Source organism: Qipengyuania algicida, from assembly GCF_009828025.1.
GTDB classification, from domain to species: domain Bacteria; phylum Pseudomonadota; class Alphaproteobacteria; order Sphingomonadales; family Sphingomonadaceae; genus Qipengyuania; species Qipengyuania algicida.
Genome location: NZ_WTYA01000014.1, coordinates 1 through 54,985, shown reverse-complemented (window position 1 = coordinate 54,985; position 54,985 = coordinate 1). Strand labels below are relative to the sequence as shown.

The 54,985-nt window shown below is 59.9% G+C and carries 65 protein-coding genes and 1 tRNA gene (1 of these 66 cut by a window edge); 36 read left to right on the top strand and 30 right to left on the bottom strand.

Annotated features, from left to right (window positions below; genetic code table 11):
* Both GRI58_RS14545 and GRI58_RS14540 read left to right on the top strand, forming a co-directional pair.
* Window positions 1-756: the final stretch of a TonB-dependent receptor gene (locus tag GRI58_RS14545; protein WP_160754326.1), read on the top strand. 1,392 nt of this gene lie to the left of the window's left edge; only the last 756 of its 2,148 coding nucleotides appear in the window; the start codon falls outside the window, past its left edge; it ends in the stop codon at window positions 754-756.
* 388 nt (window positions 757-1,144) lie between these two features.
* Window positions 1,145-1,471 carry an energy transducer TonB family protein gene (locus GRI58_RS14540; protein ID WP_160754325.1) on the top strand — a complete coding sequence of 109 codons (327 nt, stop codon included), beginning with the start codon at window positions 1,145-1,147 and terminating at the stop codon, window positions 1,469-1,471.
* A 67-nt stretch (window positions 1,472-1,538) separates the two neighbouring features.
* On the opposite strand, the gene GRI58_RS14535 is transcribed toward GRI58_RS14540, so the two are convergent.
* The 8 genes from GRI58_RS14535 to GRI58_RS14500 all read right to left on the bottom strand — a co-directional run bounded on the left by GRI58_RS14535 (window position 1,539) and on the right by GRI58_RS14500 (window position 10,958).
* Window positions 1,539-4,586 (bottom strand): efflux RND transporter permease subunit, encoded by a 3,048-nt coding sequence (locus GRI58_RS14535; RefSeq protein WP_337190995.1) that lies wholly within the window; start codon window positions 4,584-4,586, stop codon window positions 1,539-1,541.
* Window positions 4,583-5,605: an efflux RND transporter periplasmic adaptor subunit gene (locus tag GRI58_RS14530; RefSeq protein ID WP_202387005.1), complete on the bottom strand. Its 1,023-nt coding sequence runs from the start codon at window positions 5,603-5,605 to the stop codon at window positions 4,583-4,585. The genes GRI58_RS14535 and GRI58_RS14530 overlap by 4 nt, the downstream gene beginning before the upstream one ends.
* A complete protein-coding gene (locus tag GRI58_RS14525) occupies window positions 5,602-6,939 on the bottom strand; it encodes a TolC family protein (RefSeq protein ID WP_160754324.1) in 1,338 nt (445 codons plus the stop codon). Before GRI58_RS14525 ends, GRI58_RS14530 begins: the two co-directional genes overlap by 4 nt.
* Complete coding sequence (locus GRI58_RS14520) at window positions 6,936-8,279, bottom strand: sensor histidine kinase (RefSeq protein WP_160754323.1); 1,344 nt, start codon at window positions 8,277-8,279, stop codon at window positions 6,936-6,938. Before GRI58_RS14520 ends, GRI58_RS14525 begins: the two co-directional genes overlap by 4 nt.
* A complete protein-coding gene (locus tag GRI58_RS14515) occupies window positions 8,276-8,950 on the bottom strand; it encodes a response regulator transcription factor (protein WP_160754322.1) in 675 nt (224 codons plus the stop codon). The genes GRI58_RS14520 and GRI58_RS14515 overlap by 4 nt, the downstream gene beginning before the upstream one ends.
* Window positions 8,951-8,967: 17 nt before the next feature.
* Entirely contained in the window at window positions 8,968-9,279 is a 312-nt protein-coding gene (locus GRI58_RS14510) for a PepSY domain-containing protein (protein ID WP_160754321.1), read from the bottom strand.
* 135 nt (window positions 9,280-9,414) lie between these two features.
* Window positions 9,415-10,194, bottom strand: a complete 780-nt coding sequence (locus tag GRI58_RS14505; protein WP_160754320.1) for a COG4705 family protein — start codon at window positions 10,192-10,194, stop codon at window positions 9,415-9,417.
* A gap of 35 nt (window positions 10,195-10,229) precedes the next feature.
* Complete coding sequence (locus GRI58_RS14500; protein WP_160754319.1) at window positions 10,230-10,958, bottom strand: hypothetical protein; 729 nt, start codon at window positions 10,956-10,958, stop codon at window positions 10,230-10,232.
* Between the two features lie 329 nt (window positions 10,959-11,287).
* On the opposite strand from GRI58_RS14500, the gene GRI58_RS14495 reads away from it, so the two are divergent.
* From GRI58_RS14495 to GRI58_RS14470, 6 genes are all read left to right on the top strand, one after another.
* Window positions 11,288-13,903: a TonB-dependent receptor gene (locus GRI58_RS14495; RefSeq protein ID WP_160754318.1), complete on the top strand. Its 2,616-nt coding sequence runs from the start codon at window positions 11,288-11,290 to the stop codon at window positions 13,901-13,903.
* Between the two features lie 128 nt (window positions 13,904-14,031).
* The gene (locus GRI58_RS14490) at window positions 14,032-15,078 is read left to right on the top strand and encodes an alkaline phosphatase family protein (RefSeq protein WP_160754317.1); all 1,047 of its coding nucleotides are present in this window, start codon (window positions 14,032-14,034) and stop codon (window positions 15,076-15,078) included.
* Window positions 15,079-15,121: 43 nt separating this feature from the next.
* Window positions 15,122-16,132 carry a YncE family protein gene (locus tag GRI58_RS14485; RefSeq protein WP_202387004.1) on the top strand — a complete coding sequence of 337 codons (1,011 nt, stop codon included), beginning with the start codon at window positions 15,122-15,124 and terminating at the stop codon, window positions 16,130-16,132.
* A gap of 549 nt (window positions 16,133-16,681) precedes the next feature.
* A complete protein-coding gene (locus tag GRI58_RS14480) occupies window positions 16,682-17,299 on the top strand; it encodes an RNA polymerase sigma factor (protein WP_337190994.1) in 618 nt (205 codons plus the stop codon).
* Window positions 17,296-18,228 (top strand): FecR family protein, encoded by a 933-nt coding sequence (locus tag GRI58_RS14475; RefSeq protein ID WP_160754316.1) that lies wholly within the window; start codon window positions 17,296-17,298, stop codon window positions 18,226-18,228. Before GRI58_RS14480 ends, GRI58_RS14475 begins: the two co-directional genes overlap by 4 nt.
* Before the next feature lie 151 nt (window positions 18,229-18,379).
* Window positions 18,380-20,497, top strand: a complete 2,118-nt coding sequence (locus tag GRI58_RS14470) for a TonB-dependent receptor (RefSeq protein ID WP_160754315.1) — start codon at window positions 18,380-18,382, stop codon at window positions 20,495-20,497.
* A gap of 14 nt (window positions 20,498-20,511) precedes the next feature.
* Here the strand turns inward: GRI58_RS14470 and GRI58_RS14465 are convergent, their stop codons facing one another.
* Window positions 20,512-21,489, bottom strand: a complete 978-nt coding sequence (locus GRI58_RS14465; protein WP_160754314.1) for an MlaA family lipoprotein — start codon at window positions 21,487-21,489, stop codon at window positions 20,512-20,514.
* A gap of 590 nt (window positions 21,490-22,079) precedes the next feature.
* Window positions 22,080-22,169, bottom strand: a tRNA-Ser gene (locus tag GRI58_RS14460).
* Window positions 22,170-22,341: 172 nt separating this feature from the next.
* Between GRI58_RS14460 and hspQ the strand changes: the two genes are divergently transcribed.
* Window positions 22,342-22,722 carry a heat shock protein HspQ gene (hspQ, locus tag GRI58_RS14455; RefSeq protein ID WP_160754342.1) on the top strand — a complete coding sequence of 127 codons (381 nt, stop codon included), beginning with the start codon at window positions 22,342-22,344 and terminating at the stop codon, window positions 22,720-22,722.
* Between the two features lie 12 nt (window positions 22,723-22,734).
* On the opposite strand, the gene GRI58_RS14450 is transcribed toward hspQ, so the two are convergent.
* Entirely contained in the window at window positions 22,735-23,622 is an 888-nt protein-coding gene (locus tag GRI58_RS14450) for an ABC transporter permease (RefSeq protein WP_160754313.1), read from the bottom strand.
* A gap of 82 nt (window positions 23,623-23,704) precedes the next feature.
* Here GRI58_RS14450 and GRI58_RS14445 point away from each other — a divergent pair, with 82 nt between their 5' ends.
* From GRI58_RS14445 to GRI58_RS14435, 3 genes are all read left to right on the top strand, one after another.
* Window positions 23,705-24,397, top strand: coding sequence for a GcrA family cell cycle regulator (locus GRI58_RS14445; RefSeq protein WP_160754312.1), 693 nt, complete (start codon window positions 23,705-23,707; stop codon window positions 24,395-24,397).
* A gap of 208 nt (window positions 24,398-24,605) precedes the next feature.
* On the top strand, window positions 24,606-25,700 hold the full coding sequence (locus GRI58_RS14440) for a GGDEF domain-containing protein (protein WP_160754311.1): 1,095 nt from the start codon (window positions 24,606-24,608) through the stop codon (window positions 25,698-25,700).
* A gap of 87 nt (window positions 25,701-25,787) precedes the next feature.
* The gene (locus tag GRI58_RS14435) at window positions 25,788-26,312 is read left to right on the top strand and encodes a DUF1993 domain-containing protein (protein WP_160754341.1); all 525 of its coding nucleotides are present in this window, start codon (window positions 25,788-25,790) and stop codon (window positions 26,310-26,312) included.
* A gap of 98 nt (window positions 26,313-26,410) precedes the next feature.
* On the opposite strand, the gene pnp is transcribed toward GRI58_RS14435, so the two are convergent.
* The 14 genes from pnp to pspF form a co-directional block, all read right to left on the bottom strand.
* A complete protein-coding gene (pnp, locus tag GRI58_RS14430) occupies window positions 26,411-28,702 on the bottom strand; it encodes a polyribonucleotide nucleotidyltransferase (RefSeq protein WP_160754310.1) in 2,292 nt (763 codons plus the stop codon).
* 174 nt (window positions 28,703-28,876) lie between these two features.
* Window positions 28,877-29,146, bottom strand: coding sequence for a 30S ribosomal protein S15 (gene rpsO / locus GRI58_RS14425; RefSeq protein WP_160754309.1), 270 nt, complete (start codon window positions 29,144-29,146; stop codon window positions 28,877-28,879).
* Window positions 29,147-29,151: 5 nt separating this feature from the next.
* The gene (gene truB, locus GRI58_RS14420; RefSeq protein ID WP_160754308.1) at window positions 29,152-30,147 is read right to left on the bottom strand and encodes a tRNA pseudouridine(55) synthase TruB; all 996 of its coding nucleotides are present in this window, start codon (window positions 30,145-30,147) and stop codon (window positions 29,152-29,154) included.
* A gap of 32 nt (window positions 30,148-30,179) precedes the next feature.
* Window positions 30,180-30,563, bottom strand: a complete 384-nt coding sequence (locus tag GRI58_RS14415; RefSeq protein WP_160754307.1) for a DUF6491 family protein — start codon at window positions 30,561-30,563, stop codon at window positions 30,180-30,182.
* 128 nt (window positions 30,564-30,691) lie between these two features.
* A complete protein-coding gene (locus GRI58_RS14410) occupies window positions 30,692-31,393 on the bottom strand; it encodes a site-2 protease family protein (protein WP_160754306.1) in 702 nt (233 codons plus the stop codon).
* Between the two features lie 6 nt (window positions 31,394-31,399).
* A complete protein-coding gene (locus tag GRI58_RS14405) occupies window positions 31,400-31,984 on the bottom strand; it encodes a thymidine kinase (protein WP_160754305.1) in 585 nt (194 codons plus the stop codon).
* A gap of 94 nt (window positions 31,985-32,078) precedes the next feature.
* Window positions 32,079-32,477: a 30S ribosome-binding factor RbfA gene (rbfA, locus tag GRI58_RS14400; RefSeq protein ID WP_160754304.1), complete on the bottom strand. Its 399-nt coding sequence runs from the start codon at window positions 32,475-32,477 to the stop codon at window positions 32,079-32,081.
* Between the two features lie 4 nt (window positions 32,478-32,481).
* Complete coding sequence (locus GRI58_RS14395; RefSeq protein ID WP_337190993.1) at window positions 32,482-32,889, bottom strand: PaaI family thioesterase; 408 nt, start codon at window positions 32,887-32,889, stop codon at window positions 32,482-32,484.
* The gene (gene infB, locus GRI58_RS14390) at window positions 32,886-35,408 is read right to left on the bottom strand and encodes a translation initiation factor IF-2 (RefSeq protein WP_160754303.1); all 2,523 of its coding nucleotides are present in this window, start codon (window positions 35,406-35,408) and stop codon (window positions 32,886-32,888) included. Before infB ends, GRI58_RS14395 begins: the two co-directional genes overlap by 4 nt.
* A gap of 16 nt (window positions 35,409-35,424) precedes the next feature.
* Window positions 35,425-36,162, bottom strand: coding sequence for a DUF448 domain-containing protein (locus GRI58_RS14385; protein ID WP_160754302.1), 738 nt, complete (start codon window positions 36,160-36,162; stop codon window positions 35,425-35,427).
* Window positions 36,143-37,816 carry a transcription termination factor NusA gene (gene nusA / locus GRI58_RS14380; RefSeq protein ID WP_160754301.1) on the bottom strand — a complete coding sequence of 558 codons (1,674 nt, stop codon included), beginning with the start codon at window positions 37,814-37,816 and terminating at the stop codon, window positions 36,143-36,145. The genes GRI58_RS14385 and nusA overlap by 20 nt, the downstream gene beginning before the upstream one ends.
* Window positions 37,816-38,382 (bottom strand): ribosome maturation protein RimP, encoded by a 567-nt coding sequence (rimP, locus tag GRI58_RS14375; RefSeq protein WP_160754300.1) that lies wholly within the window; start codon window positions 38,380-38,382, stop codon window positions 37,816-37,818. The genes nusA and rimP overlap by 1 nt, the downstream gene beginning before the upstream one ends.
* A gap of 151 nt (window positions 38,383-38,533) precedes the next feature.
* Complete coding sequence (locus GRI58_RS14370) at window positions 38,534-38,917, bottom strand: PilZ domain-containing protein (protein ID WP_160754299.1); 384 nt, start codon at window positions 38,915-38,917, stop codon at window positions 38,534-38,536.
* 89 nt (window positions 38,918-39,006) lie between these two features.
* Window positions 39,007-40,029 carry a phage shock protein operon transcriptional activator gene (gene pspF / locus GRI58_RS14365; protein WP_160754298.1) on the bottom strand — a complete coding sequence of 341 codons (1,023 nt, stop codon included), beginning with the start codon at window positions 40,027-40,029 and terminating at the stop codon, window positions 39,007-39,009.
* Between the two features lie 147 nt (window positions 40,030-40,176).
* On the opposite strand from pspF, the gene GRI58_RS15485 reads away from it, so the two are divergent.
* The 13 genes from GRI58_RS15485 to GRI58_RS14310 all read left to right on the top strand — a co-directional run bounded on the left by GRI58_RS15485 (window position 40,177) and on the right by GRI58_RS14310 (window position 44,771).
* Window positions 40,177-40,332: a hypothetical protein gene (locus GRI58_RS15485; protein WP_202387003.1), complete on the top strand. Its 156-nt coding sequence runs from the start codon at window positions 40,177-40,179 to the stop codon at window positions 40,330-40,332.
* Between the two features lie 176 nt (window positions 40,333-40,508).
* Complete coding sequence (gene pspA / locus GRI58_RS14360) at window positions 40,509-41,261, top strand: phage shock protein PspA (RefSeq protein WP_419957054.1); 753 nt, start codon at window positions 40,509-40,511, stop codon at window positions 41,259-41,261.
* A gap of 4 nt (window positions 41,262-41,265) precedes the next feature.
* Window positions 41,266-41,562, top strand: a complete 297-nt coding sequence (gene pspB, locus GRI58_RS14355; RefSeq protein ID WP_160754297.1) for an envelope stress response membrane protein PspB — start codon at window positions 41,266-41,268, stop codon at window positions 41,560-41,562.
* Window positions 41,559-41,933: an envelope stress response membrane protein PspC gene (gene pspC, locus GRI58_RS14350; protein WP_160754296.1), complete on the top strand. Its 375-nt coding sequence runs from the start codon at window positions 41,559-41,561 to the stop codon at window positions 41,931-41,933. Before pspB ends, pspC begins: the two co-directional genes overlap by 4 nt.
* Before the next feature lie 35 nt (window positions 41,934-41,968).
* Window positions 41,969-42,262, top strand: coding sequence for a hypothetical protein (locus GRI58_RS14345; RefSeq protein ID WP_237452336.1), 294 nt, complete (start codon window positions 41,969-41,971; stop codon window positions 42,260-42,262).
* 30 nt (window positions 42,263-42,292) lie between these two features.
* Complete coding sequence (locus GRI58_RS14340; protein ID WP_160754295.1) at window positions 42,293-42,601, top strand: hypothetical protein; 309 nt, start codon at window positions 42,293-42,295, stop codon at window positions 42,599-42,601.
* A complete protein-coding gene (locus GRI58_RS14335) occupies window positions 42,601-42,942 on the top strand; it encodes a hypothetical protein (RefSeq protein ID WP_160754294.1) in 342 nt (113 codons plus the stop codon). Before GRI58_RS14340 ends, GRI58_RS14335 begins: the two co-directional genes overlap by 1 nt.
* Window positions 42,942-43,235, top strand: coding sequence for a fructose-1,6-bisphosphatase (locus GRI58_RS14330; protein ID WP_160754293.1), 294 nt, complete (start codon window positions 42,942-42,944; stop codon window positions 43,233-43,235). The genes GRI58_RS14335 and GRI58_RS14330 overlap by 1 nt, the downstream gene beginning before the upstream one ends.
* The gene (locus tag GRI58_RS15480) at window positions 43,232-43,519 is read left to right on the top strand and encodes a hypothetical protein (RefSeq protein ID WP_202387011.1); all 288 of its coding nucleotides are present in this window, start codon (window positions 43,232-43,234) and stop codon (window positions 43,517-43,519) included. Before GRI58_RS14330 ends, GRI58_RS15480 begins: the two co-directional genes overlap by 4 nt.
* Before the next feature lie 33 nt (window positions 43,520-43,552).
* A complete protein-coding gene (locus GRI58_RS14325) occupies window positions 43,553-43,786 on the top strand; it encodes a hypothetical protein (RefSeq protein WP_160754292.1) in 234 nt (77 codons plus the stop codon).
* A complete protein-coding gene (locus GRI58_RS14320; RefSeq protein ID WP_160754291.1) occupies window positions 43,783-43,962 on the top strand; it encodes a hypothetical protein in 180 nt (59 codons plus the stop codon). Before GRI58_RS14325 ends, GRI58_RS14320 begins: the two co-directional genes overlap by 4 nt.
* Window positions 43,963-44,009: 47 nt before the next feature.
* Window positions 44,010-44,417 carry a SufE family protein gene (locus GRI58_RS14315; protein ID WP_160754290.1) on the top strand — a complete coding sequence of 136 codons (408 nt, stop codon included), beginning with the start codon at window positions 44,010-44,012 and terminating at the stop codon, window positions 44,415-44,417.
* Window positions 44,418-44,423: 6 nt separating this feature from the next.
* Window positions 44,424-44,771: a YbaN family protein gene (locus GRI58_RS14310; RefSeq protein ID WP_160754289.1), complete on the top strand. Its 348-nt coding sequence runs from the start codon at window positions 44,424-44,426 to the stop codon at window positions 44,769-44,771.
* 205 nt (window positions 44,772-44,976) lie between these two features.
* Here GRI58_RS14310 and GRI58_RS14305 read toward each other — a convergent pair whose 3' ends face one another.
* Together GRI58_RS14305 and GRI58_RS14300 are read right to left on the bottom strand one after the other, a co-directional pair.
* A complete protein-coding gene (locus GRI58_RS14305; RefSeq protein WP_160754288.1) occupies window positions 44,977-45,495 on the bottom strand; it encodes a sterol desaturase family protein in 519 nt (172 codons plus the stop codon).
* Window positions 45,496-45,513: 18 nt separating this feature from the next.
* Window positions 45,514-45,915: an acyl-CoA thioesterase gene (locus GRI58_RS14300; protein WP_160754287.1), complete on the bottom strand. Its 402-nt coding sequence runs from the start codon at window positions 45,913-45,915 to the stop codon at window positions 45,514-45,516.
* Between the two features lie 206 nt (window positions 45,916-46,121).
* On the opposite strand from GRI58_RS14300, the gene GRI58_RS14295 reads away from it, so the two are divergent.
* From GRI58_RS14295 to GRI58_RS14250, 10 genes are all read left to right on the top strand, one after another.
* Entirely contained in the window at window positions 46,122-46,484 is a 363-nt protein-coding gene (locus GRI58_RS14295) for a lipopolysaccharide assembly protein LapA domain-containing protein (protein ID WP_160754286.1), read from the top strand.
* A 63-nt stretch (window positions 46,485-46,547) separates the two neighbouring features.
* Entirely contained in the window at window positions 46,548-47,981 is a 1,434-nt protein-coding gene (gene leuC / locus GRI58_RS14290) for a 3-isopropylmalate dehydratase large subunit (RefSeq protein ID WP_160754285.1), read from the top strand.
* Between the two features lie 55 nt (window positions 47,982-48,036).
* The gene (locus tag GRI58_RS14285; protein ID WP_160754284.1) at window positions 48,037-48,195 is read left to right on the top strand and encodes an isopropylmalate isomerase; all 159 of its coding nucleotides are present in this window, start codon (window positions 48,037-48,039) and stop codon (window positions 48,193-48,195) included.
* A complete protein-coding gene (gene leuD, locus GRI58_RS14280) occupies window positions 48,195-48,797 on the top strand; it encodes a 3-isopropylmalate dehydratase small subunit (protein WP_160754283.1) in 603 nt (200 codons plus the stop codon). Before GRI58_RS14285 ends, leuD begins: the two co-directional genes overlap by 1 nt.
* Window positions 48,794-49,792, top strand: a complete 999-nt coding sequence (locus GRI58_RS14275; RefSeq protein WP_160754282.1) for an NADPH:quinone oxidoreductase family protein — start codon at window positions 48,794-48,796, stop codon at window positions 49,790-49,792. The genes leuD and GRI58_RS14275 overlap by 4 nt, the downstream gene beginning before the upstream one ends.
* Before the next feature lie 96 nt (window positions 49,793-49,888).
* Complete coding sequence (locus GRI58_RS14270) at window positions 49,889-50,215, top strand: DUF1476 domain-containing protein (RefSeq protein WP_160754281.1); 327 nt, start codon at window positions 49,889-49,891, stop codon at window positions 50,213-50,215.
* Window positions 50,216-50,219: 4 nt separating this feature from the next.
* Window positions 50,220-50,453, top strand: coding sequence for a BolA/IbaG family iron-sulfur metabolism protein (locus GRI58_RS14265; protein ID WP_160754280.1), 234 nt, complete (start codon window positions 50,220-50,222; stop codon window positions 50,451-50,453).
* Window positions 50,454-50,492: 39 nt separating this feature from the next.
* Entirely contained in the window at window positions 50,493-50,825 is a 333-nt protein-coding gene (grxD, locus tag GRI58_RS14260) for a Grx4 family monothiol glutaredoxin (protein ID WP_160754279.1), read from the top strand.
* Window positions 50,826-51,150: 325 nt separating this feature from the next.
* Window positions 51,151-51,924 (top strand): NUDIX hydrolase, encoded by a 774-nt coding sequence (locus GRI58_RS14255; protein WP_202387002.1) that lies wholly within the window; start codon window positions 51,151-51,153, stop codon window positions 51,922-51,924.
* A 254-nt stretch (window positions 51,925-52,178) separates the two neighbouring features.
* Window positions 52,179-52,721, top strand: coding sequence for a pseudouridine synthase (locus GRI58_RS14250; RefSeq protein WP_160754278.1), 543 nt, complete (start codon window positions 52,179-52,181; stop codon window positions 52,719-52,721).
* Between the two features lie 10 nt (window positions 52,722-52,731).
* Here the strand turns inward: GRI58_RS14250 and GRI58_RS14245 are convergent, their stop codons facing one another.
* Together GRI58_RS14245 and GRI58_RS15475 are read right to left on the bottom strand one after the other, a co-directional pair.
* Window positions 52,732-53,877, bottom strand: a complete 1,146-nt coding sequence (locus GRI58_RS14245) for a cupin domain-containing protein (protein ID WP_160754277.1) — start codon at window positions 53,875-53,877, stop codon at window positions 52,732-52,734.
* Between the two features lie 92 nt (window positions 53,878-53,969).
* Window positions 53,970-54,398 (bottom strand): hypothetical protein, encoded by a 429-nt coding sequence (locus GRI58_RS15475; protein WP_202387001.1) that lies wholly within the window; start codon window positions 54,396-54,398, stop codon window positions 53,970-53,972.
* Between GRI58_RS15475 and GRI58_RS14240 the strand changes: the two genes are divergently transcribed.
* A complete protein-coding gene (locus GRI58_RS14240; RefSeq protein ID WP_202387000.1) occupies window positions 54,383-54,763 on the top strand; it encodes an antitoxin Xre/MbcA/ParS toxin-binding domain-containing protein in 381 nt (126 codons plus the stop codon). The genes GRI58_RS15475 and GRI58_RS14240 overlap by 16 nt on opposite strands.
* Here GRI58_RS14240 and GRI58_RS15725 read toward each other — a convergent pair.
* Window positions 54,758-54,985 (bottom strand): hypothetical protein (locus GRI58_RS15725; RefSeq protein WP_237452335.1); only part of this gene is annotated, 228 nt, incomplete at its 5' end. The genes GRI58_RS14240 and GRI58_RS15725 overlap by 6 nt on opposite strands.

The window sequence follows — 54,985 nt, the reverse complement described above, 5'->3', positions numbered from 1 at the left end:
TCGCCCAATATCTACGAGCGATATAGCTGGGGCCGCGGTGGCATGGCGAGCCGGATGATCGGCTGGTTCGGCGATGGCAACGGCTATGTCGGCAATCTCGACCTCAAGCCGGAGCGTGCCGATACTGTAAGCGCGGCGCTCGATCTGGGAGGCAGCGCGCAAGGCTACACACTGCGTATTTCGCCCTACTACACCCGCGTGCACGACTATATCGATGCGCGCTTCATCCAGATCCTGCCCGATATGATGGGCATGCCATCGCCTTTCGTGCAGTTGCGATTCGCCAATCAGGAAGCGGAATTCTACGGTCTGGACGTCTCCGGCTCGCTGCGTCTGGCGAAGGGTAAGGACGGCGACGGAACCGATCTCACCGGATCGCTGGCATGGCAACGCGGGAACAATCTGACAGATGGCGGGCCAGTCTATCACCAGATGCCGTTCAACGCGCGGCTCGGCCTGTCGCATCACGCCGGACCACTGGAACTGCACACGGATGCGCAATTCGTGGCCGACAAGACCCGCGTCGATGCCACTCGCAACGAACCGACCACGGCTGGCTACACGTTGGTCGATCTTGGCGCGTCCTACAAGATCGGCCCTGCGCGGCTGAGCCTCGACGTGACCAATCTGTTCGACGAGGCTTACTCTCTGCCGCTGGGGGGGCTATCGCTGGGCGATTACAAGGCGACCGACGTGCTGCGCCCGGTGCCGGGGCGTGGCCGATCCTTCAACATCGGACTGGGATTTGAGTTCTAAAGATGGGCCAACAGCGCGCAGCGTGGGGTGCGACCGATCGATGAGTTACATCGATCGACCTTCCCGCCTGCGCGCACCGGCGCTGTCGGCTGCAGCCCTCATCAATGCGGGTCTGTTCGTCCTAGCAGCGCAGTTTGCGGGTACCGGTTGTCTGCCATCGAGGCCAGCACAGCAGGCATTAGTGACCATCACAACGACGCATTCGACGCCGACAACACAACCGGGAGACGAGCAGCGCGAAAAGCCGAAGCCCGCGTCCAAGCTCAATTCCCCAAGCACGCGATCTGCTTATCGTCATCGGCACTCCGCAGCTGATCGGATCGTGACACAAATCGACCCGGTGCGTGGCCCTATCGAAATGCCCCAATTCGCGCTTCACCATCCACCAATGTCGAGCGTGTCTCTGCATTCGCCTGCGCCGGTATCACAAACCTCCTCCCCGCCGGATTTGCTCGCAGCCTATTCGGCGAGGCTGCGTGCGCTGATCCTTGCGCGACAGCCCACGACATCGGCCAGCTCGGGGCAGGTAACCATCGGCTTCGAAGTCACGCTAACGGGCGATTTGGTCAACAGTGCGGTGACTGCTTCAAGCGGCAATGTCCGGCTCGACCGGGCTGCCTTAAATATGGTGCGCAGGGCCGCTCCGTTTCCTCGCCCGGATCAGGCAATTCCGTCCGACAAGCTGCATTTCCGGATCGACGTTCGGTTTCATTAACGAACAGCGACAGCTATCATAACAAAGCAGCCGCCCAGACTGGCGGGTGACGGCCTTATGCTCGACGTCATTGTCGTTTCGCCTCACGCTTGTGGGTGATTGCGTGGACCATCGCGGGAAGGAACAGCAGAACTAAGGGGACTGCCGCAGTCAGACCGAATATGATGGCGGTGGCGAGCGGTCGCTGCAGACCCGATCCGCGACTGAAGCTAAGAGCAAGCGGCGACAGGGTAAGGATGGCAATCAGCGCGCTCATGACAATCGGACGCAGACGTTTGGCGCCGGCCTGACGCAGCACAGCGAGCGTTACCGGCTTGCCCCGGTCAATTTCGGCGAAGAAGAACACGATGAGTTCGGTTGCCATACCGACGACCATAGTGAGTCCCATAAGCGCCGAGATATCAAGTTCGATGCCTGTAACCCACAAACCGATCAGAACGGATGCCGCGCATAGAAGAACTGTTGCGACCGCCGACACGGTCCAGGCCATATTCTCATATAGCAATGTCAGAAGCAGTGCCGCTAGCAGTAGTGCGGCAGCAAATACCATGGCGAGATCCCGGAAGCTCTTCTGCTGCTCGGCGTAAAGGCCGCCGTATTCAACCCGAATTGAGGGCGGCAGTTTGAGCTGGGCGACAGTCTTTTTGACCTGCTTCATGGCAGTGCCGAGACTGGTCCCGCTAAGGCGAGCCGTGACATCGATGAAGGGGGCCAGGTTTTCGCGCGTGAGCTGCTTTTGACCCGCCTCGATCGAGACTTTGGCAATCTGGCTGACGCGAACGGTATGGCCATCGGGAGCGACTAGCGGCAGTGAACCAATCTGTGCGGCACGTTGGCGCACATCTGACGGGCTCGATACCCTGATATCGATCATCTGTTCACCGACCCGCACTTGCGTCGCCGGAGTGCCGTTGACCAATGCTTCGAGCTGGTTGGAAACCGATTGTGGGTCGAGCCCCTGCTGTGCAGCCGCACCGGGATCGACCTGAATCTGGATGGCGTCACCCGCAACACGCAAGCCGTCAACCACGTCCACCACGCCGTTGATCTTGCCAAGTGCGTTGCCGACCGCCTTGGCAGTCTTCGCCAAGGCCTGCGGGTCGTTGCCGAACAATTTGACCTCGATTGGTTGCGGTACGGCAGTCAGATCGCCGATGAGGTCTTCCATCAGCTGGGCGACGTCAATCTGAAGGCCCGGAACCTGACTTTCAATTTGACCGCGGATTTCGTCCATGACGGTCCAGATTGGCTTGCGAGAACCGCTCTTCAGACGGATGAAGTAATCGCCTTCGTCTGGTTCTGTCAGCCCTCCGCCGAGCTGTAGCCCTGTGCGCCTGGAATAGCTCTCGACTGCGGGGTTAGCGATGATGATCTTCTCGACCTGCTTGAGAAGCCGGTTGGTATCGGCGAGCGCAGCGCCGGGCTTGGCGCGATAGTCAAGGACAAAGCCCCCTTCATCCATCTTGGGCATGAACCCCGACGGTACCTTGCTGTAGGCGTGATAGCCGCCGAAGGCGAGCACAGCGGCAAGCACGATTACGAACAGGCCCGGCCGCACAAATGCTCGTTTGCCAGCTCGGTCATATGTCGAGTCGAGATGCTTCATCAGCCAGCCGGCTTTTTCGGCCGCCTCTGCATCTTTATCGCGCAGCCAGTGGGCTGAAATGAGCGGGATCACGAACCTTGCGTAGAGCAGCGAAATAACAAGCGCTGACACCATGGTGATCGCGAGCGCCTTGAAGAATCCGCCCGTTACCCCGCTGATAAAGGCGAGAGGGATAAATACGACAATCGTCGCCCCGGTAGACCCGAAAAGTGGTTTGCCCATTTCGGCAGCTGCCGCGAGCAAAGACGGCGCATCGCTGCTCTTTCCCTCCTGCATCCGCCGCATGATGTGTTCGAGCATCACCACCGCATCATCGACGATTAGTCCGACTGCCGCGGCCATGCCCCCCAGCGTCATCATGTCGAAATGCATGCCAAGCGCGTAAAGAATTAGACAGGTTGCAGCGAGTACACCCGGCAACATGAACGCCGTGATCGCCATCAACCGTGCAGAGCGAAGGAACAGGAACAGCACTAGGCCGGCCAGGACAGCACCGATCAGAATTGCGTCACGGACTGCTGAAGCCGCTCCCTTGACGAGCTGAGACTGATCGTAATAGGCGGATACCTTGACGCTGGCAGGTAGGGCAATCGACTTGATCTGCTTCTGCACATCGTTGACTACCTGTACGGTATTACCATTGAGAGATTGGCGGACGTTGACCAGTACCGCCTGCTTTCCGTTGGCATCGACAAGCGTGTAATTTGGGGCGGCAGAGGGCTTGACCATCGCAATGCTTCCAAGTGTCACAACACTACCGCCACCGCTGGCATTTACGGTTTTTACTGCGATCGCAGAAATGTCCTGCGGATTTGCCATGCTGCTCTGAACCAGAACGAGGTAGAGGCGATGACGGTCGGAGACCTTCCCAGCACCGATTACGACGTTGGCATTGGCAAGAGCTGTTGCGACATCGGTGGGTGATACGCCCAGCGCCGACATGCGCGATAGATCGAGTTGAACCTCGAATTCGCGTGGCGATCCGCCTTGCACGTCGACAGCTGCCACTCCCTTGACGGAAGTTAACGCCGGCCGGATCTGCAATTCAGCGATCTGCCGCAAGTCCTCCTGACTAAGTGTCGGTGAGGTGAGAGACAGCGCGTAAACGGGGAAGATTGTTGGATCCATGCGTCGGACGTCGAATTTGACCCCCGGTGGCAAGCTGCTCTGTAGGGATGCGAGTGCCCCTTGAGTAGCCAGCTGAGCGGCGACCATATCGTGCCCCCAGTTGAAATCGAGCGACAACTCGGCCGATCCGCGGCTCGTGGTCGAGCGAATGCGCGTAACCCCCTCGATCGAGCGCAATGCCAACTCAGTGGGGCGCGTGATTTGCGCCACCATCCGCGCAGGATCGCGTTCACCCGCGTCGACCGATATTTTTACTCTCGGGTAGTTGATGTGGGGGAACAGACTAACCGGCAATTGCGTGGCAGAAACGACTCCGCCGATGGTCAAAAGAAGGATGGCGAGCCAAATAGTTCTTGCGTGACTGGACAGGGTCGATTTCACTTGGTGCGCACCTTCATCCCGTCCTCAAGCGCAGTACCGCCCTGGGTTACGACCTGATCTCCAGGGCTTACGCCCTGGCTGATCGCCGCGACGGTGCCGTTGGACGCACCGACGGTCACATCATGGCGATGGGCGACCCCGTTCTTGACGACGAAAACGTATGGTTGGCCGCCATCGTTGAGCAGGGCGTCATACGGCACAGTTACCGCATTGCCTGCCTGCTGAAGCGTAATCGCCCCCTGTAGGGGTTGACCCGCTCCGGTGCCGAATTTCTCAGGTACGCGAACATAGATTGAGGCAAGCCGCGTATTGGGGTCAGCCGATGGATCGACCGCAACTATGGGAATGGTGATGGAAGAGCCGCCACCGGGTTGTTGAAGCTTAAGGCCCGCCTCACGCGAAAGGCGAGAAATCAAGGTTGGATCGATCCCAAAGCGAGCACGCAACGCGCCCGCCCGGTTGATCGTGGCGATGGTTGTTCCCGCGCTTACAAGTTGGCCAGGCACGACAGAAATCGACTGGATATAGCCAGGCCCGGGAGCTCGCAGTGAGAGTTCTCGCGATTGTGTCGTGGCCGCATTGAGGCTGGCTTGGGCAGTTTTTTGCGATGCTCGGGCAGACTGTACATCTGCATCGCTGGCGAGGCCGTCGGCGCGCAGACGTTGCGCGCGCGCATAAGCTTGCTGCGCGGTCTGCAATTGGGCATCAAGCGTTGCTATATTTGCGCGGGTATTGGCGCTGGGGGCCAGAGCGACGACGAGCTGCCCGCTTGACACAGCGCTCCCCAACGAGGCCACAACGCGGTTCACAATGGCCTCGACCGGTGCCGACAGGGTAAATTGAGTGTCAGCATTCTGGAGAACAGCGCCATAGATCGTCTGCGTCGAAGCAACGGCACCGCTTTCGGCGGTTGCCAGGCTCACGAGCGCTGTAGGGGTGGGGCTTGAGCTTGAGCTGGAAGAGCCCGATGAACAGGCGACGAGTGTCGCGCAGGCAGCAAGGGCAAAAAGTCGCTTCATTGGGGCCAGGCCTCCCTTGGCGTGCCGGTCAAGAGTTCGAGTGCGATTGATTGCTCGGCGATGGTTTGATCGGCCTGCGCAAGAACCAACTCGCGATCGCGCAGGGCTTGCTCCGCGTTTTGAGCAGCTTCGAGTGACAGATCGCCGCGCTTGGCCGCTTTACGCGTCGCCTCCGCATAGCGTTGCAGGCGCGGCAATTGCTTGATCGTATCGTTTCGTCGCCGATAGGCGACTTGCAGACCCGCCTCTGCAGCATCGATATCTGCGCGTGTCTGGAACAGGCGCGCATTATACTCGGCCTTCAGGGCGGTTCGGGTTGCCCGCTCGATGGCGATGTTGCCGCGATTGCGGTTCCAGAGCGGCAACGTGAAGTCGACCGAGGGACCGAGTAGAAAATTTCCTGCGCTGTCGCGCGCCGCATTCAGATTCAGATTGAGCGTCGGGAATTGCTCGATGATCGCCTTGCGCACGGTCGCCTCTTGTGAAGTGTAGCCTGCACGCAGGGCGGCGAGATCGGTTCGGTTCGTTTCTGCAAGTTTGAAGAGTTTCTCGGTCGAAGGTGGCGGGGGCGGCAGGGCTGGCTGCGCGAGGTCGAGCTTGTAGCCCGGCGGTAAGCCTAATTGCCTGCGCAGCTCGGTCTTAGCGGTAGCGAGACTGCTTTCTGAAGTCCGTAGCTGTTCGCTCGCGGTCAAAAGAGCGATCCGTGCCGCTTGCAGCCTGACGCCCGAAATATCACCCCGACCGACAGCTCGATTGATCCGATCGAGCAGGGATCGGGTGATATTCTCCGAGGCTTTGGCGAGACCGACAATTTGGGTAAGCGAAAGAACCTTTGCCGCCTGCAATCGAGCTTGACCAGCGGTTTGCCATTCCGACCAGGCCAGATCGAGCCGGACCTTTTCGGCATTCGCCACCGCGACCCGGCGAGACACCGCACGCGTCCGCAGCGCATTGAGATCCAGACCCAGCGTGCTTGACAGGTCAAGAAACGGGTCGGGGCCGGTGAGGACTTTATTGGCGCCAAACGAGAAGGTAGGGTCGGGCAACAGCCCCGCTGCAAATACCTGCGCATTGCTGACGCCTTCGCGGGCGCGTTGCGCTACCAAATCAGGGTTGTTGATGACCGCAATCGCCGCCAAGCCGTCCTGCGTCAAAGGCTGCGAAAGATCGACCTTCACCGGTGCCAGCCAAGGTCGACGGATTGTACTTGCCGCCTCAGCCAAAACCGCCGGTGAGGGAGTCGCGAGTGCCGCTGGCGCTTCGCTCAGGGGCACAGCATGATATGTGGCGCAGCCGGAAAGGCTGAGCATTATCAGCGGCATTAGTCGCCTCATGCGGCGATCCCCGGCAGTATCAGCGTCGCAGCGAGCCCCGGCTCGTGATCGTTAAGCTCTAGCCGCCCCCCGTGTGCTTCCGCCACAGACTTGACTAGGCTGAGGCCTAATCCGTTCCCCGGGCTGGTTCGAGCTGCATCAAGCCGTACAAAGCGCTGGGTTACGCGGCCAAGATCATCTGTGGCGATTCCGGGTCCATCATCAGCGACGAAGGCGCAGCAGCTGTCTCCGTCCTTGCGGGCGCCGACCGATATCCTCGTGCCTGCGGGTGTATGCCGCACAGCATTTTCGATGAGATTGATCAATGCCTGCGCGAGTAACTCGCGGTCGCCGATCACGCGGCACTCGTCGCACGCTGCTTCCTCAATAATATGGCCACTGTCCTCTGCGAGCGGAATATGGGTTTCGACTAGATCGGTGACCAGAGTGTCGAGCTCGATCGGAACGAAGCGCTTGTGCAGTTCGCCCTCGTCGAGTTCGGCAATCCGCAGGATTGCGCTGAAAAGCGATAAGATGTCGTCGATCCGCTCCAAGGCCTCCTGAATCAAGATATCACGTTCCGGACCATGGGCACGGTGGAGAACCTCAAGCTGTCCGCGAAGGCGTGAAAGGGGTGTGCGCATATCATGCGCAAGATCGCTGGTGACTTGTTTCAGATTGTTGACCAGCGCGGCAATTCTGTCGAGCATTGCGTTGAGAGCTGCGGCAAGGCGATCGAATTCGTCGCCTCTCCGCCCAACTTCCGCACGAGCTAGTCGGTCGCCTCTGGCAAAGGCATTTGCAACCCGTTCGACCTGCGTCAGACGGCGCCGTAAATAGCCCCCAAGCGCTAACGCAATTCCCGTTCCGATCGCGAGGGCTGCTAAAAATCCGAACGCGAAGACCTCGTAAAGCTGGTCATCAATTCTTTCCAACGGTTCCAAATCTGCAGCGACCGTCAGTCGATAGCCCTTAGGCAACATCGTTGTTTTTGCGCGAGCTGGGTCCGGGCCTTCGCCTGGGTCTGTGAAGATAATCCGCGCCCAACCTTCACTCGGCATAGGGGTGTTGAGTGCGCCTGCCACTCTGTTGCCGGCAGGATCGAAAACGGCAAAGCCAAGCGAATTTCCTGCCATTCGCTCTCGCTGGGTAACCGCTTCACCCAGTCCAGACAATCCTTCGTCCTTAAGCTCGGACAACAGCGCGTTGCTTCCTTCCTCTATTGTTTGATCTATCTGGAGAGCGAATGCCTTCTGCACTGCTAAATAGGATTCAGCGCCGATCCCAAGCACGGCCAGCGCGAAGGCTAAGGATGAAGCAAATGCGATACGGTATGCAGCGCTGCCGAACAGACCTCTCATCCGGCGCGCATCCGATATCCGACACCACGCGCCGTTTCGATCCAGTCCACACGACCGCCTTCATTCAGCTTGGCACGCAACCGGCTGACATGGGTCTCGACGATTTTCGTCTGGGGATCGAAGTGAAAGTCCCAGACCCTCTCGAGCAGCATCGTTCGAGTAACGAATTCGCCTGCATTCTTCATCAGTTCCTCGAACAACCGAAATTCCTTGGGCTGCAGGATCACTGGCTCTCCATCACGCCGGACCTCGCGGGCAAGCAAATCGATTTCAAATGGTCCATTTGAAATCTTTGTCACAGCGTGTTGCGGGGCGCTGCGTCGAGAGATAGCGTTTACACGCGCAATCAACTCACTGAATGCGAATGGCTTTAGCAGATAGTCATCCGCCCCGGCATCGAGGCCTTCGACCCGATCTTCTATACGACCGAGTGCGGTCAGCATGATCGCAGGCGCACCAATTCCGCCAGCGCGAGCACGCCGGAGAACCTCGATCCCGTCGATCCCTGGCATCATGCGATCAAGAATCATGAGATCGAAGTCCTCGGTAAGGGCCAGATGAAGCGCATCCCTGCCGTCAGAGGCGACGACCGGGCTATGCCCCGCCTCGCTAAGACCGCGAGAGACGTAGCCAGCGGTCTCGCTGTCATCTTCGGCTATCAAAATGCGCAAGATGCCCCCTTTACGCTCTAGTCCGGCTCATTCGCTTCTGCGGCCGGGTTCTCCCAGCTGTTCTCGACGATCCGACCAGTCTTGCCGTCGACGCCAATCTCGTGGATCTTGCCGTTTTGACGGATGTCGAACGACCAGCGCCAACCGCCGTCTTCCTTTTCATACTCGCTATCGACGATCTTGCCTCCTGGGGCCCTCGCCATCGCGATCTGCTCGGCGCGTGCCTTGCTGACCAGCGGCTTGGGGCCATGCATCTGGGTTCCGGCATAAGCCGCCAGAGGCATGCCCAAGATGGCTGCGCCAAGCGCGATTTTTGAAAACAGTTTCATTTGCGACTCCTTAATCGTGCGAAGATGCACAAGAGTTCGATTAGCAGCGCCTACATCACGACACGGTCGCGCATGAGATACAATTTTGCAAACTTATGCCCTGAGCCACAGAAACATTGCGCCGCAGCCAACAGTTCAAGCTTTGCTGGTGTGATTCATCGGACTGTCGATCCGCGACACGGAAAGATAGGCCACGAGCGACACGATGACGACGAGAAATACGCTACTAACCGGCATCGTGCCCATTCCCATACCGCCGTTAGAATGTGGCTGGGTGATCAGATCGCCAAGCGACGCACCAAGCGGCCGTGTAAGGATATAGGCCAGCCAGAACGCCAATACTGGACCAAGTGCTTTCGCATAATAGCCGATCGTAATCAGCGCGATAAGACCACCGAAAATCAGCCCTGCTGTCAGATAGCCCAGATTTGCCTTTTCCGAGACGAGATCTCCACCAGCGGTGCCCAACGCGAATGTGAACAAGATCGCGAGCCAATAAAACGTTTCGCGGCGCGGCGTATCAATGTCATGGATCGAAAGTGTCCCCTCGCTTCGATACCAGAATATAAACGTCGCGATGAGGGCCAGGGTGAACCCCGTCGTTGAGATATAAAGGCTGATCCCTAGTTCGTCGGTCATGGTATCGGTGATGAGGGTCCCGACAATACTCAGAAAAACGACAACCAGCCAGTACTGCCAGGGCACATAGCGGCGGCTGCCCATCTGGATGAACAACGCAATGGCCAACGCGAGGGTCATGACGACCGACGTCAGATTCAATCCAAGACCCAATTTGATGTTGAGGAAATCGGCACCCGTCTCGCCAACTGTGGTGGCGAGGATCTTTATGACCCAGAAGTAGAGAGTGACGTACGGGACTTTATTCAGCATCGAACGCTGTTGATGGGCCGTCATGGGAAGCCTCCGGAGAAATGCCTGGATCGGCGAAGCTATTGTTTGGAGAAGAAGCTCTCGAGCTTGTCGACGAGGTCGAGCTCTTTGGTCGAAGCTGCCTTGGCGGCCTTCACGTCGCTGGCCTTCTGAGCGCTCTTCATGTCTTCCAGAGATTTTGAGAATTCGGACTTGAGAGTAGTGTCGGTCACGCGATCCGAAATGCTGGCCCACTTCTGCTCGGCAAACATAACAGCGTTCCCGGAATCCGACCAGCGAACCGGCCTGGCCGACAGATCTGCCTGATAACGGAAGCCTGAATAATCAAGCAGGCTGACAGCTTGCGGAATCTTTCCGGCATCGCCTGCACTTTCGACAAGCGTCCTGTAAGCTTCCACCGAAGCCAGCGCTATCTCAGTCCTGTTGTTTGTCGTCTGAGCGCCGGAGATCGCCTTCAGGTGATTTGTCATGTCGGCCTGATGCTGGGGATCAAGTGAAGGTGAAACCGTCTGCGCTGCCTGATTTGCTTTGGCAATCAAGTTGAGCAATTCTGTCTTGGAAGCAGTAGGGGCTTGCTCGGTTAATGTTTCGAAAGGCTCGGCAGCCGCAAGAATGGATGACCGATTGGTTGCGCTTGGCTGGAGGCTCGATGTCATCGCAGAGTTTGGAGCGGCGGTTGATTGCGAGGTAGATGCATTTGCGTTGTTTGAAGATTGCTTGGTCGAACAGGCGGTAAGTGAAGCAGCAGTCGCGATGATTGCGACGCTCGCCTTCAAAAGAAAATTCATCGATTATTCTCCTGTTTATTTGTCATTTTCGACCTGACAGTTAAACAAATCGATGTTATATTTGCTCGTTCCTAAAAAGCTGAAAATTTGGCAAATGGTATATTTCACTTTTTGCCGGAGTTTTGGGTCTATCATTCTCATGAGCCAAGATATTTTGGAGAAAATCCAAAAATTTGCCGGAGTTCGGGATTCATTTTCGCTCAAACTAAATAGAGAAAATCGAAAATTGAGATCCATCAAAGTATACATTTTGGACACCTTAGGCATTTGAAACAGATCCGTCACAGACCAAGCCCAGCCATTCCTTCGACTCAGTCTAGGAGGAAACAATGTTCAGGACCGGCTTGCTGCTCTCAACGGCAGTGTTCGCAATCGCATGCCCCCAGCTCGCATTAGCCAAGGATACGGGAGCAGCTCCAACGCCGACAGTTGGCGATCCGGCTGCATCCGCACCAGCATTACCCACGACCGGACCGGCCGGGCAGATCATCGTCACCGGCAAGCGCGAGCAGGCCGCCCAGATCAAGAAGTCAGCGTCGATCGTCATGGATGTTCGCACGCCCAGCGAGATTACCGCACTCCCTGACGTAAATGCTGCCGAAGCACTGCAACGCATTCCCGGTATCCAGATGGAATCGGATAGCGGTGAGGGGCGCTTCATCAATATTCGCGGCCTTGATGCTGACCTTAATGCGACCACCTATGACGGCGTGCAGCTGACCCCCTCGAACCCTGCTTCTCCGCAGGGTGGCAGCCGCGCAGTGGCCTTCGACGCCTTTCCAGCGGGTATTCTCGGTGGCCTTGAAGTGATCAAGTCAGTGACCCCAGCAATGGATGCGGAGGGGTTAGGCGGTACGGTGAACATTCTCCCGCGCGAAATCGACCCGCAGAAGAGCCTGATGGTGTCGGGCGGGGGCGCACTCGGCGTCGAGACGCTACGCAATTCGCGCCGCTATCAGGGCAACATCACCGTCGGCGCCGGCTTTGGGGGCACTACCGCCTCGGGCGCACACCACTTCAGCTTGACGCTCTCCTATGCCTACGATCAAGACCAGCGCGGGATCAACGACGTAGAGGCGGATTATATCAATAATCCGTCGGCTGCTCCGGCTGGCACCGATCCCTACGTAGCCAGCAAGCTTTATGACGATCTCCAGCCGCGTCTGTATGATTATCACCGTACCCGGCAGGGCTTGTCCGGCAGTCTCGTGTTCCGGCCGAATGATTCGACCAAATTTTATGTGCGTGGGCTTTATTCGGGCTATGTCGAGAACGCCTACAAACACGAATATCAGCTCAATGGTCTTGCCGACAGTATCAACTCGATCAGCAGTCTTGGTGACATTACCGGCAATGGCGTGACCGCCAAGGAAGTGGTCATTTCGACCCGTGAGGTGCTAGGCAACGATCTGATCGAAGCGGGCGGCAGCACGACGTTCGACAACGGCGTCACCATCAATGCGAAACTCGCCTACACCAATGGTCACGATGAATTTCCCTATTCGATGTACGGCGGTTGGAGCACGCCGAACACGTTCAGCGCTACCTACAATAACGTCATCAATCCTGCAGTTCCGACGTATGACGCCAATGGCGGAGTCAATCTCACCGATCCGTCGATCTACACCTCATTTGGCGGCAACAATCGCGTTTCGCATGTCGGCGATGATGAATGGTCGGGCGTTTTCAATGTCGGTGTCCCGGTCGGGTTCGGCGAAGATGCCAAAATCCAGTTGGGCGCCAGCGCGCGGCTACGCAAGCGAGTGAACCACCAATACCAAGCCGACTTCATCGACCCTAGCGCCAGCTACGCCGATTTCAGTCAAGGCGGCGATCAGGTCTATTATGGGGGTGCATATAATATCGGCCCGACGCCGATCTACTCGAAGTTCGAGCAGATTCCGCAAGGTCCGTTGATCGAGAGCCTCGACGCCTACTATAACGACAAGGAAGACGTTTACGGCGGCTATCTGCAGTACAGCGGCAATTTCGGGCAATTGTCGGTTGTCGGCGGCGTTCGGTTCGAAGCGACCAAGGCCACCTATCGGGTCGATCCGTCACAGGTCTCCGGGGGAGTTTCGCCGGTTGCGACACATAATTATTCGGACTTCTTTCCGGATCTAAGCCTGAAGTACAAGATGTCGCCGAATTTCCTGCTTCGCGGAGCCTATTCGACCACTATCGCTCGCCCAGGCTTCAACCAGATTACCGCAGCTCGGTCATTTTCGAATAGCGGCACGCCTACCATCATCGGGGGTAACCCAAATCTCAAACCTACGATTGGCCATAACTTTGATCTGGCGGCCGAATATTACACGCCCACCGGAGGGCTTATCTCAATCACTGGATTTTATGATCAGCTCAGCAATTATATCGTGCAAACGCAGATAAACAATGTTTCCGATCCAGCTTTCGGTGGCTCGTCAGGTACGATTATCGGCTACAACGACATCGGATCGGCGCATGTTTACGGCGTGGAGCTGGAAATGCGTCAGCAGTTCCTGTTCCTGCCAGGCTGGTGGAGCGGCTTCGGATTCGACGGCAATGTGACCGCACTCCATTCGCGCGGCGGGATTCATCAGGATCCAGCCACACTGGCCATCTCTTACGGAACCCTGCCGCAGACGTCGAACTTCGCTTACAACGCCACGCTGTTCTACGAGAAGGGACCGGTCGATGCCCATCTGGGTGCTTCGTATGTCTCGAAGAACATCTTCGGGGTCGGAGACTCCAGCGCGACTGACATCTATTCGCAGCCGCGCTTCCGGCTCGACGCGGATATTTCCTATGCATTTAGCAAGCAGCTGAGTGTGTTCTTCTCGGCAAAGAATCTTACCAACACCAAGCTGGCATTCACGCAGTCATCCGATCCGCGCTATCCCATCCAGCGTGAATATTACCAGGCCGACTATATGGCCGGTATTCGCTTCAATTTCGGGAAATAATCGAGATGCGTAGCATAGCTCGTTTTGGCAAAATCCTTGCCGGAGTCCTTCTGATCGGTTCGCTTTCGGCGGCATCCCATCCACCCGCCCCTCGAACCTCAGCTCGGACGTTGTCAGCGCCGCGAGCTATGCCGCGCTACCAGCATATTTTTGTGATCGTGGAGGAAAACAAGGGTTATCATCAGATCATGGATCATCCGGCATGGACACCGGTGATCCATCGTCTGGCGCACGAATACGGCCTCGCTAGCCACTTCTATGCCGAGGTCCATTCCAGCGAGGGGAATTACATCGCCATGCTCGGCGGCGACACTTTCGGCATTCACGATGACGATGCGTTTTTCTGTCGTCAGGATACGGAAAGCCATTTCTGCGAGGATTCGCACAAGCCTGGCTACGCAGATCACGATCTGACAAAGCCAAGCTTGATGGACCAGTTGGCTGCGCGAGGTTTGACCTGGAAATCCTATATGGAAGACATACCGTCCGCCGGCTCACTGGTGCCGCGCTGGCCGACGCCGGACTATCCGATCAAAGGGAAGCCTTACGAAATCTATGCCGCCAAGCACAACGGCTTCGTGAACTTCCACTCCATCAATTCCGAAGGCTACCTCGAACTGCGACAGCATTTCGTAGGGTTCGATCAGCTCAAGGCCGATCTCGCTTCAGGCAATGTGCCCAATTACGCGCATATCATTCCCAACCAATGCAACGAAATGCACGGCCGAGGCGTGGATGATGGACCAAGCGTGCCAGCCAATTGTCTCGAAACGAATACGCCAGCGCTGATCCACCGTGGCGATGCGGAAATCGGGCGGCTAGTGGACGCCATCACTCATGCGAAATTCTGGCATGGTGCCGACAACAGCGCGATCGTCGTCACTTTCGACGAGAACAACAAGGAGGCACGCAAGTCCGGCGTACAGGGTTGCTGTGGTTACAATTTGTCAAGCAAGGCGAATTTCGGTGGCGGCCACATCGTCACCATCGTAATCACAAATCATGGAAGCGGCCAAATCGTGGATCCGACGCCTTACAACCATTACTCGCTTCTGCGCACGACCGAGGCCGCATTTGGGATTACCCATTATCTGGGCCATGCCGCGGATGGGGATGAAGGCGTGACGACGATGGCGCCGCTTTTCGCTGTGAGCCGATCAGGTCAAACTCGCTAACGACAAACGATTGAATTTGGGTACGCAAAACAAGGAAACTCCCATGCGCAATATTCTTCTCGCTGTTGCGAGTATCGGTCTTGTGGCCGCCGCACCCTCGGCGCAACCTTATGCGAATGCGGGCTCAATCGCTTTACCCGACGGTGCGGGTTGGGATTATTCAACCTTCGATCCGGTGCACGATAGGCTTTTCGTCACGCACGGGGACGCGGTCGCGATGGTTGATCTCGCACATGGAAATTCGGTGCATATGATTGGTTCGATCCATCATGGTCACGCAGTCGTACCGATTGCTGGCACTGATGACATCGCAGTAACCAGCGGTCATGACGCAACTGTAAGGCTTATCAATGTGGTAAGCGGCAAACAGCTTGCATCGATCGCGGTCCCAGCTGATCCTGATGCTGCGATCATTGATCCTGCGAGCGGCTATTTGCTCACGATGAATGCTGACGCGGGCAAGGTCACGGAAGTCGACCTAAAGAATGCCAAGATCGTGAAGGAGATCCCGCTAGAATCCGGTCTCGAGTATGCTGTAATCGGGCCACATCGCACTTTGTTCGTCAATAATGAGGACCGCAACGAGATCGAGACGGTCAATCTGGCGACCGGCAAGCCTGGTACGCCAATCGCTTTACCTGGCTGCGAAGGGCCAACAGGAATGGCGCTGGATGCGGCTCATGATCGCGTCATCTCATCCTGTGCCAACGGCGTCGCCGAAGTTGTCGACGTGATGACGCACAAGGTCGAGCAGGCCGTGCCAATTGGTACAGGACCGGACGCGGTACTGGTGGATCCGGTGCGCCGTCTCGCGCTCATCCCGTGCGGCAAGAGCGGTACGCTCGAAGTGCTGGACCTTGGCGGAGCAAAAGTTCGCAAGCTGGCGAGTGTTTCGACCGAGGTCGGTGCAAGGACCGGCGCGCTCGATCTGAGGTCAGGAATGATTTATCTGCCTACGGCAAAGTTCAATCCTCCATCCGAACAAGGAAAGCGCCCTCAGGCGATTGCCGGAAGCTTTCACTTCCTTATCCTGAAACCGCAGCATGCTAGATGAACGGAGCAAACATCGATGTCATGTAACTGAACCAAAGGATTCGCAGTACCAGTCCGCCTTAGTGGGCAGTGGATGAGTAGGCGGCACTGAAACCAGTCGGTCGCCTTCTGGTCCCGTTGCCATCGGTCTGCACCAGAACATGTTTCAGCTTTTGTCGGGCCAACTGGAGATGCTTAGCGTCTGCTTTGTCGGCGGCTGCTCACCGAGCCCTTGCCTCGTTCGAATGTCAGCTTCCTCAACTTCGGCGCCGGAACCGGACAGGCAGAATGCAGCCCAGAAGGTGCCATAACTCGCCGCGTGAACGAACCGCGAGACCAAAAAAATTATCAGGAAAGCTATCGTGAGCGACGGTATTATGATTGGTCAGAGCATCACCAATTGTGGACTACCAAGTTCAATCTGATCGCTTATGGTGAGTTCGTTCAACTATTCTTGCAGCTCAGCAATGGCTCCTCTCTTGATCGTACGAATGCTAACATTCCCAACCAGCCGGATGAAGCGTGCTCGCTTTAGGAGTTCACGGTTGGCTTCAAGCATTTGAAATCGAACGTGCATACCGATGATGATGGAACTTCAACACGCGGTGGCCTGACCGTGCTGCTAAACGAGCATCGCCCAGAACTAGTCCGTTTCCTGACTGCTCGTTGCGGGAATTCGAATGAGGCCGAAGACTTGTTTCAAGAACTGTGGCTGAAGGCTGCGACAACCGTTACAGGACCGATAGCGAACGGCCGCGCATATCTGTTTCGCATGGCGCATCATCTGGTGCTCGACCGTGTTCGCGAGCGAACTCGGCGTATGCGAAGAGAACGCATCTGGCTCGACGATGGCGCTTATGCACCGACTGAAAGCGTGCACAGCGATCCTTCACCCAGTGCTGAAAATGCGCTGCTGGTTGAGGAGGAGGTCGAAGTACTTCGCGATGCAATCGCGCAGTTGCCGCCCGGCGCTCGGCGCGCACTTGTTCTCTATAGATTTGAAGGTCACAGCCAAGCAAATATAGCGAGCTTGATGGGTATCAGCCGCAGCGGGGTAGAAAAACACATCGCTGCTGCAATGCGCCATCTTCGTGATGCTTTGGCCAACTCCGGATATTTCGATGGCGCGGCGTCCAAGGAAGTAGACGGACGCGAGGCAAGAACGCCATCTGACGGTAAGGATCGATGAAGGAATTCTCCAGACACATCGTTGATGAAGCAGTTCGCTGGCATCTTGCCAGCGAAGGTGACGACATGGACTGGAACGGATTCACTGACTGGCTTGAAGCGAATCCACGCCATCGAGAAGCCTATGACCAGGTGGCAATGGCCGATGCCTTGGCAACAGTTTATGACCGCGAACTAGCAACCGTGGAAGATGATCCAAGCCGTGAACATAAGGTATCTTGGCGCAAACGGGTGTGGCCGATATGGGCGGGCACAGCGATAGCCGCATCACTGTTAGGCCTTGTTCTTGTTCCTCAGTTGCATTCGCCGACGCCGACTATCTATTCAACCACTACCATCCCGCGCGAGATCGCTCTTGAAGATGGTTCACACATCACACTGGCGCCTGACAGTCGACTGGTCGTTAGCGGGCGCGGCGATCATGTCATGGAGCTTATAGGGACTGGCTACTTCGCAATCGCGCATGTGAATGGCAGGCGTCTCACGATTAAGGCTGGCGCGCTGCAAATCTCCGACATAGGCACGGACTTTGATGTGCAGGTGAACGGTCAGAGTACACGCGTTGCGGTGGCTCAAGGCGCATTGACAGTGACCTCCGACAATTTGGCTGAGCCGATCAAACTTTCAGCAGGCAAGCAGTTCGGATTCGATTTGGAATCGCGTCGGGCAATCGAGACAAAGGTCGTGCCAGCCACCGTTGGCGAATGGCGTACAGGTAGGCTTAGTTATGACGATACGCCACTTCCCGTGGTGGTTAGCGACCTTGCGCGTTTCGGCCAGCTGCGCATAAATGTTTCTCCGGCGCTGGCCCAGCGTCGCTTTTCGGGAACTCTTTCAATCCAAGATGGCAAGTCGGCGGTCAAAGACCTCGCCAGGATTATGGCAATTCGCATTGTCGCTCGCGGCAACGTCTATCATCTGGAGCCCTGAACTCCACGCGCAATCAACAAAGTCAGTCGCGATCGATATTCCGGCCGTTAGCCTGCCGGAGGCTGTCGCGATTCTCGCACGGGAAACTGACGCATCGATCGGTTCGGTGGGTGCGCTTCCCAAATTCGAAACGCCGCCTATTCACGGGCATATGTCGGTGGCTGAAGCCCTGTTCAGACTGCTCCGACATACTGGCCTTCATGCCGTACCAGTGGGCACAAACGCGTGGCGGATCGAGCGAGCGCCGAGCAGGGCGGACAGGCGAACGAGGCCGTCAGGCACTACGGAGTCGATCAAATCAGTAGTCTCGAGTCCGATAATCGTCACCGCGACCAAACGCGATCTTGAGCTTGGTTCAACCCCGGACGCGGTTGCGGTCATCGCGCTGGCCCCGGTGGATGCCGTGCAGCCGCAGAACGGCACCGGATACGTCGCTGACAGGGTCGACGGCGCGTCGCTTGCTGGACAAGGTCCCGGTCGTAATCGCCTGTTTCTTCGCGGCGTTGCAGACAGTGCGTTTGGTGGCGTCAGCCAGTCGACCGTGGCAATCGTCTTTGACGAGACGCGTTTGACCTATGAGGCACCCGATCCAGATATTCGACTGGTTGATGTCAGCAAGGTGGAGGTGCTCAAGGGGCCGCAGGGGTCGCTTTACGGCACAGGAGCCATGGGCGGAGTCTATCACATCGTCAGCAATCGGCCGGAGCTCGGGCAATCCCAGTTTATAGCTTCGCTCGGAGGCGGGCTTGTGGCTGACGGCGGAGCACCAAGCTCGGGCTCGGCAATAGTAAATCTCCCCGTGTTACCTGGAACGGCTGCTGTGCGAATGGTGGCCTATGCCGATCAAAGCGCTGGCTGGATCGATACGGGCAATTTGCAAGACACCAATCGATCGAGTGTCGTCGGTTTGAGGGCAGCTCTGGGTATCGAGCCGGGCAATGGTTGGCGCGTGGACGCCAGCGGGTTGGCACAGTGGCTCAATTCACGCGACAGCAGCTACGTCTATTCGCCCGCAAGCTATAGTCGGCCCGTGCAATTACCAGAGCCCCAGGATAATGACCTAATCCATGGATCACTTAGTCTGACCTATAAGGGCGCGATCAATCTGACATTGTCGACCGGCTATACCCACCATGCGGTGGACGGCACCTATGATGCGACACAGGGTGCCACGGGGTTGGGTGTCGCCGATCCCCAGCGTCTCATCGATGCTGCAACCTATACTGTTTGGGACAGCGAAGCGCGCCTCACCGGTTCGTCGGCGCCGATCCATTGGCTGATAGGTTTGAGCCATCTCCAGGCGCGCCATCGTGGTGCACAACAGCTTCAAGGATTCGATGGGAGCGCCGTTATCGACGCAATCAATCGGACGACGCTCGAAACCTCGCTGTTTGGAGAAGTAAACGGGATTCTGGTGCCAAGAGTGCAGCTCAGTCTGGGCTTGCGCGCATCGCGCAACAGCCTCAAGGAAGAGCTTACCACCTTCGCCCAGCCAGCCGAGTATACGCATTCACGATGGGCGCTGACGCCGAGTGTCGCGCTCGCATACAAGGCAGGGGCCGATAGTATTGCGTATGTTCGATATGGCTCGTCGTTCCGGCAGGGAGGAATCTCTTCGGACGCTTCGGGGGCATCCGTGCCGCTCGATGGAGATGAGCTCGCAACCCTCGAAAGCGGTTGGCGACAGCGTTTCGGTCCGGTCACGACCAGCCTGGAACTTTATCATTCGTGGTGGAGCAGCATCCAGTCCGATCGTATATTGCCGGGTGGGATTATCGCAACGATCAACGCTGGGACCGGCGCTATCTCCGGTGCGGAGTTGTCCACAAAGCTGAACCTTCGTCACGGTTGGTCAGTTGCAGCAGGAACCTCGCTCCAATCGGCGCTGCTCGTGCGCAACGAAACCGGTTTGTTGCTGGACGATCGCCGACTCCCAGTGGTGCCTAACTGGGCTTCGCGTCTCGAAATCGCGAGGCAGGTCACGTTCGGGCCCTGGGATCTGAATGCAAATTTCCGGTTGAACTATCTCGGTCCTGCACGGCTCAGCTTCGATCCGGCACTGGATCGCGGCATGGGCAACACGCTCGCGGCCGCCGCGAGCATTTCAGCAACGCGGGGCGCGTTCGCCTTGTCGATCAAGCTCGACAATGTGTTCGGGGCCCGAGGTGATAGCTTCGCTTATGGCAACCCGCTGCGAATATTCGCTGCGCGACAATATGTACCGCAGGCGCCCACCACGTTTCGGCTCACACTATCGTATCGGCACTGACGCATGGCCCGCACTCATATCGGGAATACCGAGATAGGCGGGATATACTGCATCTTCCGTTTGCCGGACTTTGGAGATTTTTGCGATGGGGTACCGGTCACCGATATGTTCGTTTCTGCGTTTGAGGTCTTGTCTTCCCTCTGATGATGCGAGTGTAACGCAGCAATCTCCCGCTCCCGTGAATCCAGATAGAGAGCACGCATACTGGCATATGGATTGTCAGAGGCTGACCGAGCCTGGAACTGTTCGTCGAACCGGATGCGGTGATCGAGTGCCTTAATTGTGCCTGAGGCGATATTGTAGGCGGGTTTGGTGAATGGCGAGCCAACCGCCAAGGGCAGGAGCGATCGATCGATGGCAAGACCGAATAGGTCGCGCACGGTAGTCGGTCCGAGCAAGGGCAAATAAAGAAATGGGCCGGGTTTGACCCCGTAATAGCCCAGCGTGTCGGCAAGGCCATTCGGACGATCGGGAAGGTTGAATGGCTTTCGCTTGGCGATGTCGAACAATCCGGCGATACCGATTGTCGTATTGATACCAAAGCGAGCAATCGTCTCGATTGCCTTTCCCGGCTTCAACTGCAGTAGGAAATTTATCGCCACGTCTGGTTGATGAAGATTTTCAAGGAAATTGTGCAACCCGTTCCTGACTGGTTTTGGTAAACCATGCTTGTATGCCAACGACACGGGTCGAACCACCGCCGCGTCGACCTTCTGGACCGCAGCGAACGAAGTCTCGTTCGCTTTGAAGAGAGGGTCTTCCCGACGGTCGCTTGTTGACCCCGTGACGATGATTTCCGGTTCGGCATTGGCAGTGGATTTATTGGCCGGAGTAGCTGTGGCAGTTTCGTTGCCTTGAACGATAGATCCGGACACTGCTCCTGAACCTGAGTTCGCCTGTCCGACCGACGCAATCGAAACCGTCGCTGTGTTTTCCGTCAAGCTGGGAAGCCTATCTTCAAGGAAAATGGCGAGAGGAATCGCTACCAACATTAAGCGGACGCCTCAATTTGTCGGCCAATTGAGTCCCGTTCATTTCTTGAACTTCCATTTTTGCGGGGTGGCGGTGTGAACGGGAAAGTGTGGGGCAATTTCATGCAGCGCTCCTTAGCAGTTTAGCTTCAGACGCCGCCAAGCGCCCTGCTCCGCATTTGGAGTTACAAAAATTTCGCCTTCGAAGCCGGTTTCCTCCAACAAGCGGCCGGTCCAGTCATCCAGCAGGCAACTCTGAGTCCTGCCGTTGGGCACCTCACTCAGGCAGATGAACCGACGGCACGTTTCGTGTAGCCGTTCGAGCATCGGGAATGTCAGCTATTTCAGCGGATGCAGGCACGGCGCCAAGACCGCGAGCGATGGGCAGCATTTCAATGTTTTGATAAGGAAAGAGCCATTCCGGAGGAGCCATTCCGGACGACAACGTTGCGGACATTGAGCCAGACACAGTCAGACTTCCGCATTGCGCCCCAATCCCGGACATTCCGGCTAGGCAAAGGCGCGGCTGTTACCGATCAAGCTGCGCAACTCCGCCTGTTCCGCCGGGTTGCGCGAAGACCCTGTAAAAGGAGACTGGTGCTGGGGGTGGCTGGCGGAGAGGGAGGGATTCGAACCCTCGATACGGTTGCCCGTATACCGCATTTCGAGTGCGGCGCATTCGACCACTCTGCCACCTCTCCGCATCAAGGCGCATCGCATGGCCTTTGACAGCCAAGTGATCGGGAGCCGGAGCCGTTAGCCGAGCCAATCGCGCTTGCCAAGCGCAAAGCTTGCCCGAAATGCGCGAGATTGGGGATGAATTTGCCGCTCCCGCTTGAGTCCATCGGTTATCGCACCCATATTCCCACGTATATGGAACGAGCACAGTTCTTCTCTCCCCTCGCCGGTCGCACGATAGACGCGCCGAGCAGCGTGCGCACGCAATTCGCGCCGGGCGACGTCGTGCGCCATCGGATGTTCGATTTTCGCGGCGTCGTCTTCGATATCGATCCGGTTTTCGCCAACAGTGACGAATGGTACGAATCCATTCCCGAAGACATCCGGCCCGATCGCAACCAGCCGTTCTACCACTTGTTCGCAGAAAGCGAGGAGGGATCCTATCTCGCCTATGTCAGCCAACAGAACCTTGTCGGGGATTCGCTCGCTGGACCGGTAGAACACCCGGAAGTCCATTCCATGTTCGAACGCTTCGAGAACGGGCGTTATCGCCTGCGCCGCTCGCTGACGCATTGAGGCTCGGAAGGCTCAGCTCTTGAGGTTCCAGCCCGAGCGCAGCACCCGGTAGACCAGCAAGCCGAAAGCGGCGTTGAATACGCCCAGTCCGACAGCCGCCCACACAATCGCCTGCGCGCTGCCGATGTCGCTCTGGCCGAGGAAGCCGTAGCGAAAACCCGAAATGATGTAGAAGAACGGGTTGAAGCGGCTGATGGTCTGGAACACGCCGTGCAGGTGATCGATCGTATAGAACGTCCCCGACAGCAGCGAGAGCGGTGCGATCACGAAATTGGTGACGGCAGCGTTGTGGTCGAATTTCTCTGCCCAGATTGACGCGAGCAGTCCCATCAGGGCTAGCAGGATCGCGCCCATCAGCCCGAACCATACGATCGCCCATGGCTCCACCGCGTGGAGATGGACATTGGGGTAAAGCCACATCGCTGCGGCCACCGTGCAGCCGACCAGCAGGGCGCGGGTGACGGCGGCGGCCACGATCCCGGTCATCAGTTCGCCTTCCGAGAGCGGCGGCATCAGCAGGTCGATGATCGTCCCCTGGATCTTGCCGGCCAACAGCGAAAAGGACGAATTGGCGAAAGAGTTCTGCATCATGCCCATCACGATCAGGCCTGGCGCAACGAAATCTCCGAACGGATAGCCATAGACCCCGTGGCCCGAACGGCCGAGTGCGACGGTGAATATTACCAGAAACAGCAGCGTGGTGATCGCCGGAGCCCAGATCGTCTGCGTCTGGACCTTGAGAAACCGGCGAACCTCCTTAATATAGAGACTCCACAATCCAACGCGATTGATCCCGGTTATGACAGGGACGCCGCGTTGGGCAAACCGGTCCGGGACAGGCGCGCCATTGTGCGTCGATTGCTTCGAACGCGTGTCAGCGAGATTTGCTTGCTGGGCCATAGGGCCGCGACTAGGGCGATGCACCGCGACTGGCAAGTATGAACAGGCAAGCGCGCTTGCCGAGATAACGAAGAGTGACGTGATGAGCTGGACCGACGAACGAATAGCGACCCTCAAGAAAATGTGGGAGAGCGGCTCGACCGCCAGCCAGATCGCCGACGAACTCGGCGGTGTCAGCCGCAATGCGGTCATCGGCAAGGCCCATCGGCTCGGTTTGAAATCACGCCCTTCGCCGGTCAAGGCAAACGACAAGGCGAATGCCAAACCTGCGTCGCCGCCGAAACCGGCAGCAGCGCCCAAGAAGGCGCCGCCCAAGCCGCGTGCTGCCGCACCCGAACCGACTCCGGTTCCGGCAAAGGAAGCTGCGCCCGCACCGCGCCCGGCTGCATCGAACACGCCGATTCCTTCGCAACCACTGCCGAACAAGAACGCCGATGTTTCGCGAATTGTCTCGGTCGGACCGGGCGGCTTCCTGCGTCAAGGCCCCGGCGACCAGCAGGCACCGATTCCGCCCGCCCCGCCCCGGCGCCTCGTTCCCGCCAAACCGAGCGCCGAGATTGCGGACAAGACCAGCCTGCTCGATCTCAGCGACAAGGTATGCCGGTGGCCGATGGGGCATCCCGGCGAAGCGGATTTCCACTTCTGCGGGGAGCAGGTCAATCCGGGCTTTCCCTATTGTATCGAGCATTGCGGGCGCGCCTATCAGGCACAGCTGCCGCGTGGCGCCCGCCGTCCTCCTCCGCCGCTGCCCTTCGGCGGCCCTCGCGTGCGCTGATCCCCAGGGCTATAACGCCGACAAAGGTCCTAAAAAATTAGTGACGTTCTTTAGCCATTTAGGACGACGATAGAGCTACAGATAGACGGATAGGTTTCGGCTGTTCAGGCAGGGGGGCCAATAGTTGGATTGGGCGAGTTTCACGCTGGGGGCATTTATGTCCGCCGTCGCTGTATTCGCATGCGCGGCAATCCTGCTTGCGTGCATCATGCAGCGGCGCTTCCTCTTCTGGGTCGCCGCCAGAGCTATTGCCGTCGGCACGATTGCAATTTCCTTCCCTCCCTCGGGGCAACTTCTGTTTGCATTCGCAAGCGATGCCATCCTGTTGCGAACCATCGCAACCGACATTGCCCTCGCCCTGATCGGGCCGTTGCTTGCGACATATATCGATGATCGCTTCGATCTTCGCCGCACGCGCATCCTGCTGTGGAGCATGTTACCGATCGGTGTATCGCTGACCGTTCTGGCGCCGTCGATCGCGTTTGCGGGGAAGCTCGATATGCTGCATGACATCGTGCTTGCCGGACTTATCGTCATGCTCGTCGTTGCATTGGTCTCGTCGGTCCGCGCGGGCAGTAGGGCGGCCATGTTCCAGAGCGCAGCATGGCTTCCGGGCATTTGCGTCGCACTGGCGGCGCTGTTCTGGGAACTCGCCTTGCAACGCGCCGCACCGTTTTATTTCGAAGCGATACTGATCGCGTTCCTGATAGAGTTCGTCGTTACCGCGGCCGGTATCGGGGACGGCTATATGATAATTTTGCGTCAGCGCGATGCCGCCATGGCCGACGTCCGTACGGCGACCATGGCAAGCTCGCTCGATCCGCTGACCGGCATCGCAAACAGGCGCGGACTTGCACGGCGCTTTCGCGATCCCGACGCGGCGCGGCCGACAGGTGTCGCGATGGTCGATTGCGACCTGTTCAAGCGGGTCAACGATAGTCATGGCCACGACATCGGCGACGAGGTTCTCGTTGCCGTAGCCAGAGCGCTCAGCACAGAGAACTGCTTTCCGGGTCGGCTCGGTGGTGAGGAATTCATGCTGCTCCTTTACGGGCCGCAATGGGAGCGCACGGCGGAGATGGCACGCAGGCGGATTACGGGATCAGTCCGCGAAAACGTACCCGAACTGTCCTTCCCCGTCACAGCGAGCGCCGGACTCGCCGCGATCGATGCCGACGACAGCATGGAAAGCGCCATGAAACGGGCGGACCGCGCGTTATATGCCGCCAAGGGTGCCGGACGCGATCGTTCCTTGCGGCTGACCGACTTCCCGGCGCTCGAACAGTTTCGGCGTTACGCCTGACAAACGCCCTAAGGTAACTCTTTCGAGATTGCATAACCTTGGTTTAGAACCGTGATGCAATCCACCAAATCTCGAAAGGCCGACACCATGTCTCTGACGCTTTATGACGCGCTCGTTCCCAACTGGCTCCAGATTCTCGGTTCGGTATCGCAGCTTGTCGACAAGGCCGATGCAGCCTGCGCCGGAGAGGAATATTACGAGGGGGATATTCTCGAAGCACGGCTGATCGAGGATATGCTGCCCTTCGCCTACCAGGTCAAAAGCTGCTGGGTACACAGCGCGCTCGCGCTTGAGAGCTGCAAGACGGGACACTTTTCTCCGCACATGGCTCCCGCGCCCGATAGCCTGGGCGGGCTACGCGACCTCATCGTCCAGGCAATCAATGGTTTGGAAGCGTGGGACGCCGAAGAACTCAACGCGATCGCTGGCAACGATATGGTCTTTACGATCGGTGACAAGTTGCGAATGGAATTTACGGTTCAGAACTTCCTGTTCGGCTTCAGCCAGCCAAACCTGTTCTTCCATGCGGCCACGACATACAACCTGTTGCGTATGCACGGCTTGCAGATCGGCAAGCGCGATTTTCTCGGCGCGCTCCCGCTGAAAGGTTGAGCTGGCGACCAAAGCACCGCTCAGGAATACCCTGAAGCATAGAAAAGGGCCGCGAGGATTGCTCCTGCGCGGCCCTTCTTGATTCGTCAGGACTGCAATCAGTCCTTGAGGAAGTCCGGTACATGCGCCGGGCCGTCGCCACCGCGATCGCCACGATCACGATCGCCGCCACCACGCGGGCCACGATCACGACCGCCACGGCCACCGCGACGATCACCGCCGCCACGCGGACCACGATCACCCCGGTCGCCACGCGGTTCGCGCGGAGGACGGGTGTCTTCCAGCTCTTCGCCGGTTTCCTGATCGACGACGCGCATCGACAGGCGAACCTTGCCGCGCTGATCGATCTCGAGCACCTTGACCTTCACTTCCTGGCCTTCGGAGACGACATCGGTCGGCTTTTCGACCCGTTCGTTCTTCATTTCGCTGACGTGGACGAGACCGTCCTTGCCGCCCATGAAGTTCACAAACGCGCCGAAATCGACGATGTTGACGACCTTGCCGTTGTAGATCTTGCCGACTTCCGCCTCTTCGACGATGCCGAGAATCCACTTCTTCGCGGCCTCGATCTGGTCGAGGTCGGAGGACGAGATCTTGATCACGCCTTCGTCGTCGATGTCGACCTTGGCACCGGTTTCGGCAACGATCTCGCGGATCACCTTGCCGCCGGTCCCGATCACGTCACGGATCTTCGACTTGTCGATCTGGATCGTCTCGATGCGCGGGGCATGCTTGCTGACTTCGGAACGCGCGGTGCCGAGAGCCTTCTGCATTTCACCCAGGATATGAGCACGCCCGGCTTTCGCCTGTTCGAGCGCCTTGCCCATGATTTCCTGCGTAATTCCGGCGACCTTGATATCCATCTGCATCGTGGTGATGCCGGCTTCGGTGCCCGCAACCTTGAAATCCATGTCGCCAAGGTGATCTTCGTCACCGAGGATATCCGACAGGACCGCAAAGTCCGACCCTTCGAGGATCAGGCCCATCGCGATGCCCGACACCGGGCGCTCGATCGGAACGCCAGCGTCCATCATCGACAGACAGCCGCCGCAAACCGTCGCCATCGAGGACGAGCCGTTGGACTCGGTGATGTCGCTGAGAACGCGGATGGTATAGGGGAAGTCGTCATGCGTCGGCAGCACGTTGTGCAGCGCGCGCCAGGCGAGCTTGCCGTGGCCGGTGTCGCGGCGCGAGGGCGCCCCGAAACGGCCCACTTCGCCGACCGAATAGGGCGGGAAGTTGTAGTGCAGCATGAAGCGCTCGTAGGTCAGACCTTCGAGCCCGTCGATCATCTGCTCCGATTCCTTGGTGCCGAGCGTCGTCGAGCACAGCGCCTGCGTTTCACCACGGGTGAACAGCGAGGAACCGTGAGCACGCGGCAACACGCCGACCATCGCCTCGATCGGGCGAACCTGATCGAGCTTGCGGCCGTCGATACGGGTGCCGTCCTTGAGGATGGCGCCGCGCACGATTTCGGCTTCGAGCTTCTTGGTCAGCTTGATCGCGGTCATGCGCTGCTGGCCGTCGAACTCGTCGCTGGCGTAATGCGCCTTGACCTTCTCGCGCACAGTATTGAGCGCGTCCGAACGGGCGGACTTGTCGGTCAGCTTGTACGCCTTGGCGATATCGTCGCCGATCATGGTCCTGATCGCCGACTTCATATCTTCATTGCCGTCCTGCGACGCGACTTCCCAAGGATCCTTGGCGGCCTGTTCGGCAAGATCGATGATCGCGTTGACGACCGGGCGAATGCTGTCGTGAGCGAAGGCGACCGCGCCGAGCATTTCCTGCTCGTTCAGTTCCTTGGCTTCGGATTCCACCATCATCACAGCGTTGCCGGTGGCCGCGACGACGAGGTCGAGGCGACCGTCATCGGCGAGCGCAGTGGCCTGCTTGGGATTGAGGATATATTCGCCGTCCTTGAAACCGACGCGGCAGGCGCCGATCGGGCCCATAAAGGGCACGCCCGAGATGGTCAGCGCAGCCGATGCAGCGATCATCGCCAGAACGTCGGGCTCGCACTCGCCGTCATAGCTGAAGACCTGCGCGATCACGTTGATCTCGTTGTAAAAGCCTTCCGGGAACAGCGGGCGCACCGGACGGTCGATCAGGCGGCTGGTCAGCGTTTCCTTTTCGGTCGCACCGCGCTCGCGCTTGAAGAAGCCACCGGGGATCCGGCCGGCAGAGGAGAATTTTTCCTGGTAGTGAACGGTCAGCGGGAAGAAGTCCTGCCCTTCCTTGACGCTCTTGGCGGCGGTGACCGCGCAGAGCACTACGGTTTCGCCATAAGTGGCGAGGACCGCGCCGTCTGCCTGACGGGCAATACGGCCGGTTTCCAGAGTGAGGGTTTTCCCGCCCCACTCCAGCGATACGGTTTTCGTGTCGAACATTGATTTTCCTTATGACCCGCACGGCCATATTGCGGTGCGGGGCCTACAGTGCCGGGTAAGCCGTCCCGGTCCGGTGCGGGGCTGTCTGCGCCCCAATTTTCCGCCCCCAGCCGAATTGCTTGAGGTCCGGATGTGCAGAGGGGCGGCCCTTGGAGCCGCCCCTCTGAGAAACTCTTACTTACGAAGCCCGAGCTTCTGGATCAGCGCATTGTACCGCTCGACGTCCTTCTTTTTCAGATAGGAGAGCAGGTTGCGGCGCTTGTTGACCATCATCAGCAGGCCGCGGCGCGAGTGATTGTCCTTGTGGTGGTCCTTGAAATGACCGGTCAGGTTGCGAATACGCTCGGTGAGGATCGCGACCTGCACTTCCGGCGATCCGGTATCACCCTTGGCCTGGGCGTTGTCCTTGATGATCTCTTGCTTCTTTTCGGCGGTAACCGACATACATTTTACTCCGCGACATCTTGATAGTTGAAACCCCGCACGACTTTCGCCGTGCCATCCGTGATCTCGATCAGCGCGACCGGCATGGTGCCGCTGCGCGCAAGATAGAGCCCATCGGATTGGGGCAGCCCCGAAAGAACCCGGCCCTGTCGGACCGCCTGCGCGCTATCGGGATCGAGGGAAAGGGCCGGGATGTCGTCCAGCCCCGCCTCCAGCGGCAGGAGGTGGTCTTGAAGTGGCGCGCCCTTACCGATTTCGTCCAGTTTGTCCAGCGAAATCGCCTGATCCTCGTGGAACGGGCCGGCCTTGATACGTCTTAGATAGGTAACGTGGCCCAGGGTGCCAAGGGCATGGGCGAGATCGCGTGCCAGCGATCGGATATATGTGCCCTTGGAAACATGGGCGCGAAGCGTCACGCTGTCGGCCAGTTCGAGCGGCGCGGCAGGGTCATAGGGATCGGGACGACCGAGTGTCGTTGCGAACGCGGAATCGAGCGGTGTTGCATCGACCGGTCCGAGCAGCTCGAGCGCATGGATCGTCACTCGGCGCGTGGGCATCTCCACGTCCTCGCCTGCACGAGCACGATCATAGGCGCGCTTTCCATCCAGCTTGATCGCCGAATACGCGGGCGGAATCTGGTCGATCGGGCCGGTAAAGCTGTCGAGGATCGCCGCAACAGCGGCGCGCGGCGGGCGATGCTGGCTGGTCGCCATCACCTCTCCCTCGGTATCGAGCGTGTCGGTCTCGTCGCCGAACTGGATCGTGAATTCATAAATCTTGCTCGCATCAAGCATCCGTCCGGCAAGCTTGGTCGCCTCGCCCAGCGCAATCGGCAACACCCCTTCGGCAAGCGGGTCGAGCGTGCCGCCATGGCCGACCTTGGTCCTGGCATAGCCGCCCTGCCGCAACACGCGCTTGACCGCAGCTACGGCCTGGGTCGAGCCCAGGCCGCGGGGTTTGTCGAGCACGATCCAGCCATTGGGACTTGGTTTTACTTCCATGCGCCGCGCCTTAGCGGCGGATTGGCACCCTGTCAGTGCTTCTTGGCAGCAGGTGGCTTGCCGTCGATCTTCACAAAGCTCGAAAACGGATAACGCTGACCGTGGATATAGACCGCGCCGAACCGGTCGAGTGTGCCGGTCGGTCCTGCGTCGATGCCGATATAATTCACATAAGGCAGGTCGAAAGAAGGCGCCATCAGGGTCGCCCTGTACCATTGGCGATTGTTGCTTTCGAAATAGACGGTGGAATCGCCACGCGCCTCCCAGTTCCAGATCCCGACCGTATTGGCGAAGGGGATGCTGGCGTCACGCGCTTCAGCCTGATGCTGCGGGGATGTGGCCGGGGCGGCTTGGGCGATGGCCGGTGCGCAGGCAATTGCGAGCGCGGCGAGAGCGAGGTTCAGCGAACGGATCATGGGTCTGATCTCCTGTGACTATGTCCGCCCGTCCCTGACGCATTTGGAATACCGATCAAACGCGTCCCAACAGGCGTAGGTCCGTTACAAATTGGCAATGCTTTCCGGCACGATTGCGCGCGATCGGATCAGTGCCCGGCAAACGCCTGTGCCAGCAGCAGATAATGCCCCATCAGCCAAGTGACCGGCGGACCGATCAGGCGCTCGATTATACCCGCATTGGGAAACACCCATACCGCTGCGATCAGGATGATGAACAACAGCATCCCCAGCTGCCGCAGCTTGGCATATTGGCGCGAGAGCGAGCGCGGCAGCAGGCCTTCGACGATATGCGAGCCATCGAACGGCGGGATTGGCAGAAGATTGAACAGCGCGAGAAACAGATTGATCAGCAGGAAATACATCAACCCCTGCGCCAGCATCGAAGGCTCCGGGCCTAATGCCATCCCGGCGGCAACTTGCACCTGGCCGAGCAAGCCGAAGCTGCCGATCGCAATTGCCGCTAGCGCCGCGAGCAGGAAATTCGTTCCCGGTCCCGCGGCAGCGACCAATATCATACCCAGCCGCGGATTCCTCAGCCGTCGGAAGTTCACCGGCACCGGCTTCGCCCAGCCAAACACCGGCCCGCCGAACAACGCCAATGCGCCGGGCACCAGCAGCGTGCCGATCGGGTCGACATGGCGCAGCGGGTTCAGCGACAGCCGCCGCTCCTCCCGCGCAGTCGGATCTCCGAGCAGCATCGCGACATAACCATGTGCCACCTCGTGGAACACGATCGCCACGATCAGGCAAGGGATCAGGATGACGGCAAGCTGGATGGTGTCGGACATGAGTACCTATGTAGTGCGCCCCAAGGCCTTGCTGAAGTGCCTGCGACACAGTGCGACGTAGCGATCATTGCCGCCGATCTCGGTCTGCGCGCCCTCGCCTACCGCCGCGCCGCTTTCGTCGACGCGCAAATTCATCGTCGCCTTGCGGCCGCAGTGGCACACCGCCTTCAGCTCGACCAGCGCATCGGCAATGCCGAGCAGCGCGGCTGAACCGGGAAACAGCTCGCCCTGGAAATCGGTCCTGAGGCCATAGCACAGCACCGGAATATCGCCCTCGTCCGCCAGCCGCGCCAATTGCCACACCTGATCGCGGGTGAGAAATTGCGCTTCGTCGACCAGCACGCAGGCGATCCGCTCCGCCTCATGGTCGACCAGCACCGCACGCTCGATATCCGTTTTGGCATCGAAGCGATGGGCATCGCTCGACAGGCCGATCCGGCTGCTGATGGCGCCGAAACCCGGCCTGTTGTCGAGCGCGGCGGTCCACAAAGAGACCCGCATATCGCGCTCGCCGTAATTGAACGCGGCCTGCAGCAGGGTCGAGCTCTTCCCCGCATTCATGCTGGCATAATAGAAATAGAGCTTGGCCAATGTCCTGTTCCGTCATTCCAGCGAAAGCTGGAATCGCTTTCGGCCCCGGTGAGAATTGCGACAGCTCCCAGCTTTCGCCGGGATGACGCGGGTGTCAATCATCCTCGTCCAGATCGCGCGCAACGCGCGGATCACTGAGCAGCCGCTCGATCCGGTCGGCTTCATCGAAGCTTTCATCAGGCTGGAAATTGAGCTTCGGCGCGAATTTCAGCCCGAGCCGCTTGGCGACTTCGCGCTGGAAGAACGCCGTGTTAGTGCGCAGCGCCTTGAGCACCGCGGCCTCATCCTCACCCAGCAACGGCTTAACGAATGCTTTGGCGTTGCGCAGGTCGGGCGTCATGCGCACCTCGGTCACGCTGACCGAATGCGCCGTCAGCACATCGTCATGCACCTCTCCCCGCGCGAGCAGTTCGGACAGGATATGCCGCACCCGCTCTCCGACCTTAAGGACACGGACGGATTGCTGTTCGGGCGTGGACTGGTTGCGAGCCATGAGTTTACTTTCCCGTTGGACGCGGAGTGGGAATGGCGGTGCTGGTCGAACGGGCGAGTAAGGTTCCTGCCAGATCGAACAGTTCGCCCTCCAGGAAGATCACCCGCTTACCGCGCCGCACTACACGGCCCTTGCCCACCAGCGGCCCGGGGGGAACCGGCTTCAGCAATGACATGCTGATTTCCAGGTTCAGCGGCGCTTCGACCTGATCGGTTGCCCAGACATGCGCCCAGCCCATCACCTCGTCGAGAAACCCCGCGACGAGCCCACCCTGCACCGACCCTCGAGGAGTGATGAAGCTGTCAGGCGCGTGGAAGCGCAAGGTAATTTCCTCGCGCTTCCTGTCGAAGCTTTCGAATTCCACGCCCATCAATGTTGCGTGGGCGTGGCCAAGCGCGTGCGCGACCGTCACAGCGTCCGCTCACGCTCCTCGACCTCGAACACTTCGAGATTGTCACCGGCCTTGATGTCGTTGGTATCGGCCAGCACCACACCGCATTCGAGACCCGCGCGGACCTCGTCGACATCGTCCTTGAACCGGCGCAGCGACTGGATGGTCGTGGCCGAAACAATGACGTCGTCGCGCGTGAGACGGGCGTGAAGACCCTTGCGGATGACGCCTTCGAGCACCAGCAGGCCCGCAGCCTTGTCGCGCTTGCCGGCAGGGAACACCTGCTTGACCTCGGCACGGCCGACGACGTGTTCGATCCGCTCCGGACCCAGCTCGCCCGCCATCTCCTTGGCGATCTCCTCGGTCAGGTGGTAGATGACGTCGTAATACATCATCCGCACCTTCTCGCGTTCGACCAGCTGGCGCGCCTTGGCGTTCGGGCGGACGTTGAAGCCGATGATCGGCGCCTTCGAAGCCGCTGCCAGACCCACGTCGCTTTCGGTGATCGCACCGACACCGGCGTGCAGCACGCGCACCTTGATCTCGTCGTTCGAGAGGTTGTGCAGCGCGTTGACGATCGCTTCGACCGAACCCTGCACATCGGCCTTCACCACCACCGGATATTCGATCACGTTGTTGGCGAGATTGGTGAACATGGTGTCGAAGCTGGTCGGGGCCAGCGCGGTGCGCTTTTCGGTCGCCTTTTCCTGACGATACTGGGCCACTTCACGGGCACGCTGCTCATTCTCGACCACAGTCAGCAGGTCGCCCGCACCCGGCACGCCGCCGAGGCCAAGAACCTCGACCGGAGACGAGGGACCGGCTTCCTTGATCTGCTTGCCCGAATCGTCGACGATCGCGCGCACGCGCCCGCTTTGGGTGCCGACCACGAAGGTATCGCCACGCTTGAGCGTACCGCGGGTGACGAGCACAGTTGCGACCGGCCCGCGACCCTTGTCGAGCTGCGCCTCGATCACCGTGGCATCCGCCGGGCGATCGGGGTTGGCCTTCAGTTCCATCAGTTCGGCCTGAAGCGCGATCTTCTCGATCAATTCGTCGAGCCCCTGGCCGGTCTTGGCCGAGATTTCGACGTCCTGCGTCTCGCCGCCCATCGCTTCGACGATGATTTCATGTTCGAGCAGGCGCTCTCGGACGCGCTTGGCATTGGCCTCGGGCTTGTCGATCTTGTTGATCGCCACGATCATCGGCACGCCTGCGGCCTTGGTATGATTGATCGCCTCGATCGTCTGCGGCATGATCCCGTCGTCAGCGGCAACCACCAGCACCACGATATCGGTGACATTGGCACCGCGCGCGCGCATCTCGGTGAAAGCGGCGTGACCCGGCGTGTCGAGGAAAGTGACCTTGTCGCCCGCTTTCGTCTTCACCTGATAGCTGCCGATGTGCTGGGTGATGCCACCGGCCTCGCCCTTGATCACATTGGTGCCACGCAGCGCGTCGAGCAGGCTGGTCTTGCCGTGGTCGACATGGCCCATGATCGTCACAACCGGAGGACGCTGCTTCAGGCTTTCTTCCGGATCGGTATCGACGCTCGTGTCTATATCGACGTCGCTTTCGCTGACGCGGGTGATGTTGTGACCGAACTGTTCGACCAGCAATTCGGCAGTGTCCTGGTCGATCGTCTGGTTGACGGTCACCATCATGCCGAGGTTGAACAGCTCCTTGACCAGATCCGCGCCCTTTTCAGCCATGCGGTTGGCCAGTTCCTGCACGGTAATCGCCTCGGGCACGACCACGTCGCGCACCTGCTTCTCGCGCGGCTTGGACGAGCCACCGCCATGCATCCGGCGTTCCTTTTCGCGTGCACGCTTGAGCGCAGCAAGGCTGCGCGCACGGCGCCCTTCGTCCTCGTTGAGAGCGCGGGTGACGGTAAGCTTGCCGGAACGCCGCTTGTCGGGGCGCTCTGCTGCCGCAGGTGCAGGACGCTTCTCGTCCTTGGCCTTGCGCTTTTCGGGCTTCTTCGGCTCGGGACGGGCGACCGGCGTAAAGCGACGCGGAGCGGGTGCGTCGCCGCCGGAATCGCTCTGTTCCTCGACCGCAGGCGCAGCTTCCTCGACTTCCGGCTCGGCAGCAGCCGCTTCGGCTGCCGCGTCGGCCTGCTTGACCGCTTCTTCTTCGGCCTTGCGGTTGTCCTCGGCTCGACGCTTTTCTTCTTCCGCGGCCTGGCGCGCCTGTTCTTCCTCGCGCTTGCGGGCTTCCTCGGCCTGGCGCAGGCGATCTTCCTCGGCTTCACGCTGGAGGCGCGCGACACGCTCCTGCGGAGTCTCGCCCGCCGGAGCCTTACGTGCGGCAGGCTTCTTCGCTGCCGGAGACGGCGGAGGTGGCGACGGCGGCGGGGGCGGAGGTGGAGGTGGTGGCGGAGCAGCTTCGCCCGGCTTCACGAGCTTGCGGCGCCGCTTCACCTCGACCGCCACCTTGTTGGTGCGGCCGTGGCTGAAGGTCTGCTTGACCTCACCCGCGTCGACCGACCTTTTCAGGCCGAGCGGCTTACGGGTTGGCTTGTCGGTGTCCTCGCTCATGTAGCTCTTCAATCCTTCACGTATTCAATTCGTCGTCGTCAACCGGTGCCCCATGGCCCCGATCGGTCAATATGGCGGGAGAAGGCTCTCCCAGAAAATGCAGCAGGCGCACCAGCAATGACCCGACACGCTCTGCAGCCCGGTCCTCGGCAAGCGCCAGATGAACGACGTTGTCGCGGCCCAGTGCCACAGACAGGCCGTTGCGGTCCAGAGGCAGAATGATGCCAGTCTCGCGCGAACCTTCGCGCCCTTCCCCGACGCGCCACGCCTGATCGAGCCTTTTCCGACCGGATTCGCTCGCATCGCTGGCATGAAGCAAGAGCGCAACCCCGCCCGCTCTTGCGGTTTCGGCAATGCGCTCGGTTCCCAATATGAGTGTGCCTATGCGCAATTCCAAGCCCAGCCGGTCAAGCAATTGTCGCTCGAGCGCGTGCTGGATACGAATATCCAGATCCGTAGGTATGTCGAGCCGACCGTCCTTGAACGCGCGTTTCAATGCGCGTTCAAGCCTGCCGTCTGCCAGTGCGGCGTTCAGCGTCGCGCGATCGACGCCGATCCATGCGCCGCGTCCGGGCGCCTTCGCCTGCACGTCGGGCAACACCAAGCCATCGGGCGAAAGCGCCAGCCGCACCAGTCCGGCGCGCGGCGCAGTCTCGCCGGTCAGCACACAGCGCCGCTCGGGCTCGGAAGCGTTCCGGGCCGCAGAGACTTCAGCGATGTCGGGCGTCAGGCGCTCATTGTTCGGAGTCCGCATCAGCGGCCTCCTGCGTTGCAGTAGCCTCGGCAGCCGGGGCAGGCTCTTCGTCCTCAAACCAATGCGCGCGAGCGGCCATGATGATCTCATTGCCCTGCTCTTCAGTCAGTCCGTATTCGCCCAGCACACCGCCCTTGTCCTGTTCACGCACGGACGGACGCCGCATCGGCGGGCCACCAAGCTCCCCGGCGGGCGAATTGTTGCGGCGACGCGGGGCCTCGCGCTTCCTGGCGATCAGTTCGTCGGTCGCGAGGTCCGCAAGATCGTCGAGCGTCTTGATGCCGCCCTTGCCCAGCGTAACCAGCATCGCTTCGGTGAGATGCGGCAGCTCGGCGAGATCGTCTTCCACGCCGAGTTCGCGGCGCGCCTCGCGATGCGCGGCTTCCTGGCGCTCGATCGCTTCGAGCGCACGGCTTTGCAGCTCTTCCGCAAGCTCGCTGTCGAAGCCTTCGATGCCCGCCAGCTCGTCGAGTTCGACATAGGCGACTTCCTCCAGCTCGGCGAAACCTTCGGCGACCAGCAGCTGACTGAGCGTCTCGTCGACGTCGAGCTCTTCCTCGAACATCTTGGAGCGTTCGGAGAATTCCTTCTGCCGCTTGGTGCTCGCCTCTTCCTCGGTCATGATGTCGATCTGGTTGCCGGTCAGCTGGCTGGCGAGGCGCACATTCTGGCCGCGGCGCCCGATGGCCAGCGAAAGCTGGTCGTCGGGGACCACCACTTCGATGCGGCCCTCTTCCTCGTCGAGCACGACGCGCGCGACAGTCGCGGGCTGGAGCGCATTGACGATGAAGGTCGCCTGATCTTCCGACCAAGGAATGATGTCGATCTTCTCGCCCTGCAGTTCCTGCACCACCGCCTGCACGCGGCTGCCCTTCATGCCGACGCAGGCGCCGACGGGGTCGATGCTGGAATCATGGCTGATCACGCCGATCTTGGCGCGGCTGCCCGGATCGCGGGCGGCGGCCTTGATCTCGATGATTCCGTCGTAGATTTCGGGCACCTCCTGCGCGAACAGCTTCTTCATGAAGTCAGGGTGCGCGCGCGACAGGAAGATCTGCGGGCCGCGGTTGTTGCGCTCCACCTTGGTGATCAGCGCGCGGACGCGCTCACCGACGCGAGCGGCCTCGCGCGGGATCTGCTGGTCGCGGCGGATAACGCCCTCGGCCCGGCCCAGATTGACGATCACATGGCCGAATTCGACCGACTTGATCACGCCGGTGATAACTTCGCCCGCGCGGTCATGGAATTCGTTGAACTGGCGCTCGCGCTCGGCATCGCGGACCTTCTGGAAGATCACCTGCTTGGCGCTCTGCGCGTCGATGCGGCCCAGATCGACCGGCGGCAGCGGGTCGACGATGAAGTCGCCCAACTTGGCATCCTTGTCGAGCTTCTCCGCAGCCTTGAGATCGACCTGCTTGAAGTAGTCCTCGACCTCTTCGACCACCTCGACCACGCGCCACAGGCGCAAATCGCCGGTCTGCGGGTCAAGCTTGGCGCGAATGTCGTTTTCCGCGCCATAACGGTTGCGCGCACTTTTCTGAATCGCCTCTTCCATCGCCTCGATGACGATCGCCTTGTCGATCATCTTTTCCGAGGCGACCGAATTCGCGATCGCGAGGAGTTCTGCCTTGTTGGCGGAAATGGCACTGGCCATCAGTTGTCTGCCTTCTCTTCGTTGACTTCGATAATTTCGTCGGCACCGCTGGTATCCAGCGGGCGGGTCGCGGCGATCAGCTCATCGGTAAGGATCAGCTTGGCCGCATGGATCGAACCGAGCGGAATGGCAAGCCTGCCCGCCTTGCGATCCTCTATTGTCACCAGCTCGCCATCGATCCCTTCGAGGATACCGCGCAGATTGCGCTGCCCGTCATAGGACTTGTCCATGCTGATCTTGGCCTCGTGGCCCGACCATGCGGTGAAATCCTTGGGCCTGGTCAGCGGACGATCGATGCCGGGTGAGCTGACTTCGAGGTGATAGGCGCCGGGAATCAGAACCTCGCCCTGTTCCTCCAGTTCATCGATCCGGTCGGACACGCGGCGCGACAGCGCGGCGCATTGTTCGATCACGAGCTGGCCGGTTGCCGGATCCTCGGCCATGATCTGCAAGGCCTGCTCGCCATCGCCAGCCTCGCTCGCAATCATTTTCACGCGCACGAGGTCGAATCCGAGCGCCTTTGCCTCGGGTTCGATGATTTCGTTCAGACGCGCCAGATCGGCCATTGCAGCTCCGTAAATAAACCATCGATGCGACAATCAGGTTTCGCGCCGGCCCCTTGCGGCGCCAGCCCTTCAAAGTCACGACGATGTCGGGGTGCGCGCTATCTAGGCTGCCGATGCGCGCAATGCAATGGCTTTCACTGGCAGGACGCCTTCAGGCGCGCCCTTCGACCCACTGCTGTGCAAATATTTCGACGTGATTGGATTCGTTCATGAGGATTTTGGGCGCGAGATAGCGCAAGCGGACGACCTCCGAATCATCCAGCAATTCGTCGAATTTAAAGCCTGCGCGTCCGCGCGACTGCCACACGACCTCCCCGAAAGCTTCAGTGTCGTGAATTGTCAGGATGCCCGGACATCCCAGCTTCAGGGGCACATCGAGTTGCAAGCGGGCACCGCCAATCGAAAGATTGTCGATCCTGCACGGGACCACCCCCTCCATCAGCATCAGGCGAGCGCCAATCCCCAGCCGCGCCCGACTGCGCAAACGCCGATTCGATTTCAGCGGATCGAGAGGAGAGACTGATTTCTGTAGCATCTTCTCCAAAGACTAGCCCAGCAGGAGCAGCGATGGCGTTGCTCCGGTACAACGTAGAATTGCCTACCGGAAAATAACTATCGGCGAGCCTATTCAGTCAGCGCGTGCTTCTTGATGCAGTGGCGCAGCTGGTCATAGCTGAGGCCGAGCGCCTTGGCGGTGTGGCGCTGGTTCCAGCGATGCTTGCCCAGCGCATGTTCGAGGATCGCGCGCTCATGCGCATCCACGGCTGCGCGCAGGTCTTCGATCGCGTCGTAGCTTGTCGCAGCTTCGACCGGACTGGCCACGCCACCCGCCGGAGCTTGCGTTTCCTGCTGGACGGGAGGGCCTGCCGGCTTCCACGGACTGTCGAAAGGGTCGAACTGGACATGGCCAATCGGCTCGTTCCAGTCGTCCCAGCGATAGACCGCCCGCTCGACGACGTTGCGCAATTCGCGCACATTGCCCGGCCAGCGGTAATCCTCCATCTCGCGGGCAACGTGCTCGGCGAAACCGGGCCATACCTCCCACGACAACTCGGCCGCCATGCGCCTGCCGAAATAATCGGACAGCACCGCAACATCGCCTTCGCGCACGCGCAGCGGCGGTAGGGTGATGACCTCGAAACTGAGACGGTCGAGCAGGTCGGCACGGAACTCGCCACGCTTCGCCTTGGCGGGAAGATCCTCGTTGGTCGCGGCAACGATCCGCACACTGACCCGGATCGGGCGCGAGGAGCCGATGCGCGTCACTTCGCCATATTCGACCGCGCGCAGCAGCCGTTCCTGCGCGCCCATCGACAAAGTGCCCAGTTCGTCGAGAAATAACGTCCCCTTGTCGGCTTCCTCGAACCTTCCCGCCCGCGCTCTGGTAGCACCGGTGAAGGCGCCCGCTTCATGGCCGAAGAGTTCCGCTTCGATCAGCGTTTCGGGCAGGGCCGCGCAGTTCATGGTGACCAGCGGCTCGTCCCACCGGGAGGACAGGCGATGGAGACGTTCGGCGATCAGTTCCTTGCCGGTCCCGCGCTCGCCGATCACCAGCACGGGGCGCTGCATCGGGGCCGCGCGGCTGGTCCGCTCGACCGCATCGAGAAACGCCATAGACTGGCCGATGAATTGCCCTTCCCGCTCCATGCCCAAGATTTAGTGCAAACCACCATATCTTGGCAAGAATTTCGTGTTTCGGGTGCATCGGCACTGAAAAAGTGGCGGAAATCCAAGTCGAAAACGGTTTGGCACGCAGCTTGCAATCCCATGAACAACAGTTTTTGGAGAACCAAAATGTACGACCGTCGCTTCTTTCGCACCCGGCTTGGCCAGGCGGCGCTTGCCAGCATCACCGCGATGGCTGCGTTCGTCGTGCTGAGCACGCAGATCACCCCGGTTGCCGCTTCACCGATGATGGTGAGCACGACCACGCAGGCCATTCTGGCGTGAACAAGCCATCCGACCACGATCCCCTAGGGCCGGAGCCCCGCTCCCCCGACAGTCCCCCGCGCGACAGCAATGCCGGCGCAGGCGGGGCTTCGGCCCGACCGGGAGAGGGGCGCCGCCTGTCGCGGATCGAGGAGGAGGTCGAGCGCCTGCGCCGGTCCCCCACTCCTACACGCGATGTGGTAGACAAGGCCCAAGAGTTTTTTTCCAGCGGAGCACCATTGATGGGTATTTTCAGCCGAACCCGCGACATCATCGCGGCCAATTTCAACGATATGCTGGATAAGGCAGACGACCCGCAGAAGATGATCCGCATGATCATCCTCGAAATGGAGGAAACGCTGGTCGAGGTTCGCGCCAGTGCCGCGCGGACCATCGCCGACCAGAAGGAAATGCACCGCCACACCGTCAAACTCGACAAGCTGCAGGCCGACTGGGCCGAAAAGGCGCAGCTGGCGCTGAGCAAGGACCGCGAGGATCTCGCCCGCGCCGCACTGGTCGAGAAGAAGAAGGCGGGCGACATGTCCGAACAGCTCAAGCAGGAGATCGCAGTGCTCGACGATGCGCTGCGCGCCTATGAGCAGGATATCGCCAAGTTGCAGCATCGCCTGCGCGAGGCCCGCAGCCGCCAGACCGCCATCGCCGCGCGTCTCGAAAGCGCGGAGAACCGCGTGAAGCTGCGCAGCCTGATGACCAACGAACGGGTCGACGAGGCACTGAGCCGCTTCGACCAGCTCGAACGCCGAGTCGATTACGCCGAGGGCCGCGCCGACGCGCTCAAGCTGTCGAGCGAGGCAGACAAGCTCTCGCTCGCCGACGAGATCGCCGCGCTGGAAGGCACCGATGCGGTCGACGATGAACTGGAACAGATGAAGCGCGCGCTCGGGCTGAATGAGTCAGCGGACGACAGCGCCGCCAAGAAGGGGGAATAATTCGATGGAAGCCGTACCGATACTGCTGGTCCTGTTTGTCGCTTTGCCATGGATCATCCTGCACTATGTGACCAAGTGGAAGACCTCCGCGACCATCACTAGCGACGACGAGGTCCTGCTCGAGGAACTCTACAACCTGGCCAAGCGCCTCGACGCGCGGATGGACACGGTCGAAAGACTGGTCGCCAGCGACAACCCGGATTTCCGCCCTGCCCGCCTGATTGCGGATAGCGAGAGCGACAATCAGCAGCTGCGCGAACTCGAACAACTCATTGCCGAAAAGAAGGGAGCAAGCCGGTGAACACCCCCCGCACGACACTATATCGCGACAAGCAGAACGCCAAGCTGATGGGAGTGTGCTCGGGCATAGCCGATTACACCGGGGTAGACGCCCTGTGGATCAGGCTCGCTTTCATCGCCCTCGTCTTTTCGACCGGCGTTGCCCTGCCCGCCTATTTCCTCGCCGGTATCCTGCTCAGCAAGAAGCCGCCGCATCTCTATTCGGATCACGAGGAAAACAAATACTGGCAGCGCGTGCGACAGAGCCCTCAGCGCACCGCGCGCGAGATCCGCTCGAAAATGAAGGACATCGATCGCCGCCTGGCGGAAGTCGAGACCTTCTACGTGAGCAGCAACCCGCGCCTCAACGCCGAGATCGAACGACTGCGCTGATCACTCAACAAGCCGTCTTAAGGATACTCCGGATCATGGATCAGTTCTTCAACTTCGCTCAGCACATGCTGCCCTTCGCTTTCGTGCTCGGCATCATCTGGATCAAGCAGCGCAACCGGCTGGAATCGCGCAAGATGGATTCGGCCAGTCAGGCCGCGGCGGAGAAGGCGGCGCTCTATGCCAACCAGTCCGCCGAACTGGAGGCACGCGTGCGGGTGCTCGAACGCATCGTCACCGATCGCGGATATAATGTCGCGACACAGATCGAGGCGCTGCGCGACCAGCAGCGGATCGAGAACGACCGCGGCAACGCACGTTTGCGCGACTGACAGCCGACACAAACAAGGGGATAACAAGCTATGGGTGAACTCATCCCGATCGTGGCAATCATCTTCGGCTGCGGCATTCCGATGGTCGCGCTGTGGACCAAGCACAAGACCAAGATCGCCGAAATGCAGGTCCACACGACCGCTCAACATACCGCCGAACGTGCCGCGCAATACGCCAGCCAGGTCAAGGAACTGGAAGACCGGGTCCGCGTGCTGGAACGCATCGTCACCGATCGTGGCTACGACATCGCCACCCAGATCGAGGCGCTGCGCGACCAGCAAAAGGTGGAAGAATCCAGCGGGGTGCAGCTGAATGTACAGCGGAAGGAGAAAGCATAATGGACGCCGCCAACGTTATCATCCCGATCCTGCCGTGGATTATCTTTGCTGGGCTGGGTCTCGGCGCTGCGGGGATCGCGGGCTGGATCCACACCACGCGCCTGCGGATCAAGCACGGCTATCCGCTCGAAGGGATGTGGGGCCAGTCCCTGCGCCCCGCTTCCGACGGACAGAACGCCGAACGATTGAAACTGCTGACGCAGGAGAACGCCCAACTGCGCGCCGAACTCGGATCGATGAAGGACCGCCTCGCCAATGTTGAGCGCATCGTCACCGACAGCGGTTACCAGCTAACGCATGAAATCGACCGCCTGCGCGATACCAAGAAGGATGCCAACTGATGGGCTCGGACGCTGATTTCGTACTCGTGATCATATTCTTGGTGATCGTCATCCCGGTAGTGGTTGGCGTCGGCAGCTCGATGTTCAATCGCTGGCTGCGCTACAAGGAGCATACTGCCGGCCTGCTTGCCGACAGCACCGCCGAGAAGGCCGCCCAATACGCCGCTCATGTCGAACGACTGGAACAGCGGATGCGGGTGCTCGAACGGCTGGCGACCGATCGCGGCGCCGATCTGGCCGCGCAGATCGAGGATTTGCGCAAGGCCGATTTGCTGGAGGAAACTGCCCGATGAGCATGTGGACGGCCATTGTCATTATTGTCGCGGTCGTCGCCATCTCGCGAGTGATGCGCGAGCGACGCCTCGCCCATCGGGATTACCGCGACGATTACCGGCAGGATTCGGCGGATTTCGAAACACGCGCTCATGACGCTTCGCTCGAACGCGAGATCGAGGATCTGCGTGAGCGGATCAAGGTGCTCGAGCGCATCGCCACCGATGGCAATTCGCTCGATGCGCGCGAAACCCGGCGGATCAGCGAGGAAATAGAAGCCCTGCGGAAAAAGCAGGATAATTGATCGGACAGGTAGCAGGAAGGATCGAACGTCATCATGTTGGAACCGACCATTGTCATTGCAGCCACCGCCCTGATCGGGCTTGGCCTGGTGGTCACCGCCCTGCTGAGGGCTTGGCACAGCTGGCTCGCGCTGAAGCAGAAGGAGCTGGATATCAGCGCGCAGGACCGCGACCCTTCGACTGCGCTCGGCGCGGCGCGGATCGAGATGTCCGATCTCAAGGAACGCATCCGCAAGCTTGAGGCAATCGCCAGCGGGGTTGACCTTTGAGCAGCGCACGGGGCGACGCCACCCGCGCAGGCATCGGCCTTGGCAGCGCTCTGGCAGTCGCGATCAGCTGGAGCCTGCACAAATCGATCGTCTGGGCGACGATCCATGGGTTCCTGAGCTGGATATATGTGATCTATTACGCGCTCACCCGCCCCGGAGGAATCGGCACTTTGTAACCCGCAAGCGCTGGACGCATCCGCGCTCCAATGCCATGGACGCGCCCATGCGCAGCCTCGACGATATCCTCGAAGAATATGAATTTCTGGAAGCCGACGATCGCTATCGCCTGCTGATCGAACTCGGTCGTGATCTAGAACCCATGCCCGCTGCGCTCAAGACCGATGCCACGCTCGTGCGCGGCTGTTCCGCGCAGGTGTGGGTCTATCCCACCGGCGACGAGGACAAACTGCACTTTCTGGCCGACAGCAATGCCGCGATCACGAAAGGCATCGTCGCTCTTGTGATTTCCGCAGTTCAGGACCGTCCGGCAGACGAGGTGGCGGCAATGGACGTGGCGGGCGCGCTCGCCCCCTTCGACCTTTCGAACCAGCTGTCCTCCAACCGCACGCAGGGTGTGCCCAATATGATCGCGCTGGTCCGCGATCACGCCGCGCGGATTGCGGCGGGCTGATCGCGGATGCGGCGCGTCTATCTCGTCGCTGGCTGGTTCTTCGTGGCATTGGGCGCGGTGGGCGCGGCGCTTCCCCTGCTGCCGACAGTGCCGTTCCTGCTGCTGGCGGTCTATTGCTTCGCGCGCAGCAATCCCGAATGGGAGCGCAAGATCCTCGACCATCCACACTGGGGGCCGCAGATCGCCGACTGGCGCGAGCGCAAGGCGATCAGCCGCCGAGCCAAGACGCTGGCGATCACCAGCATGGCGATTGGCGCTGTGGTGACGTATTTCACGCTCGGCGAACCATGGTATTTCATCTCGATCGCCGTGCTGGTGATTGCCGGAGGCTGGATCGCGACCCGCAACGAATAGGGTGCAGGCGCTTTCCTACTTGGTAGCAGGATGGGTATTGCGAGCACTGCTCTTTCCCATCGTCGAGACACAAAGGCCACGAAAGCCACACATCGCGTAGGCCAAAGGCCACACCGCGCGGTGTCGATTTTTACGCAAACGTCACGAATTAAATCGATTTTCTCGGAAAGTCACAGTGTTCAAAACCCGCTATGACGTTCCACGATCAGGCGCCGACACTGTCCCTGACCACGGCGATACCCGCCTCGCGCTGGCGTTTGAGTTCCACCTTCAGCTTCGCCGGATCGCGCGCGAAGACGAAGCCGAAGCTCACCCCGCCTTCTTTGCCGATGGTGGCGTGGTGAAGCTTGTGCGCCTGCACGATCCTCTTGGCATAGCCGCTGCGTGGCACCCAGCGGAAATACCGCTGGTGGACCAGCCCGTCATGCACCAGCGTGTAAATGATGCCATAGCCAAGGATGCCGAGGCCGATCCATGTCGCGGGCGGCCACGCTGATCCGCCCATGACCAGCGGGCTGCCCAGCGCGAACATCGAAATGCTCATCGCCGCACCGACCAATCCGTACAGGTCGTTTTTTTCGAGCATCCGGTCATGCGGCTCGTGATGATCGCGGTGCCAGCCCCAGCCGAAGCCGTGCATGATGTATTTGTGGCTCGCCCAAGCGACTATCTCCATCGCCAGGATGGTAACGAGAACGATGGAGAGCGGGACAAGCACGGCCATGATCGCGCGTGCTATAGGTCAATTGTCGGGCGGGAAAAAGAACCCACGCAGATGCTCGCCGATTCTTGCGGGCCGCAGGGTCTGCGCGTCGATGCAGCACCACGCCGACTGCACCTCGGCCAGCACCTCTTCGCCGCGACTGATCACCGTGTGGTAGAATGCGCGCGCGCCCTTGAACCCTTCAAGGACGGTGTGCGCAATCACATCATCGTCGAGGAAGGCCGGACGGCGATAGGTAATCTCATGCTTGAGCGCCACCCATGCCTTGGCCGCGATTTCCTCTGCCGGAGCGCGCTTGTTCCAATGCGCCAGCACCGCATCCTGCACCCAGTTGAGGTAACGCGCATTGTTCACGTGTCCCATGAAGTCGATATCATCGTGCGTGACGGCAATCGGGAAAGAATGGGACTCTGCTGACATGGATGTAAGTATGCCATGCAAAGCTGGCGAATGCACGAAGATTCGCAGTTAGCGAAATCTGATCGAGATTACCGCAGACCAGCCATTTTGCGACAAACCATTGCGCAAGTGATACATTTTGCGACATGGAATATCACTGCCGTTCATAAAACTCGGCCTAAACCAAAACGACCGGCCCACCGGGTCGCTTTTAAAGGAACCGAACAATGAACCGCTGGAAACTCCCCCTCGCCGCTGCTCTCGTCGCCTCGCTGGCGGTCGGTGCAGTTCCCGCCTCGGCCGCGACCTTTGCCAATGGCGGCAGGCTAAAAGCTGAAATCAACCAGCTCGACCGGCAGGTCGATCGCGCCCAGGTCCGTCACCAGATCACCAATCGAGAAGCACGGATGCTCAACCAACAGGTTCGCCAGCTCGACCGTACATGGCGTATCTATGCTCGCGGCGGCTTCTCGCGCGGTGAGCTCAACACGCTCAACCGACAGATCGACCGAGTGCACAACAAGTTGAGCCGTCAACTGATCGATCGCAACGATCATCGCTATGATCGGAATCGAGGCTACCGTCGCTAGGCCTTGAGCTTAGCCAAGTTTTCCCATCTTGCCCTACGGGGGCGGCCAGCCTAGCCCAATGCCATGGCCAGTCGCCCCCGCACATTGTATGAAAAAATCTGGGACGCACATGTCGTGGATCGCCGCCCGGACGGCACCTGCATCGTCTATATCGACCGTCACCTCGTCCATGAGGTGACCAGCCCGCAGGCCTTCGACGGCCTGCGTGTGGCCGGGCGGAAGGTCCGTCGGCCCGACCTGACGCTGGCGGTGCCCGATCACAACCTGCCGACTACGCCGCGCCTCGCCGCCGATGGCACGCCGATCCCCATTGCGGACCCGCAGAGCGCGCAGCAGCTCGCGGCGCTCGAACGCAACACCGCAGAGTTCGGGATCGAATACATCGACGCCAATGCACCCGAGCAGGGTATTGTCCATGTCGTCGGTCCGGAACAGGGTTTCTCGCTGCCCGGCACCACCATCGTCTGCGGTGACAGCCACACCGCCGCGCATGGCGGGATTGGCGCGCTCGCCTTCGGCATCGGGACCAGCGAGGTCGAGCATGTGCTGGCGACGCAGACGTTGCTGCTCAAGCCGTCCAAAAGCATGGAGGTGCGGGTCGAGAGCGAACTTGGTCCCGGCATCACGCCCAAAGACCTTATCCTTCACATCATCGGCGTGATCGGCACCGCTGGAGGCACTGGCCATGTGATCGAATATCGCGGGCCGGTGTTCGAACGGATGAGTATCGAAGGTCGGCTGACCGTATGCAACATGAGCATCGAGGGTGGCGCACGCGCCGGCCTGATCGCGCCCGACGACAAGGTATTTGACTGGCTCGAAGGCCGCCCCTTCGCACCGAATGGCAGTGAATGGGACCGCGCAGTGGACTGGTGGCGCAGCCTGGCAACCGATCCCGGTGCGCAATTCGACAAGTCGGTGGTAATCGACGCGAACGACGTAGAGCCTACCGTCACCTGGGGGACAAGCCCAGAGGACGTCGCCGCCATCGGCGCCAGCGTGCCCTTCCCCGACAGCTTTGCCGATCCTGCCAAGCGCACAGCCGCCGCCAACAGTCTCGATTACATGGGCCTGGAACCCGGCACACCGCTGGCCGAAATCGCAGTCGAGAATATCTTCATTGGCAGTTGCACCAACAGCCGCATCGAAGATCTGCGGGCAGCTTCGGAAGTGCTCAGGGGCCGCAAGAAGGCCGCGAATGTTCGCTGGGCCATCGCCGTACCCGGATCGGGGCTGGTCAAGCGTCAGGCGGAAGCCGAAGGGCTCGACCGGATTTTCATCGAGGCAGGCTTTGAATGGCGCGAACCGGGCTGTTCCGCCTGCCTTGCGATGAACCCGGACAAAGTGCCCGCGGGCGAGCGCTGCGCCTCCACCTCCAACCGCAATTTCGTCGGTCGGCAGGGCCCCGGCGCAAGGACGCATCTGATGAGCCCCGCCATGGCCGCAGCCGCTGCCGTTACCGGACGTCTGACAGACGTGCGCGAACTGCTGCGGTGAAAACAATGGGACATCGGGCTTGCAACGATTGTCCTGCAACCGCATTGGAAAAGGCATGACCAACAAGGGAAAAGCCGCCGCCGCACTGGCAGGCGCAATCGGATCGGCCGCAGTGGCCGCAGCCATGCTCTATGCGGGCAAGCGCAAGGAGCGAAAGAACAAGCCCGCCGCACCGGGCAAGGTCCCCTCGGGCGAACCGCCCGAAACCGACTGATGCAGCCGGTCGATACCATAGAGGGACGCGCGATTCCTTTCGGCGCCGCGAATGTCGATACGGACGTCATCATCCCCGCGCACTGGCTCAAGACCGTCACCCGCGATGGCCTCGGCAAGGGGGCGTTCGAAACCGTTCGCGCCAAGCCCGGCAACGTGTTCGACGATCCGGAATTCGCAGGCGCCAGCATCCTCATCACCGGCGACAACTTCGGCTGCGGATCGAGCCGCGAACACGCCGCATGGGCACTCACAGATCTGGGAATCAAGGCGGTCATCGCACCGAGCTTCTCGGACATCTTCTCCGGCAATGCTTTCAAAAACGGCATTTTGACCGTCGAACTGCCGCAAGAAGCGATCGACCGGCTGCTGGAAGTCGCGCAAACCGATCCCATCGCCATCGACCTCGGCGCACAGAGCGTGACCACCCAGTTTCAAGACCGCTTCCATTTCGACATCGATCCGTTCCGTAAGGCCTGCCTGCTTGATGGGACCGACGAGATCGGCCTGACCCTCGCGAGCGGCGATGCTATCGAAAAATACGAAAATAACCGCGCCGGGGCTCTGCCCTGGCTGGATACGAACCGGGAGAGAGCCGCATGAAAGCCGTTTTGTCGAAAGAGGTCGGAGGGCCGGAAACACTGGTCGTCGAGGAAATCGCGGCACCTGCCCCCGGTAAGGGTGAGGTGCTGGTCAAGGTCGCCGCCTGCGCAATCAATTTTCCCGACACGCTGATCATCCGCGACCTCTATCAGTTCAAACCGCCGCGTCCGTTCGCGCCAGGTGGCGAGATTTCCGGCACGATCGAGGCGCTGGGCGAAGGCGTCACCGGCTGGAACGTCGGCGACAGGGTCATTGCTGGCGTCGGCAACGGCGGCTTGCAGGAGAAGGTCGTGGTCGCCGCACCGCGCCTGTTCCGCGTACCTGAGGGTATCGATCTGGTCGAAGCCTCAGCGCTGCTCATGACCTATGGAACCACAATCCACGCGCTGAAGGATCGCGGCGACATCAAGGCTGGCGAAACCGTGCTGGTGCTGGGCGCTGCGGGGGGCGTAGGCCTGTCGGCGGTCGAACTGGCCAAGGCCTATGGCTGCCGCGTGGTAGCGGGGGTATCGAGCGAGGAAAAGGGCGAGGCCGCACGCAAGGCCGGCGCGGATGAGGTGGTGATCTATCCACGCGCTCCGTTCGACAAGGACACCTCAAAGGCGGTGGCACAGCAGTTCAAAGATGCCGTCGGCCCCGACGGTGCGGACATCGTCTATGATATTGTCGGGGGCGATTATTCCGAACCTGCGCTCCGCTCGATCGCCTGGGAAGGTCGCTTCCTCGTGATCGGCTTTCCCGCCGGGATCGCCAGGATGCCGCTCAATCTGACGTTGCTCAAGAGCTGCGATATTCGCGGCGTGTTCTGGGGCGCGTTCACGGCACGCGAGCCCAAACGCAATGCGGCGAATATCGACGAATTGTTCGCACTATGGCGCGATGGCAAGATCAGCCCGCTGGTCAGCGAAACCTACCCGATCGAACGCGCGCATGAAGCCATTGCCAAACTGGAAGATCGCGGTGCGATCGGCAAACTCGTCGTGACAATGGCGTAAGCGGGATTTTGCACGCTTGATGCGCCCTGCCCTCGGCATTATCTCGGATGCCAACTGCCAGCGCCGGAGCAATCCGGGCGACACAAAGGATAAGCGATGACCAATTTCAGGGACCGTGAGCGCGGCGAAGAAGCGAAATTCGCGTTCGACGAGGAAAACAGCTTCAAGATTGCCGCACGCTGCAATCGCCTGCTCGGCGAATGGGCCGCCGGGCTCATGAATCTGACCGACGAAGAAGCCGACGCCTACAAGAAATCCGTCGTCCAGGCCGATTTCGAAGAAGCCGGTCACGAGGATGTGATCCGGAAGGTGTTCGGCGATCTGACCCAAGCGGGTTGCGATGTTCCGGAAAGCGAGATTCGCGCCAAGCTGGAGTTCTACACTGTAGAAGCCCGTCGCCAGTTCATGACCGATCAGTCCTGATCCCATGGCGATGCAGGCGCAGGAAATCGAACGACTTATCGTCGAGGCATTGCCCGGTGCCACGGTAACGATTCGCGATCTCGCCGGAGATGGTGATCATTACGCGGCGCATGTCGAGGCGCCGCAGTTTGCGGGCAAGAACCGGGTGCAGCAACACAAGCTCGTCTACTCCGCACTCGGCGGGCGCATGGGCGGCGAGCTGCACGCCTTGCAACTGACTACCCAAGCACCCACCTGACACTCACGAAGATATTCCAGCAGACAAGGATCGGTCGCCATGTCCGACGTTAAGACGCGCATTTCCGACATCGTCAAAGCCAATGATGTCGTCCTGTTCATGAAGGGAACGCCGCTGTTCCCGCAATGCGGCTTTTCCAGCCGTGCGGTGGCGATCCTCGACCATTGCGGCGTCGCCTACGACAGCGTCGACGTGCTGCAGGACATGGACATCCGCCAGGGCATCAAGAGCTACTCCGACTGGCCAACCATCCCGCAACTCTATGTGAAGGGCGAATTCGTCGGCGGCAGTGACATCATGATGGAAATGTTCGAAGCCGGTGAGCTGCAGGAAATGATGACTGAGAAGCAGGTCGCCAAAGCTGAAAGCTGAACTGCATCGCGCCGAGTTTGTGCTCATTGAAAAAGAAAAGCCGCCCCGGGTCGTGGGCGGCTTTTCCGTTTAGAGCTTCATCCGGGGGAACGAAGCGGGAGATCGGAGAGGCGGAACCGGGAGACCAGTGGTTCCGCCTCATTCGAAGACCTCGAGAGACATGGAAAACAATGCACGGTGCGTGCCAAACTCAACAAATCGCACAATCGCTGGCATCTCAATGGTTAACGCAGCAGGATGTCTGGCACCATGTGTCAAATTTCCCGACAGGCGAATGCCACGAAGATACTTGGCAAGTGCGGACAGGCCATGCACACACGTCATAATGTCCACAGACCCAGCCAATGCAATTCCTGCCGCCACTTTGGTCATCTTTCGCCGTCCAGATCCTGCGCGCGCAGCCGAAATTCTGATGGTCGTCCGTTCGCGCCAGTTGGCATTCGCGGGCGGGATGGCAGTGTTTCCGGGCGGGCGGGTCGATCCCGGCGACCGCGAAATGGCTGCCTATCATGCCGATGCCATGACGGTCGACGAAGCAGCACACCGCATTGCCGCGATCCGCGAAACGATCGAGGAAACCGGGCTGGTCGTCGGTATGCACCAACGTGTCGGCGCCGACCAAGCCGCCCAGATCCGGGCGCAACTCGTTGCCGACGGTGTCCTCGCGCCGGTGCTTGAACGCTTCTCGCTGACGCTGGATCTCGGTTCGTTGATTCCCTATGCCCGATGGTGGCCGAAAGGAATGAAGCACACCCGGATTTTTGACACGCGCTTCTATCTGTCTGATCTCGGGACCGGCGCAGTCGACGTGGCAGTCGACACGACGGAGAACACGCGCCTGTTCTGGACCAGCGCTGCCGAAGCACTCCGACGGGCTGATCGTGGAGAGATCGACGTCATCTTTCCTACCCGCCGCAATCTGGAACGCCTCGCCCAATTCGAGAGCTTCGAAGGTGCTCGCAAGCAGGCTGAAACCGTGCCAATTCGCACGATAAGCCCAACCATCGAGCAACGCGACGGTCGCCCTGTGCTAAGTATTCCGGATGATCTCGGCTATCCGGTCACTTTCGAGGAATTGGACAGCGCCAGAAGAGGGTGAGGCGGCGAGCAAACGATTCGCCAGCGCACCGGTCACACCCGCAAAATGGCGCACCCGACATGAAAGTGATGGGCACTCAAATCATTGGGAAAACCCAAAAGCCGTCGATCGTCCATGCTTGGATCTGTCCGTACGCAAAAGGGAGAAGGACTTGGCAGGGACTTCAAATTGTCGATAGAATTGAGGTTGAGTAGGCTGTTAAGGCACCAGAGAACCTTGGCGTATGGAGCTGTGATGACCGGAAGAGATCTGGCATGACCGGCGTCATCCTGTTGAACAAGCCTTACGGCGTGCTTTCCCAGTTCACCGACGAACGGCAGGGCGAACCGCGGCCCACGCTGGCCGACCTCGTCGATGCACCGGGCTATTATCCGGCGGGTCGGCTGGACTTCGACAGCGAAGGCCTCATGGTCCTCACCAACGATGGCCGCCTGCAAGCGCGCATCGCCAACCCTCGTTTCAAGCTCACCAAGACCTATCTCGTTCAGGTGGAGGGCGAACCAGCGCAAGAGCCGCTACGCATGCTGCAAGAAGGCGTCCGGCTGAAGGACGGCGTGACCTTGCCCGCAATGGTGGAGCGTATCGCCGACCCCATGCTCTGGCCGCGGCACCCGCCGATCCGGGTGCGCAAATCCATCCCCGTCAGCTGGCTGCGCCTCACCATTCGCGAAGGTCGCAACCGACAAGTCCGCCGAATGACGGCGGCGGTCGGACATCCGACGCTGCGGCTGGTACGCTGGGCAGTCGGTGAGTGGACGCTCGACGGACTGCCCACCGGCACATGGCGTGCTACCTGACCGCTCGCGTTCAGACGGAGGGCGTGATCGCGACGCTGCCGCTATTGGCAAGATCGCATATCAAGCCCACGATTTCAGGTGAACCGGCCCATGCAGGGTCGACCTTCAATGATGCATGATCGCATAACTGCTCGGCTAAACGCGCTACCGCGCCATCGCAATCGCGGGCATCGCCATCGACGAAGAGCGTCAGGCGTTCCGAACCTGACCGGATGAGCGCGAAGCGGCACGCCGGGTTGCGTTCCAGTATCCCGCCTGCGGCCAGGTCGGCCTCTACTACCTGCGGCGTAACGGACTCCATGGGGCTCCAGTCGATAAGATCGGACTTGGGCGCGGTGACCAGAGCGCCAACCCAGCGCGCGAAGCTGTGGCGGTCCGCCAGCGCTTCGGTCACCATATGGTGCAGCCTGTCGAGTGCTTGGGGTGCAATTTCGCCCGGATTGGCGGCGGGGGTGAGGTCAGGATCGGAATAACGGTCGTCTTCATCGAGCAGGTCGATCACATGATCGGCCCAGCCCGAGACCAGCTCGGCACGTGACGGCGCACGAAAGCCGATCGAATAGGTCATGCAATCCTCGCCCAGCGCAACCCCGTCGTGCGCGAAACCGGGTGGCAGGTACAGAATATCGCCAGCCTCCAGTACCCATTCGTCTGTCGGCTGAAAATCCGCCAGCAGGCGCAATCTATCGTGGGGAAGAAGAGCGGTGCGTTCGTCACAGCGTGCGCCCACCTGCCAGCGCCGCCGCCCGAGACCCTGCACCAGAAAAACGTCGTATTGGTCGAAATGCGGCCCCACGCCGCCGCCATCGCTGGCGTAACTGACCATCACATCGTCGATCCGCCAGTTGGGAATAAAACGGAACTGTTCGAGCAATGCGGCAACTTCGGGTATGTGATGATCGACGGCCTGCACGAGCAGCGTCCAGGGCGCCGTGTCCTCCTCAGCGAAGTCGGCGCTGGACAACGGGGTATCGGTCAAATCCCATGATCGAGGCGCAGTCTGGCGCACAAGCCGCGATTCCACGCCATGTTCACAGGCCAGCCCGGCCAGCTCATCTGGCGTCAAAGGATTGTTCCAACCCCGCCAAGGGTTGCGGATGAACAAAGGGCTCTTCTGCCAATAGTCGCGAAGGAAGGCGCTGGTGTCGAAATCCATATTGGCCTGTAGCGCCAACCGCGCAAGATACTCAACCGATCCTTACGCGATTTTGCCGCGCGCCGATTCAGGAAGGCGCTACGTCGTTCAATTCATTTGATTTCGATAATGTCATCCAACTGCCGAGCCTTAGCATTGCTTCTGCGACGAGGAATCCGAAGCTGTATGAAGATGTACGTCTCGCTGGGGGAAAGGTATTTCGATGCCCTCTTCAGCAAAGCGGCGGGCGATGGCGAAGGAACGAAGATGAAGCCCAAATCCTCCAGCGTGAAAGGATCAAGCGAAAGACCATCGAGCATCGGCGCTTGCAGCACCGCAAGCTCGCAGCCTGCCCGGAGTCGCCGTACAGCATACTGGTATGATGGGCGCTCATACGATCCTGATGGCGCAGCTAATACCTGAAGTAGGCGGCAACTGAACATTGTCATTGAATGTGAACGACGCTTAATCGACACTAGTGTCGCCAGAAGATTTTGACCATTGGCTAGACAGAAGGAAAGAAGCCATGAGAGAAAATCCATTGGCCCGCCCCGGCCTTCGTACGTTCTTCAATATCGCGAGGAAATGGGGCCTGAGCGAGGACGACGAGGCGGCTATACTTGGCCAATCCGACCGCGAGGCGCTCCGCTCTTGGAAGGACGAGAGAGGTCCGGACGTCGATGCGGAGACAATCCTGCGGATATCCTACGTCCTTGGTATCTACCGAGCGATCAACACGCTGCTGCCGCGCAAGGACGTGGCTGACGCTTGGGTGAAGCAGCCCAATGCGGCGCCGATCTTCGGCGGCCGCCGTGCGCTAGACCGGATGACGAAAGGTCACATCGACGACCTAAAGATCGTTCGCCAATATCTTGATGCGGAGGCACCACCCTTGGACGTGCTATAATCGCAAGTTCGTTGCGCTGAAGGGCCAGATCAAAGTGCCGATATGCTTGAAGGTTAGTTCGACGATGAGGCCACGAAAGCCTAGCACTACTTTGGCAGAAGTGTGATTTTTGGGATTCCCAAGGAGAGATTTCCCTGATTCATGGAGAGCCAGCTTTGACGGAGGCTGGCGATGGACGAGGATTGGCAGGCGGATCTGGAGCGGTGGCTTGCTCCGTATTTG

Coding starts and splice junctions, on each gene's coding strand:
- GRI58_RS14540 (WP_160754325.1), top strand. CDS start 1,145: ATGTCGAGCGTGTCTCTGCATTCGCCTGCGCCGGTATCACAAACCTCC.
- GRI58_RS14530 (WP_202387005.1), bottom strand. CDS start 5,605: ATGAAGCGACTTTTTGCCCTTGCTGCCTGCGCGACACTCGTCGCCTGT.
- GRI58_RS14525 (WP_160754324.1), bottom strand. CDS start 6,939: ATGAGGCGACTAATGCCGCTGATAATGCTCAGCCTTTCCGGCTGCGCC.
- GRI58_RS14520 (WP_160754323.1), bottom strand. CDS start 8,279: ATGAGAGGTCTGTTCGGCAGCGCTGCATACCGTATCGCATTTGCTTCA.
- GRI58_RS14510 (WP_160754321.1), bottom strand. CDS start 9,279: ATGAAACTGTTTTCAAAAATCGCGCTTGGCGCAGCCATCTTGGGCATG.
- GRI58_RS14505 (WP_160754320.1), bottom strand. CDS start 10,194: ATGACGGCCCATCAACAGCGTTCGATGCTGAATAAAGTCCCGTACGTC.
- GRI58_RS14500 (WP_160754319.1), bottom strand. CDS start 10,958: ATGAATTTTCTTTTGAAGGCGAGCGTCGCAATCATCGCGACTGCTGCT.
- GRI58_RS14495 (WP_160754318.1), top strand. CDS start 11,288: ATGTTCAGGACCGGCTTGCTGCTCTCAACGGCAGTGTTCGCAATCGCA.
- GRI58_RS14490 (WP_160754317.1), top strand. CDS start 14,032: ATGCCGCGCTACCAGCATATTTTTGTGATCGTGGAGGAAAACAAGGGT.
- GRI58_RS14485 (WP_202387004.1), top strand. CDS start 15,122: ATGCGCAATATTCTTCTCGCTGTTGCGAGTATCGGTCTTGTGGCCGCC.
- GRI58_RS14475 (WP_160754316.1), top strand. CDS start 17,296: ATGAAGGAATTCTCCAGACACATCGTTGATGAAGCAGTTCGCTGGCAT.
- GRI58_RS14470 (WP_160754315.1), top strand. CDS start 18,380: ATGTCGGTGGCTGAAGCCCTGTTCAGACTGCTCCGACATACTGGCCTT.
- GRI58_RS14465 (WP_160754314.1), bottom strand. CDS start 21,489: ATGTTGGTAGCGATTCCTCTCGCCATTTTCCTTGAAGATAGGCTTCCC.
- hspQ (WP_160754342.1), top strand. CDS start 22,342: ATGGAACGAGCACAGTTCTTCTCTCCCCTCGCCGGTCGCACGATAGAC.
- GRI58_RS14450 (WP_160754313.1), bottom strand. CDS start 23,622: ATGGCCCAGCAAGCAAATCTCGCTGACACGCGTTCGAAGCAATCGACG.
- GRI58_RS14445 (WP_160754312.1), top strand. CDS start 23,705: ATGAGCTGGACCGACGAACGAATAGCGACCCTCAAGAAAATGTGGGAG.
- GRI58_RS14440 (WP_160754311.1), top strand. CDS start 24,606: ATGCAGCGGCGCTTCCTCTTCTGGGTCGCCGCCAGAGCTATTGCCGTC.
- GRI58_RS14435 (WP_160754341.1), top strand. CDS start 25,788: ATGTCTCTGACGCTTTATGACGCGCTCGTTCCCAACTGGCTCCAGATT.
- pnp (WP_160754310.1), bottom strand. CDS start 28,702: ATGTTCGACACGAAAACCGTATCGCTGGAGTGGGGCGGGAAAACCCTC.
- rpsO (WP_160754309.1), bottom strand. CDS start 29,146: ATGTCGGTTACCGCCGAAAAGAAGCAAGAGATCATCAAGGACAACGCC.
- truB (WP_160754308.1), bottom strand. CDS start 30,147: ATGGAAGTAAAACCAAGTCCCAATGGCTGGATCGTGCTCGACAAACCC.
- GRI58_RS14415 (WP_160754307.1), bottom strand. CDS start 30,563: ATGATCCGTTCGCTGAACCTCGCTCTCGCCGCGCTCGCAATTGCCTGC.
- GRI58_RS14410 (WP_160754306.1), bottom strand. CDS start 31,393: ATGTCCGACACCATCCAGCTTGCCGTCATCCTGATCCCTTGCCTGATC.
- rbfA (WP_160754304.1), bottom strand. CDS start 32,477: ATGGCTCGCAACCAGTCCACGCCCGAACAGCAATCCGTCCGTGTCCTT.
- infB (WP_160754303.1), bottom strand. CDS start 35,408: ATGAGCGAGGACACCGACAAGCCAACCCGTAAGCCGCTCGGCCTGAAA.
- GRI58_RS14385 (WP_160754302.1), bottom strand. CDS start 36,162: ATGCGGACTCCGAACAATGAGCGCCTGACGCCCGACATCGCTGAAGTC.
- nusA (WP_160754301.1), bottom strand. CDS start 37,816: ATGGCCAGTGCCATTTCCGCCAACAAGGCAGAACTCCTCGCGATCGCG.
- rimP (WP_160754300.1), bottom strand. CDS start 38,382: ATGGCCGATCTGGCGCGTCTGAACGAAATCATCGAACCCGAGGCAAAG.
- GRI58_RS14370 (WP_160754299.1), bottom strand. CDS start 38,917: ATGCTACAGAAATCAGTCTCTCCTCTCGATCCGCTGAAATCGAATCGG.
- pspF (WP_160754298.1), bottom strand. CDS start 40,029: ATGGAGCGGGAAGGGCAATTCATCGGCCAGTCTATGGCGTTTCTCGAT.
- GRI58_RS15485 (WP_202387003.1), top strand. CDS start 40,177: ATGTACGACCGTCGCTTCTTTCGCACCCGGCTTGGCCAGGCGGCGCTT.
- pspB (WP_160754297.1), top strand. CDS start 41,266: ATGGAAGCCGTACCGATACTGCTGGTCCTGTTTGTCGCTTTGCCATGG.
- GRI58_RS14345 (WP_237452336.1), top strand. CDS start 41,969: ATGGATCAGTTCTTCAACTTCGCTCAGCACATGCTGCCCTTCGCTTTC.
- GRI58_RS14340 (WP_160754295.1), top strand. CDS start 42,293: ATGGGTGAACTCATCCCGATCGTGGCAATCATCTTCGGCTGCGGCATT.
- GRI58_RS14335 (WP_160754294.1), top strand. CDS start 42,601: ATGGACGCCGCCAACGTTATCATCCCGATCCTGCCGTGGATTATCTTT.
- GRI58_RS14330 (WP_160754293.1), top strand. CDS start 42,942: ATGGGCTCGGACGCTGATTTCGTACTCGTGATCATATTCTTGGTGATC.
- GRI58_RS15480 (WP_202387011.1), top strand. CDS start 43,232: ATGAGCATGTGGACGGCCATTGTCATTATTGTCGCGGTCGTCGCCATC.
- GRI58_RS14325 (WP_160754292.1), top strand. CDS start 43,553: ATGTTGGAACCGACCATTGTCATTGCAGCCACCGCCCTGATCGGGCTT.
- GRI58_RS14315 (WP_160754290.1), top strand. CDS start 44,010: ATGCGCAGCCTCGACGATATCCTCGAAGAATATGAATTTCTGGAAGCC.
- GRI58_RS14310 (WP_160754289.1), top strand. CDS start 44,424: ATGCGGCGCGTCTATCTCGTCGCTGGCTGGTTCTTCGTGGCATTGGGC.
- GRI58_RS14305 (WP_160754288.1), bottom strand. CDS start 45,495: ATGGCCGTGCTTGTCCCGCTCTCCATCGTTCTCGTTACCATCCTGGCG.
- GRI58_RS14300 (WP_160754287.1), bottom strand. CDS start 45,915: ATGTCAGCAGAGTCCCATTCTTTCCCGATTGCCGTCACGCACGATGAT.
- GRI58_RS14295 (WP_160754286.1), top strand. CDS start 46,122: ATGAACCGCTGGAAACTCCCCCTCGCCGCTGCTCTCGTCGCCTCGCTG.
- leuC (WP_160754285.1), top strand. CDS start 46,548: ATGGCCAGTCGCCCCCGCACATTGTATGAAAAAATCTGGGACGCACAT.
- GRI58_RS14285 (WP_160754284.1), top strand. CDS start 48,037: ATGACCAACAAGGGAAAAGCCGCCGCCGCACTGGCAGGCGCAATCGGA.
- leuD (WP_160754283.1), top strand. CDS start 48,195: ATGCAGCCGGTCGATACCATAGAGGGACGCGCGATTCCTTTCGGCGCC.
- GRI58_RS14275 (WP_160754282.1), top strand. CDS start 48,794: ATGAAAGCCGTTTTGTCGAAAGAGGTCGGAGGGCCGGAAACACTGGTC.
- GRI58_RS14270 (WP_160754281.1), top strand. CDS start 49,889: ATGACCAATTTCAGGGACCGTGAGCGCGGCGAAGAAGCGAAATTCGCG.
- GRI58_RS14265 (WP_160754280.1), top strand. CDS start 50,220: ATGGCGATGCAGGCGCAGGAAATCGAACGACTTATCGTCGAGGCATTG.
- grxD (WP_160754279.1), top strand. CDS start 50,493: ATGTCCGACGTTAAGACGCGCATTTCCGACATCGTCAAAGCCAATGAT.
- GRI58_RS14255 (WP_202387002.1), top strand. CDS start 51,151: ATGTCCACAGACCCAGCCAATGCAATTCCTGCCGCCACTTTGGTCATC.
- GRI58_RS14250 (WP_160754278.1), top strand. CDS start 52,179: ATGACCGGCGTCATCCTGTTGAACAAGCCTTACGGCGTGCTTTCCCAG.
- GRI58_RS14245 (WP_160754277.1), bottom strand. CDS start 53,877: ATGGATTTCGACACCAGCGCCTTCCTTCGCGACTATTGGCAGAAGAGC.
- GRI58_RS14240 (WP_202387000.1), top strand. CDS start 54,383: ATGAGAGAAAATCCATTGGCCCGCCCCGGCCTTCGTACGTTCTTCAAT.
- GRI58_RS15475 (WP_202387001.1), bottom strand. CDS start 54,398: ATGGATTTTCTCTCATGGCTTCTTTCCTTCTGTCTAGCCAATGGTCAA.